Raw genomic sequence first — 57,671 nt, forward strand, 5'->3', positions numbered from 1 at the left:
GACTGGGATGAATTTTTCGCAGCCTCTGTGTATACAGCACGCAAGGAAAATTTATACCAGTAGCGCTATAACATTTTTAAATTGAATCTACTATATTAGGCCACCGTCACTTTTGCATAGGCTTTCTTGCCAGCTTGAATCACAACCGTTTGACCTGAGGTTAAGCTAAAGCCTGCATCGACCACTTCGCCATCGACTTTTACTGCGCCGCGTTTGACCATGTCTTTGGCTGCTGAGTTGTTTTTGGCAAGGGCTGCTTGGTTCAATATCTGCGTGATAAATAACGCATCCGCACCTTCTAGCTCCAACGTCACCTCTGGCAGATCAACTGGCAGCTCGCCATCAGCAAGTACGTTGCCCGCTGACTTGTGCGCATTAGCAGCAGCATCCGCATCATGGAAGCGCTCGATCAGCTCTTCAGCAAGGATACGTTTGATCTCTTGTGGATTGCGACCGTTTTCCATCTCTGTCATCAATGCTTCGACTTCCTCCATCGGCTTAAAGCTTAAAAACTCAAAGTAGCGGCGGATTAAGGTATCTGGCATCGACAGCAGTTTTTGGTACATGGTGCCTGGGGCATCATAGATACCGACATAGTTGCCAAGAGATTTTGACATTTTATTGACGCCGTCTAGCCCTTCTAAAATCGGCACCGTGATACACACTTGCGGCTCTTGACCATAGCGACCTTGCAGGGTGCGACCCATTAGGATATTAAAGGTTTGGTCGGTACCGCCCAGCTCGACGTCGGCTTTGAGCGCGATTGAGTCATAGCCTTGCACCAATGGGTACAAAAACTCATGGATGGCAATCGGCGTTTGCGCCGCGTAGCGTTTGGAAAAATCATCACGCTCTAGCATACGCGAGACTGTCAACTGGCTTGATAGCTGAATCATGTCCCCCGCCGACATGTCGTTAAACCACTCAGAGTTAAAGACAATCTTGGTTTTTTCTTTATCCAAAATCTTAAAGACTTGCTCAGCATAGGTCTGGGCGTTGATTTTGATTTGCTCATCACTGAGCGGCGGACGCGTGGTGTTTTTACCAGAGGGGTCACCAATCTTGGCGGTATAATCCCCGATGAGAAAATAAATCTCATGACCCAAGTCTTGGAAATGCTTGAGTTTATTAATCAATACCGTATGCCCCAAATGCAGGTCAGGCGCGGTAGGATCAAAACCGGCTTTGATACGCAGCGGACGATCCAGTTTTAGCTTGGCAACCAAGTCCTCTTCTGAAAGGATTTCTTGCGTACCGCGCTGAATCAGGGCCAATTGTTCTTCTAGAGTGTGGGTTTGAGTGGTCATGATGCTCTCTTTATTGTCTTTATTAAAAGGGTAACGCGTTTGGGCGAATGCTCCCGAGTGCCAAAATACGATTAGCAGCGTCAAATTCGTTTAGTCTACTAGATATAGCATCTGCTCTATATTAATACCTGCACTTGTTTTTCTTGCTACTCTATTTTTGCAAACGGGATTGGCGTTTCGTAGCCAGTAAAAGATGTTAGAATTTGAGGGATATACTAGCGTTTTTTAAGGTAAATTGCCATGGCCAACCCTGTCCAGACCACGAATGATCCAGAAAGTAATCAGATTTTAGCAGCTGACCCTTTAGCAGCTGACGAAAATGCCCATTATGCATCGCTCACTGATGCGTTAGAGCAAACGGTGTTTGAAAGCTTTGATGACGGTCTATATATCGGCATGATGTCTGGCACCAGCTTGGATGGGATGGACGCGGTGCTTTGTCAGTTTGCCGCCGACATGAGTCATGAAGAGCAGCCGATGCAGCTTTTAGCCACTTATAGCCAAGACTTCCCGCCGCGCCTGCGCGAAGTGCTGCTCGCTCTGTGTCAGCCTAATGGTATTCAAGCATTGACGCCGAGCGCTGGTGAGCCAAACAACCAGCCAAATAGCGAGCTGGACTGGTTTGGCTGGGCAAGCAAAGCCTATGGCGAGTTTGCCAGCGAGGTTGTCAATAATTTATTGCAGCAGTCAAATACCGATAGCGAGTCGGTATTGGCGATTGGCTGTCATGGCCAGACGGTACGCCATCGCCCACAAATGGGTTTTAGCCTGCAATTGGTCGATGCCAATATCATCGCTGAGCGTACGGGCATCAGTGTGATCAGCGACTTTCGTCGCCGTGATATGGCAGTTGGCGGGCAAGGCGCGCCCTTGGTGCCAGCGTTTCATCAGGCATTATTTGCTGATCCTGATAGTACGCGCGTGTTATTAAACTTAGGCGGTATTGCCAATATTACCGTCTTGCCCGCCAGTAATTATACTGACAACGATCATGTGGGCAATGATTATACTGATAGTGATACACCTGATACTCATAGCCATGTCGTTGGCTATGACACTGGCCCTGCCAACTTATTACTTGATGCGTGGACCGCGCTGCATACCGACAATGACTATGACGCAGGCGGCGCTTGGGCTCAGTCTGGCCAAGTAATAGAGCCACTCCTAAATCAGCTGCTAGAGCATCCGTTTTTTGCCAGATCTTATCCTAAGAGCACAGGGCGTGAGGAGTTCAACCTAGAGTGGCTACAAGAGGAGCTACAAAGGTTTGATCAAGCATCGGCGCATATTCGTTACTCGTCCGCTGATGTACAAGCGACCTTAACCGAGCTGACCGCCATTAGCGCCAGCGCGCAGATTCATCTGTTTGTACAGTCTCATAAAAACAGCGCGGTGTATGTCTGCGGCGGCGGCGCGCTAAATGATTACCTGATGACGCGGCTACAAGCACATCTGCCCCATTGTCATGTCACCACGACCGCAAGCTTAGGACTGCATCCAGCTTGGGTCGAAGCCGTTGCCTTTGCCTGGCTGGCGCGGCAAACCTTGATGGGCGAAACCGGCAATCTACCTGCGGTAACAGGCGCCAAAAAGGGCGTGGTATTGGGTCAGGTATGTTTTGCCTAGCCGGTCAAATTTTAGTTTACATACGTACACTTATGTGTTTTATAATGACGGTTAAAATACCTTCTTTTTAGGATCGCACGTACAGGATATATCGCATGAGCCAACATAGCAGTTCACCGAACGCGCAAGCCGCCCCTTCTAATGCTGGCACTACCCAGCAAACACCGCGCCAAAAGCCGCCGCATTACCAGCGCCCAGATGAGATGCGTGTCGTGGTCACGGGTATGGGCGCTATCACGCCACTTGGCCTCGATGTCGATAGCTCATGGACCAAGCTCATCAATGGTGAGAGTGGTATTACCCCTATCAGCCATTTTGATGCCACTGATTACCGTGCGCAAATCGCTGGGGTGATCAAAGACTTCGATGCCAAACAATACATGAACGCCAAAGACGCGCGCCGCTATGATGAGTTTATGCATTATGGTGTGGCGGCCTCAGCCATGGCGTTAAAAGATGCGGGGTTCATCGATGAGGTGAGCGCGGCCGATGCGCCGGTACAAGGCGTCGACGCTGAGCGATTTGGTATCATCTTAGGCTCAGGCATCGGTGGTATTCAGACCATCGAAAACAGCCGCGACACCCTACGCGAAAAAGGCGCTGGGAGAGTATCGCCCTTTATTATTCCAGGCTCGATCGTCAATATGGCCGCAGGATTGGTTGCGATCAAACATACCCTAAAAGGCCCAAACCTCGCCACTTCGACTGCGTGTACCACTGCCACGCATGCGATGGGACTCGCGGCACGCTTGATCGCTTATGGCGATGCAGATGTGATGCTCGCTGGAGGTAGCGAAAAAGGCTCAAGTCCACTTGGCATGGCAGGGTTTGGGGCGATGCATGCGCTCTCTACACGCAATGACGAACCAACCAAAGCCTCACGGCCATTTGATAAAGACCGTGATGGTTTTGTGCTCGGCGATGGCGCAGGGGTGGTGGTACTCGAAAGCCTCGCCCACGCCAAAGCGCGCGGCGCTACGATATTGGCCGAGCTGGTCGGTTTTGGCATGAGCGACGATGCCAGCCATATCACCGCGCCCCCAGAAGACGGTAGCGGTGCCGCTCGCGCAATGAAAAACGCACTCAATGACGCGGGCATCGAGCCTGACGCAGTGGGCTATGTCAATGCTCATGGCACCAGCACCCCCGCCGGCGATGTCGCGGAGTCCATCGCTATCGAAACCGTCTTTGCGCCTGTCAAAGACAGCATCTTGGTCAGCTCAACCAAATCAATGACAGGGCATCTACTGGGCGCAGCTGGAGGTATTGAGGCCATCTTTACCGTTCGCGCGCTGCAGCAACAGCATGTACCGCCCACCATCAACCTAGACAATGTCGAGGACAACTGTAACCTCGATTATGTCGCGCACCAATCCCGAAAAGTGGAAAATTTACAATATGCCGTGTCCAACAGCTTTGGCTTTGGCGGTACCAATGGCTCTTTGATATTTGCCCGCTGGCCTATCACCGCCTAAATACGACCGTCTGATACGGCGCGTTGTAACTTTGGTGTCAGATTTGCTACGTTTGTGCACTTGCAGCCCCTTATCGTACTTGCGTATGATAAGGGGTAATTTTTGTACATTTATGGAAGATACCATGTCAAGCTACTCATTTTCTCATCAGTTTTATCAGCGCTGGACGTGTGCTCCTGAGCCTGTACGCGCCGCCATCACCCAAGAGCTAAAAGACATCATCACCCTGCTACAGACCCAGACGCCGTTTGAAAGCTTTGTATTTAGCACGCCTGATCTAGACACTCATGTCGATGAGCTCTACGACAACCACGATGCCGAGCAGGCCATTGCAAAAGCCATCGCCGATAAGCAAGCGCAAGCGGATGCCAAAGCAAAACAAGAAAAAATAAAAGCAGCAGAGGACGCAAAGCGACAAGAAGAAATAGCCTCAAAAGCACAAGCCGCACAAAAACAACCACCGCATACGCCAGCAGCAACTGATGATAAAGAAAATAGTACCCATCCAGCCGCCCGTCAAGAGCCCCACCAAAGCACCAAATCAGACGCGCCTGACACCGATAGTAAAACTGACACAGCGCAAGCTGGCATAGCAAAAACACAAAGTAATAAAGACGCTACCACCAGCACTCAGCCGCAGACCGTCCGTGCCCCTGAACGCAGCGGTGAGGAAGCGCAAACGGCTGATCAGCAAACCACTCATGATAAAAACCATGATGCCAATGTCAAAGCGGTCAAAGCCATCAAAGATAAGGCCAGTACAGCCATCAAGCTGACACTAAAAGAGGAGCCATCTAGCGCCGCGCATCAAGCGCTCATCCGTGAGCTTGAGATGCAGATCGATGACTATCTCAGTGAACAGATGATGCTGATATCAGAAAACCTCAAATCATGGCTCCATGCTGAGGTGGCACAGCAATTGGGTGAGACAGAGGCTTTAGATCAGCCTGTCGTTAATTCCAAATAGAAAGAGTAAAGTTATGCCAGCATGCTACTGGGTTGGTTTTATAGTAGTTTAAAGATTGGGGATTGGCTATATGCCCAACAAAGACAGCCAAAAACTATAGATATCGTTTGATAATTTCAAAAAATAAGCCCCGTAAACATTTACGGGGCTTATTTATTGGGCGTCTACTAGCGTGTGCTCATTTCAGAAATAAAGACACGCCCTAAGGCTTTCGATTAAATCGATTGAGTACGCTCAGTCAGCCAATCAAGCGCTGCACCAGCAACGCGATCTTTTAGCTCAGCATAAACTTGACGATGGTAGTCGTTTAGCCACTCGATCTCTACTTGATTAAGCAATGATTTATCAAGCAAACGGGTATCAATTGGGCAATAAGTGACGGTTTCGAAGTGTAAAAATTCACCAAATTCACTCTCGGTAGGGTTCGCAACTGGGGTGTTGACCACCAAGTTTTCGATACGAATGCCCCATTTACCTTCGCGGTATAGACCCGGCTCGTTACTGGAGATCATACCTGCTTTCATGGCGCGCTCTTTTGGCGTACTGGCACTATAAGCAATGACTTGCGGGCCTTCATGGACGTTTAGGAAGTAACCGACGCCATGCCCTGTACCATGACCGTAGTCCATCTGTGCTTGCCACAATGGCGCACGGCAGATCGCATCAATGAGTGGTGAGGCGATACCATCAGGGAAGCTTGCACGCGCTAAAGCAATATGGGCTTTGAGTACTGTGGTAAAGTCGCGTTTGTGCTCGCTGCTTACTTTTCCAATACCGACCACACGAGTAATATCGGTGGTGCCGTTTTGGTACTGCGCCCCTGAGTCGATCAGCAACAATCCACCCTCACCCTCAGCGACGTCAAGGTAGCTGAATTTTTCTGGCGTTGCCCGATAATGCGGCAATGCACCGTTTTCATTAAAGCCTGCAATCGTTGGAAAGCTTGGCGATACATAATGTGGCTGCTGACTACGCACCTCAATCAGCATACTATCAACGTCCAGCTCACTTAAACGCTCGCCGTTTGCTAAACGCTGCTCAAACGTGGCAAAAAACTCACACAAGGCCGCACCATCTTGGCGCATGGCTTCACGGACATGCTCGATATCGGCATCGGACTTGACAGATTTGAGTAACGTGCTGGGAGCGATTTGCTCGATAAAGCCCACATCATCCGCCATTTTCGATAGCGTACCCACTGCCACTTTACTTGGATCTAATAACAATAAATCCTCTGGAGTCAGTGCGCTCAAGGCGTCCTGTACTGCGTCATAATCAGCAAGCGTGATACCGCTGTCCTCTAAGGCTTTTGCGATATCGCTGCTGACTTTGCTGTTATCGACAAACAATGTCGCACTGTCTGCACTGATGAGCATATGCGCCAAAAACACGGGATTATAATCGACATCGCTGCCGCGCAGATTGGTCAGCCAAGCGATGTCATCCAAGCTTGAGAGCAGATGATGAGTCGCGCCAGCCTCCTGCATCCCTGAGCGTACCGCAGCAAGCTTGTCGGTCGCAGACTGCGCCACAAACTGTGCATCATGCTGATATAACTTTGCTGATGGCAGCGCTGGACGATCTGCCCATATCTCGGTCAGTACATCACGCTCAGTAATTAAGGTAATATCGTTGGCATCAAACGCATCTAACAGCTTGTCTTGCTCCGCGATAGACAACACATTGCCATCGACCGCCACACTATCGCCTTCTGCTAAATGCGTCGCCAACCAATCGATATGGTTTGGCTGACCTGGTGCCAGTTTTTCTAAGCTGATACCTGTACCCTCCAGCTGGGCGGCGGCGTGTGCCCAATAGCGACTATCGGTCCATAGGCCGGCAAAATCAGCCGTAACAACGAGCGTACCGACTGAACCTGTAAACCCTGACAACCACAAACGCGCCTGCCAATACTCTGGTAGATACTCTGATAAATGCGGATCCGCTGACGGTACGATGATGGCCGTTAGATCTTGGGCGGCCATGCGCTCCCGTAAACTTGCGATACGATCATGAATGTGTTGTTTATTCATTAAAATTTTCCTTATTGGTTTTGAAGACAGTGGGCAAGCGAGGTTGTATTAAAAAAATACGACGACGCGGCGACTATGAGTAGTCGTCTTATTGGCGCGGGTAAATGAGTAAGCGCGCATTGAATCGTATTGAATGATCAATAGCCATTGATGCAAGTACTGACCATGCAGAAGTGATAAATAGCCAGATATTATTAAGATGTTTGGGCAGATAACAAGCTTTCAATGCTGGAATAAAAAAATGCTTGAACAAAAATATGTCATGGCTTGAGCAAGATTGGTCACGGATAAAAACGATAAGACGTGCTACCAACCATGGTAACACGTCTAATCATCAGCCTATTTATTGATGCACAAAATTAGTACTTGGCTATCCTGACCATTTGCTCAAACGCATCCGCTAACTTTTTGGGTGTCGTTTAGCTGACATGATCGGCCTGTTCGCTGTTTTTGAGCATGGTGCTGATGGGCTTGGCCAATAGCAACAAGATAACCGCCGTCACTACCAAAAAGACGGTCATGGTCGTAAATAGCGTTGGCAATCCTTCGATCTTGTCCGCTGAGACATGACCACCGAAAAACGCGGCAACCAAGTTACCCATGGCGACAGAAGCAAAGAACAGCCCCATCATCTGACCTTGCATACCTTTTGGCGCAAGTTTGGTCATCGATGACAATCCTACTGGACTCAGTGCCAGCTCACCAAGCGTCAACAGCAACAAGCTACCGACCAGCCATAAAGGGGATGCTAGGCCAGTCTCATTGGTCAAAATGTTTTTTGAGGCAATAATCATCAAGCCAAAACCTGCCGCAGTAATCAACATACCAAGCGCAAACTTGACCATACTATTTGGCTCGATACCTCTATTACCCAGCTTGACCCAAAGAATACTGACAATAGGAGCGAGTAATAAAATAAACAGCGGGTTTAGCGACTGAAACCAAATACTTGGTATCTCAAACCCTAAGACATTAAGGTCGGTATAGCGATCAGCAAATAAGTTAAATGAGGTCGGCTGCTGCTCAAAGCTTGACCAAAACAGCGTCGAGCCAATAATCAAAATAAAGCAAATCAATAAACGCAGCTTATCGGTTTTATCAAGGCGCGGTGAGACAAACATCACGGCAAAATAGCCAATCACCACGGCAGCGATGATATAGGTCATATACTCTGCGACCATGCTTGCCTCAAACGGCATGATACCAGTGGCGACCAGCACAATCACAGCCACCAATAATGCCACAAATCCTGCGACCCAGCGTCCGACATTATGATAGCGGTCGTTAGAGCGCTCCCACTCAGCACTGATGCCTTTGGCTTTGGCATAATGGGTCAATGTTTTTTGGGCAGAAAAACGATAGATAAGTAGCGAGATGAGCATCCCCAAACCACCGACCCCAAAGCCGACATGCCACATGCCCTTTTCTTTAAATATCCCAACGATCAGCGCGGCCAATAACGCGCCGATATTGATACCCATATAAAACAAGGTAAAACCACTATCACGGCGCACATCACCTTTGGTATACAGCGCCCCGACCATCACCGAGATACAGGTCTTAAATAACCCTGAGCCCAAAACAATACAAATCAAACCGACAAAAAACAGCGTCATACCAAACATCGCCGAAAGCGCGATACATAAGTGACCAAGGGCAATAATGATACTGCCCCACCACAGCGCGCGCTCTTGTCCGAGCCAGTTGTCTGCCAGCCAGCCGCCAGGGACGGCTGCCAAATATAATGAGCCAGCAAAGATACCATAGATAGCAGAAGCGGTGACTTCATCAAACCCAAAACCACCACTGCCTACCGTCGCCACCATAAACAACACCAATAGCGGGCGAATACTATAATAAGAAAACCGCTCCCACATCTCCGTAAAAAATAGCGGACGCAGCGGCTTTGGATGCCCCATAAAACCGTTTTCTAGCGATTCTAATTCAGCGGCACTCACCCCTGAACTTGCTTCTTTGCTCATAAGATTATTCCTTTAAAGACCACTTTAACAATGACCAAACCCCTATTTATTCAGATAAGCGGTCATATAGGAGCAATATTGTTTCACCTGTCTATCGGCAAGTAAAGAATTAATTGGTCAATAATTACACAGTGGCTCACAAAAAAAATCGCCCTCATTAGCTGAGAGCGAGTATTTGTGGCATTGCCAAAAGACAAATATCAGTCACTATGACAAGATAACGACCCTGTCATAATGAGAAAAAAACAGCCCGTATCTCTAGGGCGTGTCCTCAATTCAATCGATAGCCATCTAATTGGGCTAAAAATGGCTAAATCTAGCCAAACGGTGTCAAATAGCTGGCTAATATCTCGATATTATCTGCGCTATCTTCCTTGTTTGACGGCGATTTATTTCATTTTTATCGCCATTTTTAAAATGAGAACACGCCCTAGGCAACAACAGCTTATTGTGCGGCAGTTTCACCCGCTTCCACGTCGCCATCCGCTTGCTCTGCGGTCAAATCAGCATCGGCAACCGCCGCTTGGCTGACCGTACCAGAGGCAGTGGCGGTGCCTGCTTCTGCTGCTACCACGGCACTATCTGCATCCGCTGGCGTCACAGTCGCATCTGCCGCTGGCGTAGGGGCGGCCGCTTCTGCTGTTTCCGCTGGGGCTGCATCGTCCTGAGCCTCTGCACTGGCCGCCGCTACTGGCGCTGCTTCGTCAGCGGCGACTGCAGCTTCGGTCGTCTCAGCAGTGATATGCTCGCCCGCTGGACGCAAAAATCCAGAAATACCGATAAGTAAGACAATACCTAAAAACAAGGCTGTGCCGACTAGAGCATATAACAGCTCTTTTTTTGGGTTGTTATTGACGATACCTTCTGACATATCTTATCCACCTTGCACAAAATATTTGAAATATTGACCCATTATATCGCAATTTATAACGATTTGTTAAAACCCTTAAGTATTTAAAGGATTTATTATGGGCAGTTTTTTTCCATGACTTGAGCGCCTTAGCGTTATTATTTGCTTTAATGGCACATCAACGACGGATCAACAGCAAAACTACTTACCCAAGCGCGCTCTTGTCGTTGCCCGTTTGCCCAGATAACTCAATAACAGCAGCAGCGCCACCACAAACAAGACAGGATAATGACCAACACGCATAAACGGTGTATTGCCTGTCCGCGCTTGTACATCACCGCGCAATACGGTGCGCTCAAACTGCGGGGCGCGCTCAACGATACGGCCTTTGTGATCAATGATGGCGGTGACACCGGTGTTGGTCGCACGCATAAACCAGCGGCCATTTTCGAGCGCGCGCATTTGTACCATCTGTAGATGTTGTAGCGGGCCTGCCGAGGTGCCAAACCACGCATCGTTTGAGATGGTCAATAAAAAGTCTGTACCAATGGCGTTTTTGCGCGTGGTATCAGGATAGGCCACTTCATAGCAGATGGCAGCACCCAAATTGTGCCCACGCACCTGTAGCGGCGACTGCGCCTCACTGCCGCGACTATAGCTCATAATCTCTTGACTACCTGCAAGGTTTGGCAAAATATCGAGCAGCCCTTCAAATGGAATATACTCACCAAATGGCACCAAGCGCTGTTTTTTGTACAGTCCCTCTGCCTCTGCACCCAGCGCAATCACGCTGTTATAAAATGGCGGATACTTATCCTGAGCTTCATCAAATGCCGCTTCATCCTTATAAGGAATACCAGTCACCCACGTGGTATTGGTGGCTTTGGCCATTTTGACCATCTCATTGATAAAGCCGATCGCATCGGTCTGAAACATCGGAATCGACGACTCAGGCCACAAGATAATATCACGCCCCCACTCACTGCGGGTCAACGTGGCATAAATCTTGAGCGTCTCTATTTGATACTCAGTCAGCCATTTTAAATCTTGCGGAATATTACCCTGAATCAATGACACCGACACATCAGGGGTGCCTTTGGGTTTGGTCCACTGCGGGTTTAGTAGCCACAATAGTGTGCTGAGCGCTAGCAGGGCAATCGAAGCCACCATATAGCCTGCGCGGCGACGCAGTAGCTCGACTAAACTGGCTGCCAATAATACCGCCACAAAAGACACTGCAAACACACCTGCCACTGGCGCAAGTGACGATAGCCAATACTGCTCTGTAAAGGCGTAACCGACAAACAACCACGGAAAACCAGTAAATAACCACGTCTTCATCCACTCTTGCAGCACCCAAAGCGCGGCAAAAGACAGGGGCTGCTTGCCGACCATCTTATTAAACACCAGCCCCAAAAAGCCATGGAACAAGCCCATGCCTAGACCCATCAGCGCAATCATAATCAAAGCAAGCCACGCTGGCGTATCGCCGTACACATGAATGGAGGTATAGAGCCAAAATGCCCCCACGCACCACAAGCCTGTACCGTAAGCTTGACCGATCAAAAACGCCCGTTTGCCGCTCATCTGTGGCATCAATAAGGCGTACAATATCGCAGGCGATAGCAGTGCTAGTGGCCAGATGTTATAAGGCGCAAGTGCAAAGATAAACACGGCCCCTGCCAACCACGCAATCAATACTGTCAGTGCCATGGGTAAGCCCTTTGGCTTATCGGCATTGAGACGTTTTTGTAAATCATGAGTAGACAGGCGCATAGCAGTTATCCAGAAACATATTTTTAAAATAGTAAGCATTCACTTAGCAACGCTTAGATAAAAAGATAAAAAAAACCAAGCTTAGACAAAGATCAAGCTCGATAAGCGTTCAGTAAAAACTCAGTAAATAAACCCGCCCATGATACCAGCCTACAGCAATTAATGGGTAAAATTGCGTAGCAAAAGCCCACGGCTAGACACAAAAAAAACACGACCGCAATCGTGTTTTTTTATCTATAGACTGGTATAAAGCGGTCAACGGTGCTGTCAAAAGCCTCCGAGGAGCACGCCTAACTTTATAACCATTTTATTATAAACTGACCCTATACCGGTGGAGCGGCTCATCATCGATCAATGACTGCCAATCAATACCTGCTGATCGGCGTTCATATTGGTCAGCTCTAAACTATGAATAAAACGCCCTTCGACATCGGTAATGGTGATTTTCCAGTCATCTATCATTACGCTCTCGCCTTCTAAGTCGCCCACATAGCCGAGCGCCTGCATGACAAGGCCGCCCATGGTATCGACATCGGTATCATCAAAATGGGTGCCAAGCTCATCATTACAGTCTTCGATGACCGTCGAGGCCTGTACACGCCAAGTATGTGGCTTATCAGGATCAGCGATAATATTATTGATATCACTGTCTTCATCAAAGTCATCATGCTCATCGACGATATCGCCGACGATCTCCTCGAGTAAATCCTCCATGGTGACCACCCCTGCAAAGTTGCCAAACTCATCGACGACGATTGCCATGTGCACTTGGGTGCGCTGCAGTGAGCGCAGCAGCGTGTCAGAGCGCGCCGTTTCGCTGATATATAGCGGCTGCCGCACCAGATCTCTGAGACGCTTGCTGTCGATTTTGTCTTCTTGGTCGCGCACCATGTGCACTAAGATAGGAATCAAGTCTTTGGCAAGCAAGATACCGATGACCGCATCATCGTCTTGGCTATCAAATACTGGGTAACGCGAGTGGGTGGTGTCGAGGATGATATCCATCACCTCAGCCAGACTTGCGCTTTCGTGCAGGCCGATCACTTGCGGGCGTGGCGTCATAATCTCGCGGACTTGAGTGGCAGGCAGATCGAGCACGCCTTCTAACATATCGACAGTATCAGGCTCTAAAAACTGACGAGAGTCCTGTACCAAACGAATCAATTCATCACGGGTTTCGGGGGCGGTCGATAGCCAGCGTTTTAAGCCGCGCATCGACCAACTACTCGGGCTGGGAGTGTCGTCAGACATGATGATGTGGTTTAACCTCTTTAGTTAATAACAATGAGAACAGCAAAAAACCTAGATGGGGATAGAAATAACAAATAAAACAGCCGTTTTATGATTAGGCCATCACAACCACGGCCAAATAATACCTATAAATAGACCAGCCTAAATTAGCTTCACTTTATCGCATGGCTCACCGACATTCAACGATAAATTCACGCAAATTGTATTGTCAGTGTGTTATAAACTTTGCTATGGTCAAAGCCTTTATTTATCAATAATAAACGCCATGTCCTTACGCTCGTTTTTTTCTCGTTTACGCCGATTATGTCCAACTAGCCTGCCGCGCTCTCATGGTACAAGCGGTCACGGCCAAACAATGACGGACGCCACAAACCCTAAAAAAAAGACATGGCGCTACTATCTTGTCCAGCTATTTATCATCACCGCGCTGTTATTATCGGCGCTGTGGTTGCTATTAACGATTTGGTATCAGTTTGGCGTGCGCTCGCTCCTCACTTGGCTTGCGGCCATCGTCATCGTTTGCCTGCTGGCAGCCTTACTACGTAGCCGTTACCAGCACCCATCCAAGCACCATACCATCACAAAAAAACCGGCCAGTGCTTGGCTTATGGGTATGTACGCTGCGACTTGGTGCCTCGGGGTTGGCTGGTTTTTTTCTATCGAAGCCAAGCAGCAGCGCGACTGGATGGCAGAGGTCAGCCAGCAAGTCTCCTATGAGCGAGACGCGAGCAACCCTAATATAATTACCCTCAAAAATGTACGCAATTTTGACTGGCATACCGATACAGACGCCACCAAGCGCTGGGACACCCGCACCATTGATATGTCCAAACTTTCAGGCGTCGATGTCACCAACTCATACTGGATGGGGCCACTGATTGCTCATACCTTGGTCAGCTTTCGCTTTGAGGATGACAGACCGCTTGCCTTCTCATTTGAGATTCGTAAAGAAGCAGGCGAGTCTTTTTCGGCGCTGGCTGGGTTTTTTCGGCGTTATGAGCTTAGCCTCATCGCCGCAGAAGAGCGCGATATCATCTATACGCGCAGCAATGCTCGCGGCGAACAGGTGTATCTGTTTCCTATCAGCCACCTCCAAAAACACGAGGTCAAGTCGTTGTTTGAGTCTTATCTCACTGCCGCCGATGAGCTAAACGCCGAACCCACTTGGTACAATACGTTGATTAGTAACTGTACCAATATTATCTTTTATATGGCTCGTATCGTCAGTGGCGAGCGTTTGCCATGGGATTATCGAATTTGGGTATCGGGGTGGCTGCCAAACTATTTATACGATGTCGGTATGCTCGACGCCAAGCCCAACAGCGGCGCGCAGAATTGGTCGATGGATACTTGGTACGAGCGCACTCATATCAATCCAAAAGTGCGTGGTTTTGATAATTTAGCAGGCAGTAGCGTAGTCAATAGCCGCGAGTTCTCCAAGCAGATTCGTCAGGATATTCCTATCCCGCCATTGGCTGACTCAAAAGCGGCGGCTGAAGCCAAAGCACAATCTGCGGCGCAGGCCACGCCATAAACTCACTACTCGCCATAAACTAACGATAAAAGACTAAATGGGTACCACTAGGGCTGTACCCATGTCACCACCCGCTCTTCCATCTCTTTATCTGTCATACCAACCTCAGAGACACAGCGCCCTGCCACCCCGACATTGGCTGCGCGCATCTGTTGCTCGGTGCGCGCCGCATCGCCAGTCAATAACAAATGCCAACTTGGGAGCTTCTGCCCTTTATACAGGCGTTTATAGGCGCAGTGTGATGGTAGCCACATCATGTTGGGTAGGTTTTCCATCGTGAGCTGAATACAGTCAGGCACATACTCTTGACGCGTGGCATAGTGTTGACAATGACCTGTCGCACAGTCCATCAGCTGACAGGTCACATCGGTATACTCAACCAACGCTTCGGCGTCATCATCATCGATATATTTGATAAGACAGCAGCTACCGCAGCCATCACATAAAGCCTCCCATTCAGGATGCGTCAGCTCTGATAAGGCAAATCGTGACCAAAACTGCGGCCGCAAGGTGGCCGCCAGCTCACCATCATTATCGGCAAACAGGCTTGTATTAGCAGGCACAACTGGCTTTGGCGCTGGTTGCGGCTTCAGTGACTGTTCAGTTTGTGATTGTTGGCTGTCGGCAAGTTGGTTGAGCAAATTGAGTGTCATAAAGGTGCAGTAGCATTTTGATAAAGAGCGTTACAGTATTATAGCTGTTTTTGCGAAGCATGGGCGTTAAGGTACTAAAAGTAAGAAAAACGATTTACTATAAATAAAATTCATAACATAAAAAGGGACAGCACTATGTCAATTAAGACGTTTGAACTTATCAGCACCACCAAAAACGGCGTCGAGCTCATCAGCTATGTGGCGCTACCAGAAGACGCATCGGAAGAAAACCCAGCGGCTGGCATCTTGGTCGCACCAGAATGGTGGGGCGTGGTCGATCATCCAAAATCTGTGGTCGAGCGTCTGGCAAAAGCAGGCTATGCAGCGGTGGCAATGGATGTCTACGGTGAAGGTAAATTGACCAGCGATGCGGCAATGGCAAACATGTGGATGGAGCAAGTACTCGCAGACCAAGACATGCTGATGGATCGCTGCCGCCTTATCCTCAATGATTTTAGCGATCAGTTGGCCGTTGATGGTAGCAACTTAGGCGCGATTGGCTACTGTTTCGGTGGTAAAGTCGTGCTTGATATGGCGCGCGACGGTATGCCACTAAAAGCTGTCGCGACATTCCACGGCAACCCATCAGCAAAACAGCCTGCGGACAAAAACTTTACCGCCAAAGTCTTGGTCGCGCATGGCCGTGATGATTCGATGGTATCGATGGAGGCGATAGAAGGTCTAAAATCTGAGCTGGATGCGGCCGATGTCGACTACACCATCGATGTGTATGACAATGCCAAGCACGGCTTTACCAACCCCCACGCCGATGAGGGCGCAGCCAAAAACGACGTCGACCTCGGCTACAATGAAGCTGCCGCCAAGCAAAGCTGGGATAACATGCTTGAGTTTATGAAAAGTAACTTAGCATAGACGGCTATCATGAGAAGGCCGCTATCATAGGGCTTTTATAAAATCCATATAAACCGAAAAAAAAGAGGCGCTGATTCATAAGCGGCTCTTTTTTTGGTTGAGCAGCTCTAGGTACATGACGCTTCTTGTACTCGGACGCAAATCGCGGCATTATCACCTTATCATCAAGCAAATTGAGTGACGAGGATGCTATATCTGTTAATGAATCCGCTGGGCTGGCTGGCTTTTACCATTTTATTCATCATCGCTTCGGTGCTATATATTAGTATCCATAGCCAAATCCAGCAGTTGCGCCGTGAGATGGCAGCGCTACAAGCTGAGCTCAAACAATATAAAGACAGTATAGACGCTGCATCCAACGCGCACTCTGAGCCATCCTCTCAAGATACAGACTCTCAAGATACAGACTCTCAAGATACAGACTCTCAAGATACAGAGCATCAGCAGACAACATCACAACCGTCCGTGCTTTCTGAGCGAGTAAAGTTGCCAGAGTCAGCAGACTGGCCTTCATCCGAGCTACCTACACCGCCTCTACCTGCAGCCTCATCACTATCGACAAAAAATCGACAGGCCACTGCAACCATAGAGCCTGATGAGCGCTCCTTACCTATCGTCACCTCACTGATTTATTCTGTCAAAAGCTGGTTTTTTGGCGGTAACTTGGTCGTGCGTGTCGGGGTAATCGTCTTACTCATCGGTGTGGTGCTTTTGCTGCGCTTACTGAGCGATTATATCGAGATTCCGATTACCATAAAGCTCATTGGTATTGGCCTGATGGGGTTGGGACTGGCGGCGTTGGGGATACAATTGGCAAAAAACCGCTTTGCTTATGGCATCACTTTACAGGGCGCGGGCTTAGCGATTGCTTATTTGACCGTCTTTTTTGCTTATAGCGTCTATCAGGTGCTCGCAAGCGTGCCAAGCTTTATTGGACTTGGCCTTTTATCAGCTGTCACCATCGGTCTCGCTGTGCGTCAAAACGCCTTGCCGCTGGCCTTATTGGCCCTGTCTGGTGGGTTTTTTGCGCCTATATTGACCGGTGAAGACACCGGCAGTCTGGTCGCCTTATTTAGCTATTATCTGCTGTTAAACGTCACCGTTGCTGTCATTGCTCACTACCGTACTTGGAAAATGCTCAATCTGCTCGGCGTGTTGGTCACCTTTGGACTGGCCTACTATTGGGGCGCGACGAGCAATCTAAGCGCTGTCATTGAGGCGCAGCGCTGGACATTGGTATTGCTGGTGACGCTGCATGTATTGCTATATTTGTTTGTCGTCATCCGCTACGCCCAGCACATCATCGCTTATAACACATTAAATGAAGCAGATATCGCCCAAACGACTGTAGGTAGTATGTACGGTACAAACCCCAGCACAGATGCCAGTACGAACAACAGCACAAACAACAATACAAAAAACAGCGCAAACAATACCTATGTCTTCCCCATTGATACAGGTTTATTGTTTTCCGTACCGATATTGGCCTTTGGTTTATTTGCGGCGTTGTTAGACGCTATTCCTCATGCGCTGACCCTCACCAGTGCTGTTTTAGCGGTGATTTATTTGGGCATTGGCTGGGGGTTTGTACAGCGCAGTCAACGATATGCCTTAATCACTGAAGGCATGCTGGCGTTAGGATTTGGATTTTTGGCGTTGGTGATTCCGCTGGCTCTCGATGCTGAGTGGATTGCCTTTGGCTGGTCGGTTCAAGGGCTGGCGTTGGTATGGTTTGGTCGGCGCTCGCTACGCGCATGGTCGGTGCTATTTGGGCTAGTGTTACAGCTGCTGAGTATCGCGATGCTGATGATAACTGTGGTCTTTACGATCAATGACTATCCAACACTGGCCTTGACGATTTCAGCGCTCAGCTACCTCGCCGCCATGTTTGTCTTACGTGCCAGCAACGCCCCTATGGATGACACAAACAGCCAGCGTCACGCCGATCAGACGCTGGTGAAATACGCTAACACATTGGGCATCGGTGAACTCGCTACCAAGCAGTGGCTGGCTTCAATCAATAGCCAAAGTATGGCGTTTAACCTGATGTGGTGCAGTCCAAGGTTGAGCCGTTTTTTGACGTTCACCGCCGTGGGCTGGCTGCTGTATGTATTGGTCATCGATTTTGATCAATGGCTTGCCAACTGGCACATAGCAACGACAGCGCTGCTAGGATTAGCCGCGTTAACCAGCCTTATCATTTATTATGCCGTCAATCAATATCGTCCTTGGTTGGAGATTCGGCAGTTTTGTCATGGTTTACTGCTGTTATTGTATGCCACGCTACTGTTTCAATTACCGCAAAGATATGTATTTGATTATCAATGGTCGACCTTTCATTGGCCGATATTTATCACGCTACTCATAGGCTGGTTGGTCGTTGGGCAGTTATGGCTAAAGACATGGCATAAAGCAGCTGAGTTAACACGTTTTGATAGCGCAAGCTGGCTTGGAGCGGGCATTATCGTTTTAGCAGAAGCCATGCATTATGGCTTGCCTGATTCAAAAGGTGTCATGACTATTTTAGTTCCGGTTGCCTTTATGCTGGCAGGCTTGTGGTGGACACAGCGTCATGCTATGACTCAATACAATGATAAGCAATCAAAAGCAGCAAATTCAGCGCTTACGCCTTATCGGTTTGATTGGCATCAGTCACTATTAGACAGCGCCAAAGTCTTTGTGCCTATCACCTTAGGCTGGGCAATTTTTACCAATTTTACTTATGATGGGGTGATTTGGGGACTACCCTACTTTCCTTTATTTAATTTATATGATCTGACGTTATGGCTGGTGGTGTTTTATGCCTTGGGCGTTTATTTGCTCCGTCAGCCACGTGGTAGCGGTTCGAGAAATCTATTAAAAGCCATTCCTAAAAAGGATATGCTGTTAATTGTGTTAGCGCTGATTGGCCTTTGGATAGGCTCGAGTATGTTGGTCAGGACGCTGCATGCCTTTATCGGCACGCCATTATGGACTGGCAGTGTATATGGAGTTACTGGCGGCGCGTGGAGCAGCGAGCAAGTACAGACGGGATTGACGATTTTATGGACGCTCATTGCCTTGGTCGCGACCATCAGCGCTAGCCGCTATGGACAGCGCACGCTATGGTTTATGGGCATTGGACTACTGGGCGCGGTGGTGCTAAAACTGGTCTTGGTTGACTTGTCACAGACCGAGGCGATTTGGCGGGTGATTTCGTTCCTTGGTGCAGGCAGCTTGATCTTGGTCATTGGCTATTTAGCGCCGCTACCGCCAGCGCGCAAGGACTTAGTAGACTAGGGCGTACTCTCAACCCAATCAAGGAGCCTATAGATAAGCTAAACATAAAGGTACGCGCAAATCTGCATGACAGCCTGCCTGAAGCCTGACATAAAATTGTAACGTGGCAACATGGCGACTGGATAACATTGGGTGCTGACGCTGGTTGTGTAGTAAACTGAACATCATAAAAAAGTAGACACTGATGGTCTTACTTTTAGCATTTTTTATAAAAGGTTATGAAAGCAGATGGATAAAAGAGTGAATATTCAATGGTTCCCTGGGCACATGAACAAAGCCCGTAACGAAATCAAAGAAATCATGCCGCAGATGGATGTGGTCATCGAGGTGATTGACGCCCGTATTTCTTATAGTAGCGAAAACCCCATGGTCGCAGCACTACGCGGCGAAAAACCCGTCATCAAAATATTAAACAAAGCCGATCTCGCCGACCCTGATCTGACCCAAGCATGGATGGCACACCTTGAGCAGCAAGCGGGTGTCAAAGCCATCGCGTGTGACAATAACAAAGCCGATGACGTCAAGCGCATCATCGCTCTATGCAAAAAAATGGTACCCAATAAAGTTGGCACCGGTCGCCAGATCAAAGCCATGATCATGGGCATTCCAAACGTTGGCAAATCGACTTTGATCAACACCTTAGCAGGGCGCGCAGTAGCAAAAACTGGCGACGAGCCTGCGGTGACCAAGTCGCAGCAGCTGATCAAACTCGATGATGACATCATGCTCTATGACACCCCTGGTATGCTCTGGCCAAAGGTCGAAAACGAAAACTCTGGCTATCGACTAGCAGCGACCGGCGGCATTCGTGATACCGCGTTTGACTTCGCCGATGTCGCCAGCTATACCGCTGAGTATTTGCTGAGCGCTTATCCTGAGCTGCTAAAAACTCGCTATAAAATTGACGAGCTGCCCAAGACTGATTGGGAGTTTTTTGAAATGGCAGGGCGTAACCGAGGATTTATCAAAAAAGGCGGAGTCGTTGATACCTACCGCATGTCTGAGATTTTGATTAATGAGCTGCGTAGTGGCAAGCTTGGGCGTATTACCCTTGAGACTCCAGCGATGATCGAAGCGGAAGAAATCATCGTCGCCGAACAACGTCTGGCGGCAGAAGAAAAAAAGAAAGCCCGCGAAGAAGAAAAGCGCTTGCGCCGATTAAAAACGCGGAAGAATCGTAAATAAACTCACTTATTTATATAGCTCGCAGGGTGCGCCTAGCGCCCCTGTTTTATCGTTACGTTTATCTTTTAGCATATATTATCGTTGACCACCATTGATGTTTAGACAAAAACACTCGAAACAAATCTTATCCAATACTGCTTGCAGCAATCCTCATTACGCCCCATAAACCATCTTAGTTACCCCTACAAAATACCAATTTTGCTTTACAAGGAATACTTTTGCCTACTCATTTTTCTCAGTCAAGCTCATCATTAACCACCTTCGCCCCGCGCCTACTCGATTGGTTTGCCGAAAATGGCCGTCATGACCTGCCTTGGCAACAGCACCAGACCGATACCCCCAATCCTTATGTCGTTTGGCTATCCGAAGTCATGCTCCAGCAGACACAAGTCACCACCGTGTTGCCCTACTTTGCGCGTTTTATGGAGTCGTTTCCGAGTGTGCAGGATTTGGCCGCCGCAGAATGGGACTTGGTCGCCGAGCATTGGGCGGGGCTTGGCTACTATGCACGCGCGCGTAATTTGCATAAAGGCGCAAAGCAACTGGCCGAGATAATTGACGAGACCGGTGACTTTCCGCAGACGCTAGCGGGCTGGGAAGCCATCTCTGGCGTTGGGCCGTCGACCGCTGGGGCGATTATGGCCATGGGCTTGCACAAGTATGGTGTCATCTGTGATGGCAATGTCAAACGCGTCCTTACCCGCTGGGCGGCGATCGATGGCGATATCACCAAGTCTGCCACTACCAAGACGCTATGGGCATTGGCAGAGCGTTTAACACCTGTCGATGACTCAGGACGGTTTGCGCAGGCGATGATGGATATGGGCGCAACGCTATGCACGCGTAGCAAGCCTGCCTGCTTATTGTGTCCACTACAAGAGGATTGTCTTGCCCATGCACAGGGGCGCGAAACCGACTATCCAGTCAAGGCAAAAAAACAGCCCAAGCCCAGTAAGTTTAGCAACGCGCTTATCATCAAAGATACGGACGGCAAAATACTATGGCTACAGCGCCCTGACAATGGTATTTGGGGCGGACTATGGAGCTTGCCTTTACAGTTTGTAGAAAAAATCGCTGGCAAAGCAAGCGGTAAGCCAGCACCGAACAAACCAAACACCAGCGCCGAGAGACTACGCCAAGTGACCAGCAATGAAAAAGTCTTTGATGCAGAATTCACCACCGCTGAGCAGATTATTCATGAGTGGTTAGATAAGCATAATGTGATAGCCGCACCCATTAATCAAACCTTGCTTGATGATGCGCCTATCAAGCACTCATTGACCCACTTTCATTGGTATTTGACGCCGCGATCCGTCACTTTAGACAATAAGCAAACAACCGCATTGAGTACAGCCTTGCAAGCAGCAGAGATTAATATTCATTGGTTGACCGCAGACGATGCGCGGGCAACGCTAGGATTACCGCGGGCGATGGTGAAGATTTTAGAGCGGTAAGTACGTATAGTCGAACCACTATAAATAAACACAGTGCTACTGGGATGAATTTTGCGCAGCATCTGGGTACGCAGCACGCAAGGAAAATTTATACCAGTAGCACGCTGGCATAGTTTGTATTTTTTTATTTAAGATTTGGGCACCCGCAGACGCATCAATCCTTCTTGTTGCACCGTTGCGACGAGCTTACCATCTTGCCAAAACTGACCATGATTTAAGCCTTTAGCATTAGAGGTGGTATCACTCCACATGTCGTATAGTAGCCAATTATTTAGGTCAAAGGTACGGTGGAAGTGCATCGAGTGGTCGATACTGGCCGCTTGTAAGCCACTGGTCATAAAGCTGACCCCATGCGACATCAGCCCTGTGCCGACTAAGTAAAAATCAGACGAAAATGCCAATAGCGCTTGCTGAATCGCCACCGGCTGATTGCCCAGCTCGCGGATACGCAGCCAGTTGGCTTGTTTTGGCTTCATCGGCTCAGGATGGATAGGGTCACGCGGTTTGACAGGCTTAATCTCGACATGACGACGACGCATAAAACGCGCTTTGAGCGCATCTGGCACTTTGCCAACGTACTCTTCTTTTAAATCTTGCTCGGCGAGCAGGTCGTCTGGTGGCGGATAGACGGGCATATCTTCTTGATACTCAAGCCCCTCCTCCATCGGCGAAAACGAGGCAATCATCGAAAAAATCACTTGCTCAATAGGCGCTTTGCCGCGTACTTCTTTGTACTGAATCGCGGTCACTTCTCGCGCAGAGAGGCTACGCCCATCGCGTAGACGGCGTACTCGATAAATCACTGGCTGGTTGATATCACCGCCACGCAAAAAATAGCCGTGCAGTGAATGGCAGGGTTTGTCTTTATCCAGCGTATGGGCAGCTGCCATGATTGCTTGCGCCAAGACTTGCCCACCAAAAATACGACTGCCCACATAGTCATGGCTTTTCCCCTCAAAGACATCAGGGCTCACTTCAATAAGCGATACGGTAGCAAGCAGCTCATCAATCAGTTGCGAATAATCAGACATGACGATAGGTTTCCTTATTTTTATCAAAAACGCGGCGCGCCTGCACCAATCCACCTAAGGATAGCTAGGCGATATAGCGGCAAACCTGCTGCGTTTGAATGTAAAATAATATGAAATCACTTGCTAAAAACACACAAGAGAGATGTTAGAACGAAATTTTAGCGTAAAAATACAGCGATAGCAGCGCCATACACGTATTTATTATCCACTGAAAGGCTAAACATATTACCCAATATCCCGCGCTTTGACCAGTTATGAGTCGCTTACCCGCCAGTCTTGACCGCCTTTTTTATCTTATGACAAAAGTACTCGCTGATGGCTTACGCACGCGCTTGGCTATCACAAGGCCTGAGGCAGAGGTATCTATCGCAGCATCAGTGCATCAGCCTAATAAAAAACGAGATGATCGGCGCATCTCGTTTTCATTGCTATGCTTCGTTTATGGCTTAACCGCTACCAACACGCGGATAGAGTCTGGTACCAGCGATAGGTTGCCTAATGCCTGCTCGCCTTGTGCTTTTAGCTGCTCTAAGCGCTCTACTTCTTCTGGACGTACATTGGGGTTGATGGTTTGTAGATGTTTTAGGCGCTTGATTTCACGCGACCACTGCTGATTGAAACGGGCGCTTGCTTGCTCACCGATTTCTGCCAGCTGCTGGCGGGCTATCTCTTCGGCATTGTAGTAACGCTGCTCGATCACATCACCGCGTACTTTGATGACTTGACGGGCGCGGTTTTTGTCCAGTCGCTCGATGTGCGGCATGATCATATCGCTACTGATGCGCGCTGACAGATCATTGCCTTGCTCACTGATAAATACCCGAATATTTTGCGTGGTAATGGTCGCTGGCAGATTGAGCACTCTTGGCGCGATGGCCTCGACACGGAAGTTTACCTCGAGCAGCACCATACCTTGCGGCACGACCGCGCTTTTTAGCATCGCCACCGTGGTATTACCAAAGGTGCTGGTGCTGGCCAACTCATAAATCGCGCGCATCAGCGGATGCTCATGGGTAATAAAGTCGATATCTTCACGCAGCAATGCCTGCTCGCGATCAAAGGTCAAGGTCATCCCATCTTCATCGCCCAGTGGCAGGCCATCGATGTACTCACTGATCTCAGTGCTATCGATAGGAGCGATGACCCACGAGCCATCACGCTGGATACTATGATCGATATTGGCAGAGGCAAAAAAGCGCTCCATAAAGTGTGGCAGCAGATTGTGCTGATCAAAGTCAATCATGGCATCTTTGATACGCCCAGCGACACGTGGACGGCACGAGTTGTACTCCAGCAGACGGTCACGGCCAGCTTGTAGCTGCGCTTCTAGCCCTAGGCGGGTTTTTTTCGCTTCGGTGATGATGTCTTGTAGCATGGCACGGTTGTCGGGCGTATCAGCACTCTCTAGCACAGGCTTTAGCGTTTGGATGTATTGCTCTTGCACACTTTGGGCAGTCGGTGATATCTGATTAAACATATTGAGCGCTTTGTCATACCAATGATATAAACGCTCCTGCGCGGTGCCCTGCACATAAGGAACATGAAGCATAATCTGCTGCGTCTGACCGATACGGTCTAGGCGGCCTATGCGCTGCTCTAGCGTATCTGGATTGGCAGGTAAGTCCCACAGTATCAGCTGGCTTGCAAACTGGAAGTTACGACCTTCTGAGCCAATCTCTGAGCAGAGCAATATCTGCGCGCCCTCAGAATCAGCAAAAAACGCCGCCGCTTGGTCACGCTCAAGCAGTGTCATCTGCTCGGTAAAGATAGCAGTCTTAATACCTGCATGTAAGCGCAGTACCGCCTCAAGACTCTCAACCGTCGCCCCACTACGAGCGATCAATAGCACTTTTTGATGCTTCAGCTCACCGCGCAAGATATCAATCAACCAAGACACACGTGGGTCGTCTTCTAGCCAGCCACCATCGGGCTGGTTTTCTTCGCCCCACAGCTGCTCACGCAGTTTGCCCGTGGTTTGGTAGCTATCAACCCATGCCTCAGGCAGGGGTAGTGGATATGGCTGACGGCTTCGTCCATAAAACCCTTTGACACTCTCACGAGTATTGCGAAATAAGATACGGCCGGTACCATGACGGTCCAGTAGCTCGTTAAGGGCATAAGTACGCAAGCGCTCATCGTCATTGATTGCGCCCAGCTCATCCATGCTAATGTCTAATAAATGGCTCAAAGCCGCAATTTGCCCATCACTCAGCGGCTTGTCTTCTATCAACACGCCAGCGACGGCGGCGGTTTCGGCAAAGGCTTCTTGCCCATCGATAAACTCATCCAAATCATCAAAGCGATCTGGATCTAGCAGGCGCAAACGCGCAAAATGGCTTTGCGCGCCGAGCTGCTCAGGCGTTGCGGTCAGTAGCATCACCCCAGGCGTCTCTTCAGCAAAGTCAGCAATCAAGTCGTATTTATCATTGCCGCCCTGCTCTTCATCCCAGTGCAAATGGTGCGCTTCGTCGACGACCAATAGATCAAATCCTGCCTCCATCGCCTGATCGTACAAATCAGGATGGTCAAGCAACAAATCCATGCCCGCGATGATACATTGCTCGGTGGCAAAGACGTTTTGTTCAGGATCATGCTCTTTGATCGCGGCAGTACGTACCAAATCAAACAACGCGAAATTTAGGTTAAAGCGGCGACGCAGCTCGATCATCCACTGGTATTGCAGACTGTCTGGTACCAAGATAAGCACGCGCTCAGCCTTTCCTGTGATTAGCTGCTGATGAATAATTAAGCCCGCTTCGATGGTTTTACCCAGTCCCACTTCATCGGCCAAAAGCACACGCGGCGCGATACGCTTGCCGACTTCGTGAGCGATATACAGCTGATGCTCGATAATATCGACACGCGCGCCCATTAGGCCTTTGAGCGGATGACCTGCCAGCGCCGACTGCATGCGCAAGATGTCTTGGCGCAGCTCGTACCAGTCGCCACGCTCGATGCGACCAGCGAGCAGACGCTCAAGCGGCTTGGCAAGCGTGATATTGGCCGCGAGTCGGGTTTCCATGATACCGCGCTCATGCTCATCGACGCTGTACTTGAGTACACCCATCACCTCGTCTACCGCATTGACCGTATAGCCGTTGCCATCTTGGTCATAAATGCTATCGCCCGCCTTAAATACCACGCGCGACAGTGGCGCTGAGTTTTTGGCATAAACACGCGTCTCCTCGCTTTGCGGAAACAAGATGTGCACACAGCGATCATCCACATCGATGACCACACCCAAGCCAAGCTCAGACTCTGTATCAGATAAATAACGTTGGCCAACGGCGAATTCAGTACTGTGCAATGAAGCGATAGAGGTAGTCATAAGGCGATGTCTTTTTTGTACTCAGGTAATAAGAAATAAAATAGATAGCAATGGCCGCTAATGATGGCTGTGCATAGGGTAACACCCATTTAGTCGACAGCTAAGGTAGACCATTATATAACGTTAGCGGCTAGATGAGTGCGTTTAGTTGACTTTTCAAGTAGACAATTGTGACAGCGCTTGGGTTTTTATGGTTTGGTTTTTGACTAAACCCACCGACATGCTACATTAAGCCTCAAACCCACAAAGCCTTAAAATCATAGAAAAAATCAATACAACAATCAATTCATCAGGGAGTCACTATGCGAGCGGTTTTTTTAGACAAGGGTACTTTTTCGGACGGTATCGATTTGCCAGCCCCAGCTGGAATTACAGATTACGTGACTTATCATGACACGCCAAAGGACAACCACGTCATCCTCGAGCGCTGCCGTGACACCGATATCATCATCACCAACAAAGTCCAAATAGACGCCGAGGTGATCGGTCAACTGCCCAACCTCAAGCTGATTCAGCTGACTGCCACAGGGATGAACAACGTCGATCAAGACGCTTGTGACAGACATCATGTCACCCTTTATAACGTCGCAGGTTACGCGGTCAAAAGCGTGCCTGAGCATACTTTTATGCTGATGCTCAATGCCATGCGTGCAGGCATTCATTATCATCAAAAAGTCGCCGATGGTACATGGCGCGACAATGGCAATTTTTGCTTGCTCGACATACCGCTGATCGACTTAGAAGACAAGACGCTCGGCATCATCGGCGTCGGTACTATCGGCAAGCGCGTCACCGAGATTGCACGCGCCTTTGGCATGACGGTGTTATGGGCGGAGCATCAAGGGCGTGCACCGCGCAGTGCAGACTATACCGCCTTTGATGACGTACTGGCGCAGTCAGATGTATTGAGCTTACATTGCCCATTGACCGAACAGACCCAGCATCTTATCAATAAGGACACCTTGGCCAAAATGACCAAGCAGCCCTTATTAGTCAACGTTGCTCGCGGCGGCATCGTCGATAGTCAAGCATTGGCAACTGCCATCCATAACGAGCAAATCATCGGCTACGCCAGCGACGTGTTTGAGCAAGAGCCGATCACGGCAGATGATCCGCTACTCAGCCTCAGCGAGCATCCACGGGTGATATTTAGCCCGCACAATGCTTGGGGCAGCAAAAGCGCGCAACAGACCTTATGGCAGATATTAACTAAGCAGGTGAGCGACTTTATCGAACACTGTCATCAACCCTAAATATAGCTGGCAGGCAAGATACTAGGGCGTGCCTTCATTTTAAAGCAGGTAAAAAACGAGGGCTCGCCCTAACCGCAAAACCGTGGCCAGTCGTCCTTTATGTTGCGATAGTGTTGCGATACTTCAGCATGATGCGATCATTGATATCGTTATTGCTCATGTGGTTAAATCATCATCTGGTTCAGTGGCCAGATTAAAACGGGCACGGACTCTCCCAGTCCATCCACGCACCCAGTGTCGGGTGCTTTAGGCGTAACTGCTGTGCGTGCAAGTTTAGCCGCGGGGCTATCATCAGTGCCGCCCCTTCGGCATAAATCGGATCACCTATCATCACATGACCGGCATGCACCATATGCACACGTAACTGGTGACTACGGCCCGTGACCGGCTTTAGTAGCACGCGCGTGACGGTCTGATCATTGCACATTTCGTGAGCCAAGACCTCATATAAAGTCAGCGCCTGTTTGGGCCAATCGTGATCGACGATATGGCGCGGTTTGGTCGTGGGCTCATAACGTACCGGCACCGATATCTTACCGGTCGCCCCAATACTTTCCCATTGGCCAAAGACGCGCGCTTGGTAGCTTTTTTGTGGCAACCGCTCAATAAACTGCTTACTAATATGGCTTTGGGCAGCGGCATTTTTGGCAAAAATCAGCAGCCCTGAGGTATCCATATCCAAGCGGTGAATGAGTTTGACGGCTGGATTGACGCGCTCAAGCCGCGCAAGCAAGCTGACCTTAAGGGTTCTGCCATCGACGCTGAGGAGGCCCGCCGGCTTATCCACCACCCAAATATCATCATCTTCATAGACCGTAATGTCTTGGGCAAATGCTTTAAAAAACGCCAGCGGATACGCGCGCTCTTGTCGGTTTAAGGCGTTGACTTCTTCTTCAGTAAAAGGCATAAAAATCGGTTACTTATATAAATGAGAGTAAAGATGACATAATAGAGGCAATGACATAGAAAAAAAACCAAAAAGTGACAAGTGACAGCGCACTCACTGGCTGTAGGGTTGTGTTTCGATTTATTGTACCAATCGTAATTGTTAAACAATTTAACCAGCCTGCATCTGTCAAGTAAGAACAAACATGTTAATATGATGGCACATTTTCACCATTTCGAAACGACTCTTTAGCCGCTTATCATTACTTTATACCGCTGGTCTTTAGCTACACAACGCAGCGATAATTTGATAAACGACGATAAAGACAATAAAACAAGAGAGATAACTATGTCAGACCTAATCGTAAATACCACCGATGCAAACTTTGACCAAGACGTGCTGCAATCAGACCTGCCTGTATTGGTAGATTTTTGGGCGACGTGGTGTGGTCCTTGTAAAGCCATCGCGCCTATTTTAGAAGATCTAGCCAGCGAGTACCAAGGCAAAGTAAAAATCGTCAAAGTCGACGTCGACAACAACCCACAAGCCGCCAGCCGCTTTGGTATCCGTAACATCCCAACGCTATTTGTCTTTAAAGACGGCGAAAAAGTTGACTCAGTCATGGGCCTACAGCCAAAAGCAGAGCTAGCCAAAGTTCTTGATAAGCATCTATAAGTACTTCTTCAGTGTGGATACGCTCGTGTCAGTCTATCTGCTGAGAGTGTCTATACGTCATAATAGACGCCAATCAGTAAAAAACCGTTGTCCTACTAAGATAATGGTTTTTTGCTCGTTTTTTATGCAAAAAAACCACTAATACGACTTTTTTGGCAAAATTTATTGACAATGCCATTGTGAAGACCGTATAGTCTGCTGACAAGAGAAAACGAACCGTTTTCCTAAGTGTCTTGTCGCTATTCTCCTCGTGTTTATCAACAAAAACACAATCGTCATTATAAACACCATTACTGAACGAAATGACTAAACACAATTACTGATACTGAGTTTTTGACGCAGACTCTTATGTAGCCTTCTGTATCCTTATTTCTTATTACCTTGCACTCTATTCTTGCAACTTGTATATAAGTCAACACGCAATACCCAAACTACATAACTCTGGCTCTGTGCTCGCGCCCTCTATCGCCATACTATCGTTGTTTTAATCAATGTCGTGACTTGTGCTGCTAATGGCATCTCTCATCTGATCAATTGCTAATGACCTACCTATGAATCTAACTGAACTAAAGAAAAAATCAATCTCTGAGCTATTGGCCATCGCCAAAGAAATGGGTCTTGATAATATGGCGCGTAGCCGTAAACAAGACATTATCTTCGCTATCTTAAAAACCCATGCCCGTAACGGCGAAGCCATCTATGGTGACGGCGTGCTCGAGGTCTTGCCCGATGGCTTTGGCTTTTTGCGCTCATCAGAGGGCTCCTACTTGGCAGGTCCTGACGACATTTATGTCAGCCCCAGCCAAATCCGCCGTTTTAGCCTAAAGACAGGCGACAGTATCGCTGGGACGATTCGACCACCAAAGGATTCTGAGCGTTATTTTGCGCTGCTAAAGGTCGGCGAGATTAACTTTGATACACCCGATCGCTCGCGTCACAAGCTAATTTTTGAAAACCTCACGCCCTTATTCCCCACCGAGCAGTTAAAGCTAGAATTAGGTAACGGTACGACCGAGGATTTGACAGGCCGTATCATCGACCTGATTGCCCCGATTGGTAAAGGCCAGCGCTCTATCATCGTCGCGCCGCCAAAAGCCGGTAAAACCATGCTTTTGCAATCGATTGCCCAGTCTATCACCCGCAACAACCCCGAATGCTACCTTATTGTCTTGCTCATTGATGAGCGTCCAGAAGAGGTGACCGAGATGGAGCGCACCGTGCGCGGTGAAGTCGTTGCCTCAACCTTTGATGAGCCGCCGCAGCGCCATGTGCAAGTTGCCGAAATGGTCATCGAAAAAGCCAAGCGCTTGGTCGAGCATAAGCAAGACGTGGTCATCTTACTTGACTCCATCACCCGCCTCGCTCGTGCGTATAACACCGTCATTCCATCATCTGGTAAAGTGTTGACCGGTGGTCTAGACGCCAATGCCCTTGAGCGTCCTAAGCGCTTTTTTGGCGCGGCGCGTAACGTCGAAGAAGGCGGCAGCTTGACCATCATCGCCAGTGCTTTGATTGACACCGGCAGCAAAATGGACAGCGTGATTTTTGAAGAATTCAAAGGTACCGGTAACCAAGAGATCACCCTTGAGCGTGACTTGGCCGAAAAACGCGTTTTCCCAGCGATCAATATCAAAAAATCTGGTACTCGCCGCGAAGAGCGCCTGCTTGATGAAGATAAGCTACGCAAAGTTTGGATCTTGCGCAAATTGCTACAGCCAATGGATGGTGTTCAAGCCACTGAGTTCTTGCTTGAGCGCCTAAAAGAGGCCAAAACCAATGATGAGTTTTTTGAACAAATGAAGCGTAAATCACAAAACTAATGTGCGATGACAAGCTTTACTCATACCAATAGCACCATGTCGTTTTTGACATGACTTGACTATAGATATTAAAGACAAATACCAAAAACCGCCTTAGGGCGGTTTTTGTGCGTTGGGTCGTGGCAATATAGCCAGACGACAAGCTATAGTAAGTGCTAAATAGAAAATTGCAGCCTCTATAGCGGATCGCCTATATCACACGAAGCAAATATAGCTGCCCTATTTTTAAACATAGATAGCGCTGGCAGTGACAAAAACAGTTAGCGTATTATCAATACAAATACAATGACACTAAGCAAAACCCCTACCAAGGATACAGTGGGGAAACATCTTTTACAGCTTGCTTGCAAAGCTTAGCGCTTTTACTACGCCTAGAGACGAATTGATGGGTTACTATAAGCGTTAGTATAGATATACTCTGCTATCGGGTGCGATAGCAGTACACGTATTGAGATATTGAAAACCCTTAATATAATCTTATGTCTTGCGATAGCAATACAGATTATTCTAAGACAATTGCTGGATTCGCTTGGTATGGTTTATCTATATCAAACACATAGCACTAAAAATCTCGTGTTCTTCTTTTGACCCAACTTGATAATTTGACAGGTGATATTATGAAATTTGCTAAAACTATCGCAATGACTGCCATTACTAGCTCTGCTTTAATCATGGGCGGCTGTGCGACCAATGGATACAACTCTGGCTTGAGCAATACCGCTAAAGGTGCAGCAGCGGGCGCAGCAGCGGGCGCTTTGATCAGAAGTGGCGGCGACAGTAAAGATATCGCTCGCGGTGCACTAGGCGGTGCTGCTGTTGGTGGCGCTGGCGCTTACATCCTAGACCAAACCAGATAATCTGGCTTATAACGGATAGACAGCACTTCTAGACAACACTTCAAGCAGTTTGGTTAGACCAGTCTTTTCAAAGACATATCTCCTGAGTGTTTTAAGCTTAGAGAAGTAAAGACACTTTGAGCTTAAAAGACAATGATACGAACTTTGATGTGAGTTTTCTAATAAGCTGTCTAAATAGTATGTAAAGACAAACAAAAGGTCTGCAATCATTGCAGGCCTTTTGCGATTAGCAGGCATGGTTTTTTATTTTAAACAACGGTCAAATCAGGATACATCAGATATATGGCTAAAAAGTCGCTCAATTGAGTATAGTCAACTCAAAACAAAAGGACGATACTGTTAAGTGCGCGACTCGGATACTGCCTTTAAATGTAGGTTGCACCGCTACTGGCTGCGTAGACAACCCTACACATAAGGAAGGTTTATACCAGTGACGTCATATACTTTTTAGAGTGCGTCAACTCTAACCTATCAGCGTTATAGAGCGCCACTAAAGGTATCACATGCCTGTACATTGCCACTCTGCAGACCGCGGGTAAACCATTGCACACGTTGTTGGCTGGTACCATGCGTAAAATTATCTGGTACAACCGCGCCGCCGCTTGCGCGAGCGAGGCGATCATCACCGATTTGACCTGCAGCATTGATGGCCTCATCGATATCACCTGCTTCTAAGAACTGTACGCGCTCCTGATTGCGCTGCGCCCATACCCCAGCAAAACAGTCCGCTTGTAACTCTTGCATGACCGACAGTTGATTGGCCTGTGCGCGGCTGACTTGACGACCAGCCTCATTCACCTGCTGGGTAATGCCAAGCAACGTCTGCACATGATGGCCCACCTCGTGCGATATCACATAGGCTTGCGCAAAGTCGCCTGCCTTACCTTGGTTATCTTGATCCCCTGAGCCTTGCTGATCGCCTGCGATACCTAGGTTTTGACGCATTTCCACAAAAAACGACGTGTCCAGATAAATGGTTTGGTCCCCCGGACAATAAAATGGCCCTGTTGCAGCGCTGGCACTCCCACAAGCAGAGCTGACTTGACCATTAAACAATATGAGCGACGGCTCTTGATACGTACTGCCCGCTTCATTAAATATCTGATGCCAAACGTCTTCTGTATCGGCCAATACGACTTTGACAAACTGCGTATCGCGGTCGTCACTGGTGGCAGGCTCACTCGCCGTACTGCCGCCACCGCCTGTCACCACTTGCCCTGTCTGTAATGCCGTCATGGGGTTGACCCCAAAAACCAACCACAAAATACCCGCGATAATAATACCGCCGATACCACCCCCTATCATCTTACCGCCGCCGCGACTGCTGCGCACGTTTGAGCTGCCTCGCCTACCTTGCCACTTCATACCTTCTCTCCTTAAATATATGATTTATACCATCATACTATCGACCATTTATACAAGTATTTTTAGGTCTTTATTGTCTGACTCATTGTCGTACCTAGCTTTTACGGTGTCCCCAAGCTTTTGCTTATTATGTTTTATGACTTTTATATGCCTATCAGTAGCCTTTAACAGATACAGCACAAAAACAAAGTCGAAATTGATTACGTTATCGTAAAATTTATTGACTGCAATACGCCAATTACCGAATACCAGCCGTCTTCAATGAAAGCACTACACAACACCAACAGTTAAAGAATATCAAGACAGCAAATATGCTTTTATAATAAGCCGATCTTATTGATTATACGCATATTATTTTGTGTCATTTTCTAAGAGATGATGAGAGGTTTGAGATGTAAGATTACATTTACAATTTTATTGTTACTTAATTGTACAGCCTCTTTCCATTCAGAAAGAAAACATATAGAATGCGTGAAAGCTGAGTAGTTGTAACTAAGATTAGTTGAACTCTGAAAAATATCAGATTTCGACCTTTTTTTTGGCTTTTGTTACTACTACTGCTCATTTCATTTTTTCGGAGAAACAACTATGAACCTTAAATTACTTGCTCTAGCTGGTATCATGACTGCATCTATGGGCCTAACTGCCTGTGACAGCAACACTGAAAACGCTGCTGAAGATTTATCTGACGCACAAGAAGAAGTACAAGACGCTCAAGAAGAGCTAAACGAAGCTGCTGCTGACGGCGAAGCTGTACCTGCTGACGCAGAAGCTGCTGCTGCTGAAGCTGAAGCTGACATCGCTGATGCACAAGCTGCAACTGCAACTGACGAAATGGACGCTGAAGTACCTGTAGACGGTACTACTACTAGCGTTGATGTAGCTAGCGAAACTGACACTGCAGCTGTTGATGCAGCTGACGAAGTGGTTGTTGAAGAAGCTCAGTAATTTTATTGGTCACACAATAAACACTGTAGTAAAAAAGAGAGCCTATGCTCTCTTTTTTTATACCTGCTATTTAAGCAAAATGATAGCAGGATAGCCTGCTAACTAGATGGACACCGATTTTTTGTGCTAAGCTAGTAGATAAGAGATACCCAAAAAAGTCCCTGTTAAACAGCGTTATCTTTGGTTCTTTTTTCTCTGAGCAGGCCTATATGTATAGACAAAGGCTAAGCATCAAACAAACGCTCATCAACCTGCTGGCGAAATTTTTGACCTGTCTTAAAGGTCACCACTCGGCGCGCAGATACGGCAACGGGCTCCCCTGTCTTTGGATTGCGACCAGGGCGGCTATTTTTGTCTTTTAGCTCAAAGTTGCCAAAGCCTGAAAGCTTGACCTCTTTGCCATCAATCAAACTCTCTGACAATTCCTCAAAAAAGCGCTCTACCAAACAGCGGCTATCTTGGCGCGTTAGGTTTAGGTGGCTCATCAAGTGCTCAATCATGTCAGATTTGGTTAAAGTGCTCACAGTACGACTCCTATGCTATGTCGTGATGTCGAATATCATGGTTTAGCGGTATGAGGGGATAGCAGTTATTATAAAGGTTTTTTGTGGTCTTTTTAATATAGACGTTATAAAATCTCTTTTATTAATAACCACTTACCATTTTTTAGACAAAAAACGTCTCGATCATAATTTTTTTGACAAATAAGACACCATAGCCTTTTAATTAAAAAAGGCCATGATGCGATATCAGTTTTCGGGTGTAGAGGTTAGCTGTCACGCAGCTGTACTGAATGCTGCTCAATCAAAGCGTGAACGACTTTATCAGTGGCAGCTTTTACTGCCTCGTCAGATAGGGTTTGTGATACATCTTGCCATATCAGAGCAAATGCAAGCGAGCGCTGACCTGCCGGTACTTTATCACCTTGATAGACATCAAATAACCACATATCACTCAATAAGGCTCCAGCAGCACGGCGCACCGTCGACTCTAGCGTCTGTAGGCTAATCTCGGTATCTACCAAGATGGCGATATCACGGCGCACTTGTGGAAACTTACTTGGCGTGGTGATGTCATGCTGCTCGCGGGCCAAGTTAAGCAGCGGCGCAAGCGATAGCTGGGCAACCCAAGTGGCAGGCAGATCCAGCTGTTTTGCGGTGCTCGGATGCAGCTGACCCAACCAGCCGACATAGATATCATCGATATACAGCTTGGCGCTTTGACCAGGGTGCAAAAACGCTAGCTGACTGCGCTCATAGCGTACGCGCGCACGATCGATTTGGGCTGGAAGTAGCTGCTCGATATCGTGCTTGAGATCATAAAAATCTAAAGCTCGGTTTTGGTAAGCTTGTTCATCCCAAATATCGCCAACTGCGACCAGCGCCATGCTCGGCGTCTGCACCAAGTCACTGACACTCTGACCGACAAAGCTCAGACCTGTTTCAAAAAAACGTACACGCGGCTGCTGACGATTGAGGTTGTATTGTACACAAGGCAACAAGCTTGAAAGCAAAGTACGGCGCATGACCGCCAGATCGCTTGAGATCGGATTGGCCAATGCCAACACTTCACCTAACGCTTCATCATCAAGTAGCGTCTCAAGTTTGGCATCACTAAAGCTAAAACTAATCGCTTCCATATAGCCATTATTGACGAGTGCCAGCTTCATCTCATGCGTCAAATCAGCCGTATCGTCATAATCCATGCTGACTTGCAGATGCGGTAGGACGCTTGGAATATTGTCATAACCGTAGATACGGGCGATCTCTTCGATAAGATCCTCGCGAATGCTCATATCAAAACGATACGACGGCGGCGTACAGACTAGACTCTCTGCTTGCTGCGCGACCTCAAAGCCCAGTTGGGTTAAGATACGCACCATGACCGCAGACTCTATCTCGATACCGACGACCTCACGGACTTTGCTGATTGGCAAGGTAATCGGCGTACGGGCTGGCAAGTGCTCGCTATTTTCTACTTTTACTATTTGCCCAGCTTGCCCGCTTGTGACACTAGTAATCAAATCAACAGCACGCGCCAAAGCAAGCGCTGGCAGCTCAAAGTCGACCCCGCGCTCAAAACGCTGTGAGGCATCGGTATGCAAACCAAAACGACGCGCGCGCGCCGCGATAGCCAACGGATTGAAAAACGCACTTTCTAAAATAATATTGGTGGTGCTATCGGTGACGCTACTGCGCTTACCCCCCATGATTCCCGCTAAGGCAAGCACGCCCTCATCGTCGGCAATCACCAGCTCATCACCAGTTAGGGTAATGGTTTGCTCATTTAGTAGCGTCAATGTCTCTGCAGGCTGCGCCAAACGCACCACGATATCGCCTTGAATGGTATCGGCATCAAACGCATGTAATGGTTGACCAAGCTCCATCAATACATAGTTGGTCACATCCACCAAAAAGTTATGCGAGCGTAGTCCTGACTGCACCAAGGCATCAGCCATCCATTTTGGCGTATCGATACTGCGATCAATACTGCTAATTGATTGTAAGAGATAGCGTGGGCAAGCCTCAATGGCACTAACGGTGACCGCAGGCGTTGCATCATTATCCGTGACCGCTACATCAGTGGCAATCTCCGGCTGCTGCATCGGCAGATCATTGATCACTGATATCTCACGGGCAATACCGCGGACGCTAAAGCAGTCGCCACGGTTTGGCGTGATAGAGATATCGAGTATTTGATTGTCTAAACCTAGATAGTCACGGATATCAGTGCCAATTGGGGCATCTTCAGGTAGCTCAAGTAGGCCATCTATGTCGTCAACCAGATCGATCTCAGAAGCACCGCATAGCATACCGTTTGAGGCCACGCCGCGTAGTTTACTTTTTTTAATCTTAAAGCCTGATTTACCATTACTGACATCATCACTCGGCAGTACCGCCCCAACGGTAGCAACAGGCGCTTTCATACCGACCGTCACATTCGGCGCGCCGCAGACGATTTGTAATGGCTCAGACTCACCAATATTTACCTGCGTGACGCGCAGCTTATCGGCATCAGGATGCGGCTCGACACTGATGACTTCACCGACCACCACACCGCTAAAGGCTCGGGCAACGGCAAAGCGATCATCAATCTCAAGCCCTGCCATGGTCAGCTGTTCGGCCAATTGCTCGCTGGTATTATTGGGGTTCACCCATTGACGTAGCCACTGTTCGCTAATTTTCATAAATATCTCGGATCAGAATTTTGTAATAAAGATGTTGGAGTAAAGCTTGGCACATACACTTGTTATATCAACAAGGCGCGCTTTTTATATAAAAAAAGCACTCTAGCCAAATTGCTTTAAAAAGCGCACGTCATTTTGGAAAAACAAACGCAAGTCATCGATGCCATAATACAACATGGCAAAGCGCTCAATACCCATACCAAAGGCGAAGCCGGTATATTTATCGCTATCGATACCGCAGTTGGTCAGCACCTGCGGATGCACCATACCGCAGCCCATCACTTCTAGCCATTTGCCATTGTCATCGAGGATATCCACTTCAGCAGAAGGCTCAGTAAATGGGAAAAATGACGGACGAAAACGTACAGTCAATTCTTTGGCAAAAAACGCCTCTAAAAACTCACTGATCAAACCCTTTAGCTCAGCAAAGGTGCTCGACTCGGTCACCATCAGCCCTTCTAGCTGGTGAAACATCGGCGAATGCGTTTGGTCTGAGTCGTTACGATAGACGCGGCCTGGGCAAATGATACGAATCGGCGGCTCGTTCTTTTCCATGGTGCGAATCTGTACCGGACTGGTGTGCGTACGCAGCAAGTAGTGCGCATCAAAATAAAACGTATCGTGCATCGCGCGCGCAGGGTGATGGGAGGGAATATTAAGCGCTTCAAAGTTATAGTAGTCGCTCTCAACTTCAGGGCCTGTCGCGACGTTAAAACCTGCCTGCACAAAGTACTGCTGCATACGCTGGGTCACCATCGTCACTGGATGCAAATGGCCTTTTTGACCACCGCGCGCCGGCAAGGTGATATCGATACTCTCGCTTGCAAGCTTGGCATTCAGTGCAGCGACTTCTAGCTGCTGCTGCTGCTCGGTGAGCGCCTGTCCGATACGGCTACGCACACTGTGCAACCAGCCGCCGTAGGTTTTTTTGTCATCGCTACCAAGCTTACCCATCTGTTTTGACCAGCCGGTAAGCGAGCTTTTTTTGCCCGTTAGCTGTACACGCAAGTCTTGTAGGGTACGCGCGTCGTTCACTTGCAAAATTAGCGCTTCAGCAGCACTGGCAAACTCATTGAGCTGTGATTCATTTAGCTCATCAAGCTCTGAGGACAAGGTCGGTAGCGCCGACAAATCGGTGATAGCAGCAGGGGTAGTCATAAGACGCATTATTCCTGATTTAAACGGACTATTAAGTAAGTATGGTGCTTGGTAATTGTAGGGATTTGACCAAATATTGCAAACCATTTGTTCGGTTATCTCACGATGATCATGAGTGATGCTAATGGCTTGAATATGTGAACATATATATCTAGCAAAATAGATATTTAGCAAAAATGCGTGTGTTTGACCGCAATAGTGATGACGCCAAAATAATTTACTATAAAAAAAGCCACCGACCAGCGGTAGCTTTTATTAATATCGTACTATTAATCAATATTAGTCCGATCCATCTAGGTATTTGCTAAAAAAGCAGGCTACCTAACGGAAAGGGTAATATTTAGGCCAATTCCGCTTTTGCTTTTTCGACCAATGCGGTGAAAGTAGCTGCATCATGCATAGCGATGTCAGCTAAGACGCGACGATCGATTGCGATGTTTGCTTTTTTCAAGCCATTGATAAAGCGGCTATAGCTTAAGCCGTTGATGCGAGCACCAGCATTGATACGTGCGATCCAAAGACGACGGAAAGTACGTTTTTTGTTGCGACGGTCACGATAAGCATATTGACCAGCTTTGGTCACTGCCTGTACCGCTACGCGGTAAACACGTGAACGGGCACCGTAGTAGCCTTTAGCACGCTTTAAGATTTTTTTGTGACGGCGATTTGCCTGTACACCACGTTTTACACGGGCCATAAATTACTCCAAGATTTTTTAATCATTATGAAACGAATCACGATGTCATTATATAAGTGAATACCAGACATCGTTATCAGATTGCAAAGTCAAATACCTTTAATACATTAAAGCTAAGTGACCATAGGCTATTAGATGTATGGGCACATACGACGAACTGCTGCTTCGTCAGACTTGTCCACCATCTTTAGACCGCGCAACTGGCGAATACGCTTAGCTGATTTCTTGGTCAAGATATGGCTTTTGAAGGCTTGCTTACGCTTAAAGCCATTCGCTGTTTTTTTGAAGCGTTTAGCGGCACCGCTTCTGGTTTTCATCTTAACTTTCATGATGAGTTGCCTCTTTGTCTTTGATAGAACCTGGTCGTCAAATTGTCAGTCATAAATAGTGGCTTTAAAAACAACCACTAAACTGTTATTTGCCTCGAGGTGGGAGGCGCTATTTTAGCAGATAGCGCTCTGTTTTGCCAAGTGAATTTTCGCCCAAGCGCTCAGCTGTTTATATAGCCAGCGCTTTTAATAAACGCATATCACTATGGCTCCCCTACACTCAGCCAAATAGCCTGCCACAAAGACGGCGATATACTTTATAGGATCGGGTCATAAAGTCAGGTCATAAAATCGGGGATTTTTTTGCAAATAGATTGAATGTGAGACAAAGCTGTGCTTAAGTAGAGGTTTGGCTTGATTGCTTATCGTGCACGAATTGTATGCCAGTAACGATAGCTAGCCATTGACTCGGTATTATGCCCATCCGTTTTATGGTCATAATCCGTCCTGACGCTGTACACCTATAACATGATTGGCAACCCCCATCATTGCCTGCCATTACTCTAGGAGATAACGTGTCAAATCAAGAGTTAGACTTTGATGACGGCCTATTTGTATTTGAGACAGTGATGCGAGTGCGTCATACTGAAATCGATAGGAGTCAGCATATCTCGTTTGAAGCGTTGACCGCTCTGGTTTGTGAGGCGCGGCATCGGTTTTTGCATGCAAAAGGTATACAAGAGATCAATGCGGACCATCGAGGACTGATCATCGATGGCATACAGCTAACCACCAATAGCCGTGTGCGGGCGCGCGAAGAGCTGTTGTTTGAGGTGGGGGTCGAGCCGCTGTATGATAATGGCGGCCATATGATCATCAAAATATCGCGTATGTATGGTGGCGAGGTGGTGGCAAAGGCGCGGATCCATTTTATCAGCTACGATTTTCACCTCAACAAACCCGCCGCCTTGGATAAAGACACAAAAGCGGCGCTATATCCGCATTGATTTAGGCTGTGATGCCCTTGACGCTCTGAGCCCCTACCACTATTAGGCCAAAATGTCACATAGAGGGTCGAGCACAGTCCCACTAACTATCTATTTCCTATTTCTCATCACAAGACAGACATATTATGACTTTACCTGCTTGGCTTGCCGCCATAAAATTTAATGCTGATGGTTTGATTCCCGCTATTGCTCAAGATCATAAATCTGGGCGTATCCTCATGATGGCATGGATGAATAGCGAGGCCCTCCAGCTCACCGCCGAGACAAAGACAGCGGTGTATTTTTCGCGCTCGCGTGGTCAGTTGTGGCACAAAGGAGAATCGTCTGGTCACACCCAGACAGTCCATGATATCCGCTTAGACTGCGATGCAGATGTGATTGTGCTGAGCGTGACACAAGCGGGCGGCATCGCCTGTCATACGGGACGTGAGTCTTGTTTTTATCAGCGTTTAGACTTATCAGGCGCGCAGCCCCAATGGCAAACGGTGGATAAAGTATTAAAAGATCCGGCAGAGATTTATGCGGCTACGTCGGCGACCGAAGCCGTCTCTGACCCCCAACGTCACGATGCCAGTACTAAAGGGACTACTGAGAAAGAGACTACTCAGATCGATACCCACTCGATTTTACAGCAATTAGATCAGGTATTAGCAGAGCGCAAACACGCAGATAGCGACAGCTCTTATGTGGCAAGCTTGTATGCAAAAGGCCTAAACAAGATATTAGAAAAAGTGGGCGAAGAGAGCACCGAGAGCATTATTGCCGCCAAGGACTTGGCTATCTGCGACGTTTCTGGCGACCAAGCACACTATGATGCCGCGCGTTATGAGTTTATTTATGAAGTGGCTGACGTGTGGTTTCATACGTTGGTCGGGCTGGCATGGTTTGATATCGAGTCAGACGCCATCTTAAACGAGCTGGGGCGACGCTTTGGTCTCTCAGGTATCGATGAAAAAGCGTCGAGATAACCTATCATATAGTGAGTTCATTATAAAAACGATACAGTGGGACTGGAATAAGTTTTTCGCAGCCTCTATCTGCGTAGGCACAGCACGCAAGGAAAATTTAGACCAGTTTCACGTTGATATATAATGTCTCTGTTTTATTTAGAATCGACTATATGTCGAAAATAAAAGTGCCACTACCTATTTACTCTGTGTGATTATTGCGACTTTCACTTTTTTGTCATAAGGGCAAGGTATAATAGTATTTTTACGTCAGCGTTATGTCTGTATTTTTGTCAAATAGATCAATATTCTATAAAATAACAGTAGCGCGGTGGCGGCAATACTGATGTCAACAACTAAAGAGCAGCATTCACACTCAGAAATCTCAGATATGAGGTCTCAGACATTAAGGATATCATTATGGGCAGTTTTTCTATTACGCATTGGCTGATATTACTGGTGGTGGTGGTGGTGGTATTTGGCACCTCAAAGCTTAGAAATGCCGGCAAAGACTTGGGCGGCGCGGTCAAAGGCTTTAAAGACGCAGTCAAAGACGAAAATGCTGAGCATGCCAAAAAGCAAGTGGTACTCGATCACGACGACGCAGCTCATCCAGCAGAGCGCCAAGCACCTAATAAAGTCGATGAGCATAGCAGCACGCTCCCTACTGACGATAAGCATCATTGATCATAGCAAATACCATGCTAGGTATAATGCCGCTAGCATCCAGATAGTGACAATCCACCATTATGTTTGATATTGGGTTTTCTGAATTACTGCTCTTTGGCGTGATTGCTTTGATCGTCTTGGGCCCCGAAAAGCTGCCGCAAGCGGCGCGCACGGCTGGGCAGTGGTATGCCAAAATTCGCCGTACTGTCTCCACCCTACAATCGGAAATAGAGGCTGAGCTAGACTTGGCCGAGACTCGGCAACAAATGCAAAAAGAGCTGGCAAAAATCCGTCAGACAGAGGCGGAGATGAGACGTGAAATGGCAGAGATGCGCGGCAGTATGCAAGAGTTTGAGTCGTCACAGAACCGCGCCCTAACAGCCGATCCGCATGCAGAGCATCAGCCTGTGATTAACGATGATACTGCGCGTCACAAGGCTGATACTGCGCGCAATACCGTAAACGAGCAGCCTGAGGCGGCAACGGCATTTGCGCACGCCTATGAGCATAATGAGCCTTCTGACGGCATCGCTCAGCAAACAGCACCGCCCCTCATGACCAAACCTTGGGAAAACATGTGGTTTCGCCTCGGTGATTATGATAAAGCACGCCGCCTACCCGCTGCCCCCTATCTCCCCAATTATCAAGCAGATATCCTATTAAATAGCGCGCCTGCCAATCCTAACGCCTCACAAGCGTCTGCCCAGATGCAGGAGGCCGACTGATGGATTTGTTTAAACGCAAAAAAAGCCGACAAGAAAAAATCGGCGATACAGCGCCAGAAAAAACCCGCTCAGCCGATATGGCCTATGATAACGATGATGGGGATATGTTAAGCTCACTTGGCGATATGCCCATCACTGAGCATCTCATTGATTTACGCCGTCATCTGATCAAAATATGCGTGGCGGTGCTGGTGGTGTTTTTGGCCTTGGTTGGGTTTTCACGCGAGCTTTATAACCTGTTATCGGACCCATTGGTCGCGCAGTTGCCTGCCAACTCGACAATGATTGCCACCGATATCACCTCAAACTTCATGGCGCCGATACGCTTGAGTATCTTTGTCGCCGCCTTTGTGGCCATGCCTTATATCTTGTATCAAATTTGGTCATTTGTCGCCCCAGGTCTGTACAAAAAAGAAAAAAAAGTCGCCATTCCAGTGCTGATGTCTTCTATCGTATTGTTTTATGCTGGGGTGGCGTTTTCTTATTTTATTGTGCTCAAAGGAGTTTTGAAATTCTTTATTACCTTTGCGCCGCAAAACGTCTTACCCATGACAGATATCGACAGCTATTTGAGCTTTGCATTAAAGCTGTTTATGGTATTTGGCTTGACCTTTGAGATACCAGTCGTCACCTTACTGTTGATATTGGCCGGCATCGTCTCCATTGATAGCCTAGAGGATAAACGCCGTTATATCATCGTTGGCTGCTTTGCAATCGCAGCCGTGGTGACACCACCGGATGGGGTGTCGATGTTGATGCTGGCTTTTCCGATGTGGCTGCTGTTTGAGCTGGGGCTGTTTTTGGCGAAGATTTTGATTAAAGAAGAGCGCCGCCCTGCTTTGGCAAATGAGAGTCAACTGGATAAAAAGTAATACCTTAGGCAACAAACAACGCCATTGATGATAAGCTACGCCCCTGACGACTATCGGTATTTGACAAGCGCCATCGACCTCATCGCCAGCCATTGTTTATGCAGTGGCTTTTTTTGCCTTTATGGTTTTTGACCCTATGGCTTTGCTCTTAGAGCTGTTGTCCTGTCTTATTTGTCCGCAGATTTTTCGATCACTTTTTACTCATCCATCGTGTCAGCAGATGCTGACACCGTTAGTATTTTAGGTAGCTTTTATGTCCGCATCTATGCCCGCTTATATGAGCGACCCCACCGATGAGCAGCTAAATGCGCTAAATATGGCGATGGACCACAAGTCGTTTAAAGTGGTGGCGTATGCTGGCGCGGGTAAAACCACAACGCTCAAGCTCATCGGTGAGCGTCTGCGCGGGCGCGGCTTGTATTTGGCCTTCAACAAAGCGATCGCCAATGATGCTCGGCAAAAATTCCCCAGTCACGTGGACTGCCGTACATTTCACTCACTTGCTTATCGCCATGTCGCGCGTGATATCACTGCCAAATTGTCCTTACCACGGTTTTCACCCAAGCGTTTGGGCGATGATTTGGGGCTACAAGCGGTGCAAGTACGTCGGCAAATGGATGGGATAAATAAATACATCACTCTGACCCCAGCTCGCCTTGCGCGGTTTGTCAGCGATGCGGTCAGTCATTTTTGTAGCACCCATGCCAGCTACCCTGCGCCTAGGCATTTATTATTTCCTAGCTGGCTCGATGCGTCAGATAGCGAGCAGCTGCGAGAGATGCTCTACCCTGCCGTCGAGCAGCGCTGGCTACAGTCTATCGATGCCCGCCATCCTGCTGGTATTGGCCATGATATTTATCTCAAATTATGGGCACTCTCCAAGCCCAGTATCCCAGCGGATTTTATCTTGTTTGATGAGGCGCAGGATGCTGATCCGTTGATGATGGGGATTTTGACCCAGCAGCCACGGCAAGTCATCTATGTGGGCGACGCTCATCAGCAGATTTATGAATGGCGCGGCGCGGTGAACGCGATGAAAAAACTACCACTACCGCAAACCCTATTGACACAATCGTTTCGCTTTGGCGAGCCTATCGCTGAGGTGGCCAACACCCTACTCAAAGCCTTACAAGAAGAAGTACCACTAAAGGGCAATCCTGCCAAGCAGTCTTCTACCGATACAGGCATGGTCCATAGTAAAAAAGACGCCATCCTCTGTCGCACCAATGCCGCAGCGATGGCGCAGCTATTGACGGGACTCAAGCTTGGGCACCGCGTGGCTCTGCAAGCCGATACCGATCGTATGCTGAAATTCTGTCAAGCAGCTGAGAACCTAAAAAACGGCAAATCAGCTTATGGCGTACCAGAGCTGGCGTATTTTTATAATTGGGATGATGTGCAAGAGTACTCTGAAACCAATGAAGGCAGCGATCTTAAAACATTGGTCAAGCTGGTCGATGATCACGGTACCAACGTCTTAAGCCAAGCGGTCAATAGTTTGACCAGCATCGATAACGCCGATTATGTCATCTCTACCGCGCACAAAGCCAAAGGGCTTGAATGGGGGCGCGTACAGCTCGATGACGATTTTTATTACGACGTGACTACCAATGCAGTCAAGATCAGTCCAGAGGAGCTGCGCTTGCTCTACGTTGCCTGTACACGCGCGCAGAGCAATCTCGACATTCATCATATCAAAGACCTGATCATCGGATTGCAAACGGGGAAAAAGGTCATCTTTGGCAATACCTAACACCGCCCCGCTCTATTCGATTACGTTATCGCCCTTTATTTAGATACTAAGCCTCAATCATGACTCAACATTCATCCCTCGAAATACGCCAGCGTACCCTGCAGCAACTATTTGCCCATCCTGTGCGCCTACTCGCTCCAATGGAGGGCTTGACCGATCCGTTAATGCGGCAAATCTTAACACAAATTGCCGCCGATTTAGGTCGCCCTTATGATTGGTCAGTCAGTGAGTTTATACGGGTGACTCAAACGCTGCTGCCCGCACATGTGTTTTATAAATATGTACCAGAGCTACATCAAGACACCAAAACGACTGCTGGTACGCCCATACATATCCAGCTACTCGGCAGTGATGCTAGCCTAATGGCAGAAAACGCCGCGTACGCCTGTGAGCTTGGCGCGCCAGCGATTGATATCAATTTTGGCTGCCCTGCTAAGACCGTCAATAGCCACCGCGGCGGCTCGGTACTGCTCGATGAGCCAGAGGTCATGTATGATATTATCAGTGCCGTACGCCGCGCGGTGCCTGCCCATATTGCCGTCTCAGCAAAGATTCGCTTGGGTTACACAGATACCAGCCGTATGGACGATATCCGAGGTGCGATTGGGGCGAGTGGCGCAGACTGGCTGACCATTCATGCCCGCACCAAAACCCAAGGCTACAAGCCGCCCGCTTATTGGGACAAAATCCAAAATTTTAATAAGCTTGATATCCCAGTGATTGCCAATGGCGAGATTTGGAACAGTGAGCAAGCACAGCAATGCATGAGGCAGGCAGGCACGCTGCACCTGATGCTAGGACGCGGCGCTGTGACCCGTCCTGACTTGATTGCCCGTGTCGATAGTAGCCATGATGATGAGAGCGCGGCAGCCAGCGTTAGAGCAGATAGCAAGATCTTGACGTGGCACGCGCTCATACCGCATCAAATTAAGTTTTTGGAAGGGGCAGCAAAAAACGATGTGGTACTGGTGGGCCGCTATAAGCAATGGCTGGGGATGCTGACCAAAGGCTATGATGAGGCGCAGCCGGTGTGGGAGCGCATCAAGCGTGAAAAAGACAAAGCCGTCATCATCGATGCTCTTATCACCAGCGTCTCATCAGCGACGGCATAAACAGCAAAGACAATAACGGCTCGTCTTTTATCATAAAACAGAAGCTCGCCGCGGCGGCTAGTTGTTTATAAGCCCTAGCGCTAGACGCTCACACGTATTGCTAAATAAAACAGCATGAGTGGACACGCCATCGATAACGTCCACAGTATCGAGCGAAACGTCGCTAAATTGCTGATATAAGCGATGCAAAAGCCAATACGAATCAGTACGTACAACCAAGCCAACACGTTGACAATCAGCTGAGGCACAAAAAATAACATCGCCACCAGCACTGCTGCCAAAAATACCGGCAACGTCTCATAGCTGTTTTGCTGAGCGGCATTGGCGCGCGCGGCGGCGCCCGTTGTCTCTTGCAAAAAACGGCGCGGATGGGCGTTGTCAGTCAGCCGAAAGCCGCCAAGGGCTTTTGCACTCAGCGCCATCAACAGTGGCAGTAAACTTGCCACCACCATCGCCCAAATCGCAGATGCGGCGGTATCAGGAATCAATCCAAAAAATACATTCATGCGCGCTCTCGCCCCTACCCTGCAACCACTTCAAAATCATGCGTAACATTGACGCCGCCCTGTACCAGCATACGACTGGCCGAGCAGTATTTTTCTGCTGATAGGTTCACCGCTTTTTCGACCTGCTTATCCTTGATGTCTTGACCGGTCACGATGAAGTGCATATGAATGTCGGTATAGACAGCAGGGACGGTCTCAGCGCGGCTTGCGGTCAGCTCACAACGTACATCCGTGACCTCCTGACGTGATTTTTGTAAGATAGACACCACATCATAGCTGGCACAGCCGCCCAAGCCGAGCAAGATCAGCTCCATCGGGCTTGCGCCATTTTCTTTGTCGGCATCGATTTGCACATTATGCCCTGATGGTGAGACGCCCAAAAAGGCTTTTTTCTCTTGCCACGTGACACTTGCTTTTGATTCTGACATGTTCGTTTTTCCTTATTTTGATTGGCAGATAACCTGATTATTATTTTCAATAATACACACGATAAGGTTAGTGTAGCACAAGCCAAAACCAGATTTTATAAAGACCTTATAAAGCAGCAGCCATCTGTATTTATTTGACGGCAGCTTATCGTCATAACATTGCATACCTTATTAGCAAATAGCCAAAACCAGCAAACAACCAAACCCTAGTTTGGTTATATTTATCAAAATCATCTTAAGAAACTATCTTACAAAAGTTTGTTTATAAGCTATTGATTTTAATAGGTAAAACTCGTGAAACATTTTATAGCAAAATACTGTTACACATTTTGCTTGTTTCTTGGTTTAATAACGGTAATGAATCTTATTTTGGCCAGATATAGGTGACAATCGACTTATAATAATTAAGATTGTCATCATGGTATCGGTTTGAAATAAGCTATTTTTAAACAAATTAAAAGGGTTAGTCATGATAGATGCAGACGGCTTTCGCGCCAATGTCGGCATCATCTTGGCAAATACACAAGGGCAAGTACTGTGGGCAAAACGTATTGGTCACAACGCTTGGCAGTTTCCTCAAGGCGGCATCGACCGCGGGGAGACGCCGATGGATGCGATGTATCGCGAGCTCTGGGAAGAGGTCGGCCTACATCCGCGTCATGTAGACTTATTGGCCGTCACTCAAGACTGGCTGCGCTATCGTCTGCCTAAGCGTTATGTACGCCATGGACAGCACCCTTTGTGTATTGGGCAGAAACAAAAATGGTTTTTGCTGCGCTTAGATGAGCCGAATACTCAACACATTCGCTTCGATGAAGGTAAACCAGAATTTGACCACTGGCAATGGGTCAGTTATTGGTACCCTCTGGGACAAGTGATTCATTTTAAACGTGGGGTATATCGCCGCGCCTTGCAAGAGCTGGTGCGCGAGCTTCCCCTAAAACAAGAGCTGATCCTTCCGGAACAGGACAACCATTTGCTGGCATGACTTTGACATAATTTTGATAGCGTTTTGACATAGTTTTGGTGTGATTTTGGCATCGCTAATTAACTATATATGCTCACCGTGATACCGTTATGGCAGTCACCGTGAGCATTTTTATGCGCCGGTTGCAGCCGCGCTTGCCTCGCGGCTAACGAGCGTGGCGGCGGTTTTACTACTTGCCCCTTTATGCTTGTCTTGGCGCAAGGTTAAGATGCTTTGAGTACGGGTACCATAAGTAGGGAGAGGAGCCTGCCGCTGATCAAATGCCACAGGCTCGATATAGACAGAGGACAGCATCTGCTCAACCTCTCTACTCATGCCGGTATCGGGTAGCTGATCGGCGGGGGCTTGTCGGTTGTCAGATAGCACCGCATAGGCAGCGTCCTGCCAGTAAGCAGGCGAGCTGTCTTCGGCGATAAGTGGCAGCACTTCTTGACGCAGCCTACCACGCAGTTTTTCGGTTTTGAACCAACCGTCGTCTGGCTGACCGTTTGAGACCACATGCAATCCTGCATACAGTGGCGTAGGCGCATGGCCGCGATTATTGACCATCACTGCTTGCAGCGCATCGCCAATGATCAGGTTAAAACCTGCATAGTCTTGCAACTCAATTTGCCGAGCAAAGTCCATCGGGCTTTTATCACTGGTCAAAAAATCTGTAACCAGTGCCCCACGCGAGCGCTCATCTGCTCCTGCCTGCACCCCATCACGAAAGTTTAGCACCGCCGCCCAGCGTCCATTTTGCTCATAAAGACCGTCGCGCATGACTTGGTGAATACCCAGCCAAGTGCCGCCACTTTGGCTATCGCGGCCAGCATAGATTGGCTGATCTGGCCACTGGTGCAACTGCTCGGTAGGACGCGCTAAGAACTCATCACGATTTGATAAAAGCACCAGCGGCACCTCATCAAATAACTGCCAAGCGATGGCGACGATACACATAGTTTTCCTTTTATGGGATTGGTAGTTTATGGGGCTGGTCGTCTTTTTAATAGGTAATCTTTTCAGTACAAAATAATGTCGTTTAAAATGTCCTGCATCTTTCTATAGTCGATTCTGAATAAAACAGATACATTATATGTCAACGTGGAACTGGTATAAATTTTACTTGCGTGCTGTGCCTGCGCCGACAGAGGCTGCGTAAAATTTATCCCAGTCCCACTGTATCGTTTCTATACTGAACTCACTATATTCTTATATCAATTGGTGCGGAGTTTTTTATCAGCAGGATAGCTAATCTGTGTGGTCGATCGAATCACTTTTGATTGTTTACTTGGCAAATCAAACTCCCAAGCGACCATGCCGGTATTGTCATTCCAGTCGCGTTCAGTGACGGGCGGGGTGTGCACTGTGGTTACTTTAATACTGTCATCACGGCTGATAGGCTCACTACCCAGTACCTGCAAGCGTCTGGTGCGGCTATGCTGATTGGTCAATTGATAAGCTTCGGTACTACTTAAGGTTTGCTTACGATTAAACGCGCCCTTATCGCCTTGCTTATCTTCGTCGGTTATTTGTTTGATGAGGATATTTGGATCAACGCCAAAGCCGATACCCTGCTCTTTGAGCGTTTGATACTGATAGCGCGCTTGACCAATATAGTTATCATCACGGTAGAGCTGAAGCGCTCCATCGGCCCATGCAGGTGTCAAAAATGGTGCCGATGCATACCAATAAGCCGTTTGCTCAACACTTGGCGTACTGCGGATCCAAAGCTTGCTACGCCCAGACTGCTCATCGATGATCGTACGCACGTGCCTACCGTCACTTGGTAAGCTCACGCGCTGCGGCAACCGGTACTCAATGATGCCGTTTTTGTTTTGACGACTCACGCTAAAGCTTGGCAGCGGTGCCATCGTCGGTGCCGCTGCTTCCCTGTCAGCGCTACTTCTTTCTGAGACGACGACTGAAGAAGGCTCCATCAGGGATGATGCAAACCTAGCACGTGATGCTGGCTCTTTTTCATATAAAGACAGGCGCGCCACATTTGGCAGCTGGCCTGTGGTGCGTTGATTGGGGTTGACTGAGCTGAGTACGACAGGGACGTTTTGCCAATTCTCTCCGGTCTGCTGGGCGATGATGGCTGATGCGGTAATGCTAAGCTGCTCGGTATTGGTATCCAGACGCGCCTGATAAGTCGGCTGCCAACCTGCGCCGCGCACTTGATAATGGAGCTTTACCGCGGCAGGCTTGCGGCTGGCAGTACGCACACTGACCTGTGTTACGCGATTTTGCGTCGATGTGCTACTGCCCGCCATCGTTTGATTAAGTGCGGCCTTTGCCCGTGCTTGCCGCTGCTTGATATCCCATATGCGTTTATTGATACTTGCCGCTTGTGTTTCTATATCACGGGCGTTATTGGCCACTGTGCCCTCTGTACTGACTTGGCTGACCTTGGTGAGGTTTTGTAGATAGGCTTTTGCTAGATTGGCGGCTTCTAGCTCGGCATTGATTTTAGCAAGTGCGGCTTGTTGCGATTGTACATTGGCATCGCCCTCATACTGACACTGCGCTGCTTGCTCACCGCTTAGCGTCTCGATACTGACTTCACCGAGATTGACGCCTGTGACGGCCTGCACGCTCACGCTGTCTTTGTCGATATAAGGAGACAAGCAAGAAAACACCAGCGTCTGCTCTCCATTACCCTTGACAGGTAGCACGCGGGTGACACTGGCCAAGCCTTGATAAATGGTGACTTGCTCGATACTGCTACTTGCTGCATATGCAGGCGTCAGAGATAGTACCAGCAGACTGGGTAGACTGAGCAAGATCGGGCCTTTTTTTGCCCAACGGTACTCAGTGGTTGCTGCTACTTTTGATACATCAGCTTGCATAATCTATCCTTAAAATACGGTTTATCCATTCATACGGCTTATTAGCACCAGCCTATATCCGCTCATACTTCTGAAAATATTGAGGTATTTATCATTAGCAGCTTTTTTATATCTTAGCGGTTTTCTGTCGTGGTTTCTAGCGGCTGGCAGGCACAAATCACATTTATGCAGTCTCTGTGATGCAATTGTCTAACTGTAATTTGGTATGCCTGCCAAGCTATTTTTGCTATTATGACCCCCATTCTATTATCAATAATTATGATGTCCTTATGATGATTCATCCTCAGTACGATCCCGTAGCGCTGTCCTTGGGCCCTGTAGAAGTACATTGGTATGGCTTGATGTATCTGCTGGCATTTGCCGCCGCGTTTGGTCTGGCATGGTACCGCAGTGGCCAGCGTGAGAGCTGGACCACTGACATGGTGTCAGACCTTATTTTTTATGGCGCGCTCGGTGTCATTTTGGGTGGCCGTATCGGCTATGTGCTGTTTTATCAATTTGGTGAGCTGCTACAAAACCCCGCTTATTTATTTAAGGTGTGGGAAGGCGGTATGTCGTTCCACGGCGGCATGATTGGGGTTTTACTCGGCATGTTGTATTTTGCCCGTAAGTACAAAAAAACGCCTTTTCAAGTGCTGGATTTTATCGTGCCGTGTGTACCGACGGGGTTATTGTTTGGCCGTATCGGCAACTATATCAACGGTGAGCTGTGGGGGCGCGTCTCTGATGGCGGCTATAACTGGCTGACCTACTTCCCGCAGGCTGCGGTTTTTGATATGCAGCAATTGCAAGCCAATCCTCAATTACAGGAGTTGATGATGGAGGTCAACGGCCAGTATTTACTGCCCCGCCACCCATCACAGCTCTATGAGGCCTTTGCTGAAGGCCTGCTACTATTCTTGTTTTTGTGGTGGTACTCTGCCAAGCCGCGTCCACGTATGGCGGCATCGGCGATATTCTTATTAGGTTACGGTATCAGCCGCTTTATCATCGAGTTTTTCCGTCAGCCAGATGCCGACCAAGGCTTTATCTTACTTGGCTGGATGACCAAAGGCCAAATACTGAGCACACCAATGATTATCATCGGCTTTGTGCTGTTGGTTTATGCCTATAAACGCGGCATCTATGACTGGGGTAAGCAAGCGGCCTATTAAGCGCGCTTGCACTATAAATGTCCGAAAAACAGATTAAGACTTATTTAATGACGCGCTTTGATAGCGTAGAAGAGCAATATTATGAGCAGTTACAGTAGTAAAAACGAGCAAGCTTATTTGGACTTGCTGCGTCACGTCATGAGTGAAGGCAGCGAAAAAGGCGATCGTACGGGCACAGGTACGCTAAGCCACTTTGGCGCGCAGATGCGTTTTGACTTATCAGACGGCTTCCCGTTACTGACCACCAAAAAAGTCCACTTTAAATCCATCGTGTATGAGCTATTGTGGTTTTTGAGCGGTAGCACTCATGTCGATTATCTACAAGAGAACGGCGTGCGTATCTGGAACGAATGGGCCACAGCGGAACAGACGGCGCGCTTCAATCGTCCTGCGGGCGATTTAGGGCCAGTATACGGTCACCAATGGCGCAACTACGGCGCGACCACAGACGAGAATGGCCGCTATAACAATGACGGCGTCGATCAAATCGCCCAAGTCGTGGAGCAAATCAAGACCAATCCCAACTCCAGACGCTTGATTGTCTCTGGCTGGAACCCAGGTGAAGCCGAGCAAGTCGCCCTGCCGCCTTGTCATACGCTGTTTCAGTTTTTTGTCGCGGACAACAAACTCTCCTGCCAGCTTTACCAGCGCTCAGCGGATTTATTCCTAGGTGTGCCGTTCAATATCGCCAGCTATGCCCTGCTGACCCACATGATTGCGCAGGTTTGCGGGCTGGGCGTGGGCGAGTTTATCTGGACCGGTGGCGACTGTCATATTTATCAAAACCACCGCGAGCAAGTCGAGCTGCAACTGACGCGTGAGTGTTATGCACTACCGACATTGACACTCAACCCTGATGTCGATGATATTTTTGCATTTAATTTTGAGGATATTAGCGTAAACGGTTATGAATCACATCCCGCTATCAAAGCAAAAGTCGCGGTATAAAGACTGTTTTTTACTTCATATGACTGACGAAAACAATAAGGACATACTATGAGTTATGCCAATACCCAAGTCGCCCAAATCGCTGCTATCAGTAGCAATCGCTGTATCGGCAAGGACAATGAGCTGCCCTGGCATATCTCAGCAGATTTGCAGCATTTCAAACAAATGACCACCAAAGCAACAGGCAGTGCGGTTCAAGGTATCGTCATCATGGGGCGCAAGACCTTTGAGTCGATGGGCAGCAAACCGTTGCCAAAACGTGTCAGCTTTATTATCAGCAGTCAAATGGACTATGCCGAAAAGAGCGGCCTAGTAGGCAAAGATAATGCGTATGTGGTGCATAATTTGGATGATGCTTTAACGCAAGCTGCCAGTCTCGCCCATGGTGCTCACTTAGATACGATTTGGGTCATCGGCGGCGAGCGGGTATTTCGTGATGCCTTTATGTACACCGATCGTATTGAGCTGACACACGTCGATACCGAGATCCCTGACGGCGAGGCGTTTTACCCTGAATTGCCGAGCGACTTTGCAGTCGCAGAAGCGTCTGAGTCGATGCATGATGAAAAAAGCGGATTGGATTTTAAGTTCGTGACTTATAGAAAAGAAGCCACTGAGTAATAGAAGCTATTTTACGAAAAATATTAAAAAATTGGGGCTGCCTTAGAATCATTTAAGGCAGCCCCGTTTTTTATTGCCATAAGTCCGAATTTAGTAAATATCAATCGGCCTACTCATGCAATACCTTATAAATGGTCTTGGCCAATACAGGCCCAATCCCCTGTACACCCGACAGCTCTTGCTGTGAAGCCCCTAGCAGTTGCTGCATCCCGCCAAAGTGGTTGAGCAAGTCGCGGCGGCGCTTTTCCCCCAGACCCGGTATCACCTCCAGCACCGACGACGAACGGCGCTTATCGCGCTTCTTACGGTGCGCTGTGATGGCAAAACGATGGGCCTCATCGCGAATATGCATCAATAAATGCAGCGCCTTGCTGTCCATGGGCAGATCCAGCGGCTCATGATCGATAAAATGTAATACTTCTAAACCCGCCTTGCGCCCTTCTCCTTTTGCCACACTCACAAGCAGCGTGTCATTTAAGATACCCAGCTCGGTCAGCACTTCTTTGGCGATATTAAGCTGACCTTTCCCGCCATCAATCAGCAACAGATCAGGCAGTGGCTGTTTTTTATAGCGCCGCGTCAGCACTTGCTGCATCGCCGCATAATCGTCACCGCCTTGGATATCATGAATCGCATACTGACGGTAATCGCGACGCCGCGAGCCACCTTGATCGAATACCACACAGCTACCGATGGTCGCCTCGCCCATGGTGTGCGAGATATCAAAGCATTCGATACGATCTATGGCGCGATCAGTGACATCAGCCAGTACGTTCTTTAGCGCACCAAAGCGCGCATGCAGCTCTAGATAGTCGCCCAGTTTGGTTTTTAGTGCATTATTGGTATTCAGCTTTGCCAAGTCCAGCCACTCTGAGCGGTGCTCGCGCACATTGGTTTTGATAACGACTTTGCTCTCAAAGTGGGTGGCCAATGCTTCGCTGACTGCTTGTTGGTCAGGCAGCGCATGACTGAGAATAATCTCACTTGGCAAGTCGTCGGTCACCTGAAAATAAAATGAGGTAATAAATGCCGACAAATTATCCGCGAGTGACTCACTACTATCGACATCAGGGAAGTAGTTTTTGCCACCGAGTACGCGGCCGCCGCGCACCGTCAGCACATTGACACAGGTCATGCCAGCTTGGCTAGCAATGGCAATCACATCGGCCTCGCCTTGCACCGTATAGACGGCCTGCCGCGCTTGTACTTCGCGCAGCATAGACAGCTGATCCCGATAAAAGACTGCTTTTTCAAAATTCAACGATTCAGCAGCACTTTCCATTTTTTCGATTAGCGCACTGTGAATATCACTTGAGTCGCCTTTGAGAAAACGAATGGTGTTATTCACGTCTTCTGCATACTCTTCTGGCGACACCAACCCCACGCAGGGCGCACGGCAACGCTTGATTTGATACTCAAGGCACGGACGCTTACGCTGCTTAAAAAACGTATTGGTACACTGGCGCATCTGAAACATCTTTTGCATGAGCACCAAGGTTTCTTTGGCCGCATGAGCAGAAGGAAAAGGCCCAAAAAACCGACCTTTTTGGTGATTGCCTTTGCCGCGGCCATAAGCCAATCTTGGATAAGGCTTATCCGCTGAGATAAACACATACAGATAAGATTTATCATCACGCAGTAGGACGTTATAAGGGGGACGATATTCTTTAATCAGGTTTTGCTCAAGCAGCAATGCCTCGGTCTCACTACGGGTAATGATGGTCTCGATATCGTGAATCCGTGCCACCAGTGCTCGCGTTTTTGGATGGTCAATGGTCTTAGCGAAGTAGCTATTGACGCGACTTTTTAACGATTTTGCCTTGCCCACATATAAAATATCGCCGTTTTTTCCCAGCATTTTATAGACCCCTGGCAAGTTTGGCAGGCGCTGGATTAGATGTTTGAGGCGGGCTTTTTTATCATCGACAGGACTCGACTCTGAGACATTAACCATAAAATTTATTGCTCTTAAGACACTGATATACAGCTATTTATGGGGCGGTAGCCTGCATTTTACAATGCTATCGTTTACTACGGGTTTATGCACAAAAAAACCAGCACAAGGCTGGCTTTTCTTTTTTATGGTAGGCAAAATTTCTAATGACGGAAGTTCGGTAATAGTGCAGGAATGCCCGGCAACATCCCAACCACCGCCATGACACCAGTCAATATCACAAAGGTAATGACAGGTATAATCCAGCGGCTCATCTTTGATAGGCTCGCACTACGCTCTTTTGAGCCAATCAAACCTAGGTTATCAAGCACCAAGGTAATCGACCAGCCAAAGGCTGGGTTGACCAATGCCGAGGCAAAGACCACAATCGCAGCAGACTGCGTGGTTTTACCTTCGCGCGTCATCTCCATCCCCGCTTCAAGCAGTGGAATAAAAACCCCGACGATCAGTGCCACACACATCACCGGCTCCCAGATCGCCAAATCCATCGGATAGCCCCAGATACCAGCGATCAAACAAAACAGCCCTGTGAGTACCGCACCCGCTGGAATCGGACGCTTGGCGATCGCCGCTGGTACGATATACGTACCCCATGATGACGCAAAGTTTGCCCCGCCAAGGACAGAGCCTGCGACCTGACGAATAGAAGCACTGGTCATCGTGTCATCGATATCCATCAGCACGCGCTCGGTACGCTTTGGGTAGCTGATCTTCTGAAAGACTTGATGACCCAAAAAATCCGGCGACCACATAGCGACGGCCAATACCGCAAACGGCAATACCACCACAAAGCTTTCAATCGTCGGCAGACCCAGCATCCAGCCCGTGTCCTCCCCCCACCAGTACATCGGGTTCATATTTGGCAGGCCAGGCGCTGTCTCAAAAGCAAAGGGCGCGCCCATGGCAAAGGCCACACCGCCACCGAGCAAGCAGCTTAATGGTACAGCCAGCCAGCGCTTTTGGAAGTTTTCTAATACCGCGTACAGGATGATGGTCAGTAAAATCACCACAAAGGCGATATGCGCCATGCCGATACCTTCGGCCCATGCAAATAGATTTTTGACCTGCGAGAGGGTGCCAATAAAACCCAAATAAAGCAGCAGACCACCACACACACCTTTACTGGTCAAGTTTGCCAGCAGACTGCCTCCTTTACTAATGGCTAGTAATAGACCAAAAGCACCGATTAGCAAGCCAAAGGCCATTGGGTGACCACCAGCGGCAACGACGATAGGAATCAGTGGGATCAGCGGCCCGTGCGTACCAGCAAGGTTGGCCGTCGGTAGCAAAAACCCTGAGAATAAAATCACAAAGAAAGCGACAATTAACAACTCATAGCGCACGTTTTCTAGGACAAAGGCATCACTTAGCCCAAGCGGCCCTGCAAACGTAGCGGCAATAGCGCCTACCATCACGACCTTACCAATCGTTGCGGCC

General features: G+C 48.4%; 46 protein-coding genes (1 of these 46 running past the window's edge). 24 read left to right on the forward strand and 22 right to left on the reverse strand.

Annotated features, from left to right (window positions below; all coding sequences use genetic code 11):
- Positions 1-95 precede the first annotated feature (95 nt).
- Entirely contained in the window at positions 96-1,307 is a 1,212-nt protein-coding gene (gene tyrS, locus J3491_RS05635; protein ID WP_207969465.1) for a tyrosine--tRNA ligase, read from the reverse strand.
- Positions 1,308-1,547: 240 nt separating this feature from the next.
- On the opposite strand from tyrS, the gene J3491_RS05640 reads away from it, so the two are divergent.
- The 3 genes from J3491_RS05640 to J3491_RS05650 all read left to right on the forward strand — a co-directional run bounded on the left by J3491_RS05640 (position 1,548) and on the right by J3491_RS05650 (position 5,375).
- Positions 1,548-2,933: an anhydro-N-acetylmuramic acid kinase gene (locus J3491_RS05640; protein WP_207969466.1), complete on the forward strand. Its 1,386-nt coding sequence runs from the start codon at positions 1,548-1,550 to the stop codon at positions 2,931-2,933.
- A 203-nt stretch (positions 2,934-3,136) separates the two neighbouring features.
- Positions 3,137-4,408 (forward strand): beta-ketoacyl-ACP synthase II, encoded by a 1,272-nt coding sequence (gene fabF, locus J3491_RS05645; RefSeq protein WP_207969519.1) that lies wholly within the window; start codon positions 3,137-3,139, stop codon positions 4,406-4,408.
- 124 nt (positions 4,409-4,532) lie between these two features.
- Positions 4,533-5,375, forward strand: a complete 843-nt coding sequence (locus J3491_RS05650; protein ID WP_243456162.1) for a hypothetical protein — start codon at positions 4,533-4,535, stop codon at positions 5,373-5,375.
- A 215-nt stretch (positions 5,376-5,590) separates the two neighbouring features.
- Here J3491_RS05650 and J3491_RS05655 read toward each other — a convergent pair whose 3' ends face one another.
- The 5 genes from J3491_RS05655 to J3491_RS05675 form a co-directional block, all read right to left on the reverse strand.
- On the reverse strand, positions 5,591-7,408 hold the full coding sequence (locus J3491_RS05655) for an aminopeptidase P family protein (RefSeq protein WP_207969468.1): 1,818 nt from the start codon (positions 7,406-7,408) through the stop codon (positions 5,591-5,593).
- Between the two features lie 419 nt (positions 7,409-7,827).
- Positions 7,828-9,390 (reverse strand): peptide MFS transporter, encoded by a 1,563-nt coding sequence (locus J3491_RS05660; protein ID WP_075101958.1) that lies wholly within the window; start codon positions 9,388-9,390, stop codon positions 7,828-7,830.
- Between the two features lie 445 nt (positions 9,391-9,835).
- Positions 9,836-10,261: a hypothetical protein gene (locus J3491_RS05665; RefSeq protein ID WP_207969469.1), complete on the reverse strand. Its 426-nt coding sequence runs from the start codon at positions 10,259-10,261 to the stop codon at positions 9,836-9,838.
- Between the two features lie 180 nt (positions 10,262-10,441).
- The gene (lnt, locus tag J3491_RS05670) at positions 10,442-12,016 is read right to left on the reverse strand and encodes an apolipoprotein N-acyltransferase (protein WP_207969470.1); all 1,575 of its coding nucleotides are present in this window, start codon (positions 12,014-12,016) and stop codon (positions 10,442-10,444) included.
- Positions 12,017-12,367: 351 nt separating this feature from the next.
- Positions 12,368-13,267, reverse strand: coding sequence for an HlyC/CorC family transporter (locus J3491_RS05675; protein WP_075101955.1), 900 nt, complete (start codon positions 13,265-13,267; stop codon positions 12,368-12,370).
- A gap of 355 nt (positions 13,268-13,622) precedes the next feature.
- Here J3491_RS05675 and J3491_RS05680 point away from each other — a divergent pair, with 355 nt between their 5' ends.
- Positions 13,623-14,801 (forward strand): Lnb N-terminal periplasmic domain-containing protein, encoded by a 1,179-nt coding sequence (locus J3491_RS05680; RefSeq protein ID WP_243456164.1) that lies wholly within the window; start codon positions 13,623-13,625, stop codon positions 14,799-14,801.
- Positions 14,802-14,848: 47 nt separating this feature from the next.
- Here the strand turns inward: J3491_RS05680 and J3491_RS05685 are convergent, their stop codons facing one another.
- Positions 14,849-15,322, reverse strand: coding sequence for a YcgN family cysteine cluster protein (locus tag J3491_RS05685; RefSeq protein ID WP_243456170.1), 474 nt, complete (start codon positions 15,320-15,322; stop codon positions 14,849-14,851).
- 267 nt (positions 15,323-15,589) lie between these two features.
- Here J3491_RS05685 and J3491_RS05690 point away from each other — a divergent pair, with 267 nt between their 5' ends.
- From J3491_RS05690 to mutY, 4 genes are all read left to right on the forward strand, one after another.
- Positions 15,590-16,327: a dienelactone hydrolase family protein gene (locus J3491_RS05690; protein WP_207969473.1), complete on the forward strand. Its 738-nt coding sequence runs from the start codon at positions 15,590-15,592 to the stop codon at positions 16,325-16,327.
- A gap of 186 nt (positions 16,328-16,513) precedes the next feature.
- Positions 16,514-19,606, forward strand: a complete 3,093-nt coding sequence (locus J3491_RS05695; protein ID WP_207969474.1) for a DUF2339 domain-containing protein — start codon at positions 16,514-16,516, stop codon at positions 19,604-19,606.
- Between the two features lie 228 nt (positions 19,607-19,834).
- The gene (gene ylqF, locus J3491_RS05700; RefSeq protein ID WP_207969475.1) at positions 19,835-20,791 is read left to right on the forward strand and encodes a ribosome biogenesis GTPase YlqF; all 957 of its coding nucleotides are present in this window, start codon (positions 19,835-19,837) and stop codon (positions 20,789-20,791) included.
- Between the two features lie 218 nt (positions 20,792-21,009).
- On the forward strand, positions 21,010-22,245 hold the full coding sequence (gene mutY, locus J3491_RS05705; protein ID WP_207969476.1) for an A/G-specific adenine glycosylase: 1,236 nt from the start codon (positions 21,010-21,012) through the stop codon (positions 22,243-22,245).
- A gap of 128 nt (positions 22,246-22,373) precedes the next feature.
- Here the strand turns inward: mutY and J3491_RS05710 are convergent, their stop codons facing one another.
- Together J3491_RS05710 and rapA are read right to left on the reverse strand one after the other, a co-directional pair.
- Positions 22,374-23,276 (reverse strand): acyl-CoA thioesterase, encoded by a 903-nt coding sequence (locus J3491_RS05710; RefSeq protein WP_075101950.1) that lies wholly within the window; start codon positions 23,274-23,276, stop codon positions 22,374-22,376.
- Positions 23,277-23,715: 439 nt separating this feature from the next.
- On the reverse strand, positions 23,716-26,604 hold the full coding sequence (rapA, locus tag J3491_RS05715) for an RNA polymerase-associated protein RapA (protein WP_207969477.1): 2,889 nt from the start codon (positions 26,602-26,604) through the stop codon (positions 23,716-23,718).
- Between the two features lie 302 nt (positions 26,605-26,906).
- Here rapA and J3491_RS05720 point away from each other — a divergent pair, with 302 nt between their 5' ends.
- Entirely contained in the window at positions 26,907-27,857 is a 951-nt protein-coding gene (locus tag J3491_RS05720; protein WP_207969478.1) for a D-2-hydroxyacid dehydrogenase, read from the forward strand.
- 193 nt (positions 27,858-28,050) lie between these two features.
- Here J3491_RS05720 and J3491_RS05725 read toward each other — a convergent pair whose 3' ends face one another.
- Positions 28,051-28,764, reverse strand: a complete 714-nt coding sequence (locus J3491_RS05725; RefSeq protein ID WP_207969479.1) for an RluA family pseudouridine synthase — start codon at positions 28,762-28,764, stop codon at positions 28,051-28,053.
- Positions 28,765-29,091: 327 nt separating this feature from the next.
- Between J3491_RS05725 and trxA the strand changes: the two genes are divergently transcribed.
- The 3 genes from trxA (at position 29,092) to J3491_RS05740 (ending at position 32,095) form a co-directional block, all read left to right on the forward strand.
- Positions 29,092-29,418 carry a thioredoxin gene (gene trxA, locus J3491_RS05730; RefSeq protein WP_075101946.1) on the forward strand — a complete coding sequence of 109 codons (327 nt, stop codon included), beginning with the start codon at positions 29,092-29,094 and terminating at the stop codon, positions 29,416-29,418.
- Positions 29,419-29,969: 551 nt separating this feature from the next.
- Positions 29,970-31,238: a transcription termination factor Rho gene (rho, locus tag J3491_RS05735; RefSeq protein ID WP_093071228.1), complete on the forward strand. Its 1,269-nt coding sequence runs from the start codon at positions 29,970-29,972 to the stop codon at positions 31,236-31,238.
- 617 nt (positions 31,239-31,855) lie between these two features.
- Positions 31,856-32,095, forward strand: a complete 240-nt coding sequence (locus tag J3491_RS05740; protein ID WP_075101944.1) for a hypothetical protein — start codon at positions 31,856-31,858, stop codon at positions 32,093-32,095.
- Between the two features lie 477 nt (positions 32,096-32,572).
- On the opposite strand, the gene ypfJ is transcribed toward J3491_RS05740, so the two are convergent.
- Positions 32,573-33,460: a KPN_02809 family neutral zinc metallopeptidase gene (gene ypfJ / locus J3491_RS05745; protein ID WP_207969480.1), complete on the reverse strand. Its 888-nt coding sequence runs from the start codon at positions 33,458-33,460 to the stop codon at positions 32,573-32,575.
- Positions 33,461-34,048: 588 nt separating this feature from the next.
- Here ypfJ and J3491_RS05750 point away from each other — a divergent pair.
- Positions 34,049-34,408 carry a hypothetical protein gene (locus J3491_RS05750; RefSeq protein ID WP_075101942.1) on the forward strand — a complete coding sequence of 120 codons (360 nt, stop codon included), beginning with the start codon at positions 34,049-34,051 and terminating at the stop codon, positions 34,406-34,408.
- A 224-nt stretch (positions 34,409-34,632) separates the two neighbouring features.
- Here the strand turns inward: J3491_RS05750 and J3491_RS05755 are convergent, their stop codons facing one another.
- The 5 genes from J3491_RS05755 to rpmI form a co-directional block, all read right to left on the reverse strand.
- Positions 34,633-34,932, reverse strand: coding sequence for an integration host factor subunit alpha (locus tag J3491_RS05755; RefSeq protein WP_075101941.1), 300 nt, complete (start codon positions 34,930-34,932; stop codon positions 34,633-34,635).
- A gap of 245 nt (positions 34,933-35,177) precedes the next feature.
- Positions 35,178-37,595, reverse strand: a complete 2,418-nt coding sequence (gene pheT, locus J3491_RS05760; RefSeq protein WP_207969481.1) for a phenylalanine--tRNA ligase subunit beta — start codon at positions 37,593-37,595, stop codon at positions 35,178-35,180.
- A gap of 102 nt (positions 37,596-37,697) precedes the next feature.
- Entirely contained in the window at positions 37,698-38,753 is a 1,056-nt protein-coding gene (gene pheS, locus J3491_RS05765; protein WP_075101939.1) for a phenylalanine--tRNA ligase subunit alpha, read from the reverse strand.
- A 340-nt stretch (positions 38,754-39,093) separates the two neighbouring features.
- The gene (gene rplT / locus J3491_RS05770) at positions 39,094-39,450 is read right to left on the reverse strand and encodes a 50S ribosomal protein L20 (RefSeq protein ID WP_075101938.1); all 357 of its coding nucleotides are present in this window, start codon (positions 39,448-39,450) and stop codon (positions 39,094-39,096) included.
- Between the two features lie 131 nt (positions 39,451-39,581).
- Entirely contained in the window at positions 39,582-39,779 is a 198-nt protein-coding gene (gene rpmI / locus J3491_RS05775) for a 50S ribosomal protein L35 (RefSeq protein WP_011281253.1), read from the reverse strand.
- A gap of 515 nt (positions 39,780-40,294) precedes the next feature.
- On the opposite strand from rpmI, the gene J3491_RS05780 reads away from it, so the two are divergent.
- The 7 genes from J3491_RS05780 to J3491_RS05810 all read left to right on the forward strand — a co-directional run bounded on the left by J3491_RS05780 (position 40,295) and on the right by J3491_RS05810 (position 46,804).
- A complete protein-coding gene (locus J3491_RS05780) occupies positions 40,295-40,726 on the forward strand; it encodes a thioesterase family protein (protein ID WP_207969482.1) in 432 nt (143 codons plus the stop codon).
- A 125-nt stretch (positions 40,727-40,851) separates the two neighbouring features.
- Entirely contained in the window at positions 40,852-41,694 is an 843-nt protein-coding gene (hisIE, locus tag J3491_RS05785; RefSeq protein WP_207969483.1) for a bifunctional phosphoribosyl-AMP cyclohydrolase/phosphoribosyl-ATP diphosphatase HisIE, read from the forward strand.
- 399 nt (positions 41,695-42,093) lie between these two features.
- Positions 42,094-42,360, forward strand: coding sequence for a Sec-independent protein translocase subunit TatA (gene tatA / locus J3491_RS05790; RefSeq protein ID WP_207969484.1), 267 nt, complete (start codon positions 42,094-42,096; stop codon positions 42,358-42,360).
- 62 nt (positions 42,361-42,422) lie between these two features.
- The gene (gene tatB, locus J3491_RS05795; protein ID WP_207969485.1) at positions 42,423-43,067 is read left to right on the forward strand and encodes a Sec-independent protein translocase protein TatB; all 645 of its coding nucleotides are present in this window, start codon (positions 42,423-42,425) and stop codon (positions 43,065-43,067) included.
- Positions 43,067-43,939 carry a twin-arginine translocase subunit TatC gene (tatC, locus tag J3491_RS05800; RefSeq protein ID WP_207969486.1) on the forward strand — a complete coding sequence of 291 codons (873 nt, stop codon included), beginning with the start codon at positions 43,067-43,069 and terminating at the stop codon, positions 43,937-43,939. Before tatB ends, tatC begins: the two co-directional genes overlap by 1 nt.
- Positions 43,940-44,192: 253 nt before the next feature.
- Positions 44,193-45,692 carry a UvrD-helicase domain-containing protein gene (locus tag J3491_RS05805; protein ID WP_207969487.1) on the forward strand — a complete coding sequence of 500 codons (1,500 nt, stop codon included), beginning with the start codon at positions 44,193-44,195 and terminating at the stop codon, positions 45,690-45,692.
- 59 nt (positions 45,693-45,751) lie between these two features.
- On the forward strand, positions 45,752-46,804 hold the full coding sequence (locus J3491_RS05810; RefSeq protein WP_207969488.1) for a tRNA dihydrouridine synthase: 1,053 nt from the start codon (positions 45,752-45,754) through the stop codon (positions 46,802-46,804).
- An 80-nt stretch (positions 46,805-46,884) separates the two neighbouring features.
- Here J3491_RS05810 and J3491_RS05815 read toward each other — a convergent pair whose 3' ends face one another.
- Both J3491_RS05815 and J3491_RS05820 read right to left on the reverse strand, forming a co-directional pair.
- Positions 46,885-47,310 carry an MAPEG family protein gene (locus tag J3491_RS05815; RefSeq protein ID WP_207969489.1) on the reverse strand — a complete coding sequence of 142 codons (426 nt, stop codon included), beginning with the start codon at positions 47,308-47,310 and terminating at the stop codon, positions 46,885-46,887.
- Positions 47,311-47,324: 14 nt separating this feature from the next.
- Entirely contained in the window at positions 47,325-47,738 is a 414-nt protein-coding gene (locus J3491_RS05820) for an OsmC family protein (RefSeq protein WP_207969490.1), read from the reverse strand.
- 469 nt (positions 47,739-48,207) lie between these two features.
- Between J3491_RS05820 and J3491_RS05825 the strand changes: the two genes are divergently transcribed.
- Positions 48,208-48,726, forward strand: coding sequence for an RNA pyrophosphohydrolase (locus J3491_RS05825; protein WP_075101928.1), 519 nt, complete (start codon positions 48,208-48,210; stop codon positions 48,724-48,726).
- 111 nt (positions 48,727-48,837) lie between these two features.
- Here J3491_RS05825 and J3491_RS05830 read toward each other — a convergent pair whose 3' ends face one another.
- Entirely contained in the window at positions 48,838-49,665 is an 828-nt protein-coding gene (locus J3491_RS05830) for an NRDE family protein (RefSeq protein ID WP_207969491.1), read from the reverse strand.
- Between the two features lie 257 nt (positions 49,666-49,922).
- Positions 49,923-51,557 carry a DUF4139 domain-containing protein gene (locus tag J3491_RS05835; protein ID WP_207969492.1) on the reverse strand — a complete coding sequence of 545 codons (1,635 nt, stop codon included), beginning with the start codon at positions 51,555-51,557 and terminating at the stop codon, positions 49,923-49,925.
- 269 nt (positions 51,558-51,826) lie between these two features.
- Between J3491_RS05835 and lgt the strand changes: the two genes are divergently transcribed.
- The 3 genes from lgt (at position 51,827) to J3491_RS05850 (ending at position 54,280) form a co-directional block, all read left to right on the forward strand.
- Positions 51,827-52,711: a prolipoprotein diacylglyceryl transferase gene (gene lgt / locus J3491_RS05840; protein ID WP_207969493.1), complete on the forward strand. Its 885-nt coding sequence runs from the start codon at positions 51,827-51,829 to the stop codon at positions 52,709-52,711.
- 81 nt (positions 52,712-52,792) lie between these two features.
- Complete coding sequence (locus J3491_RS05845) at positions 52,793-53,659, forward strand: thymidylate synthase (RefSeq protein WP_207969494.1); 867 nt, start codon at positions 52,793-52,795, stop codon at positions 53,657-53,659.
- 48 nt (positions 53,660-53,707) lie between these two features.
- On the forward strand, positions 53,708-54,280 hold the full coding sequence (locus tag J3491_RS05850; protein ID WP_207969495.1) for a dihydrofolate reductase: 573 nt from the start codon (positions 53,708-53,710) through the stop codon (positions 54,278-54,280).
- A gap of 109 nt (positions 54,281-54,389) precedes the next feature.
- Here the strand turns inward: J3491_RS05850 and uvrC are convergent, their stop codons facing one another.
- Together uvrC and J3491_RS05860 are read right to left on the reverse strand one after the other, a co-directional pair.
- A complete protein-coding gene (gene uvrC, locus J3491_RS05855) occupies positions 54,390-56,234 on the reverse strand; it encodes an excinuclease ABC subunit UvrC (RefSeq protein WP_207969496.1) in 1,845 nt (614 codons plus the stop codon).
- A 143-nt stretch (positions 56,235-56,377) separates the two neighbouring features.
- Positions 56,378-57,671 carry the 3' portion of a DUF3360 family protein gene (locus J3491_RS05860; RefSeq protein ID WP_207969497.1) on the reverse strand. The gene runs 233 nt beyond the window's last position, so the window shows 1,294 of its 1,527 coding nt (coding positions 234-1,527); the start codon falls outside the window, past its right edge; it ends in the stop codon at positions 56,378-56,380.

This window comes from Psychrobacter halodurans, from assembly GCF_017498075.1.
In the GTDB taxonomy this organism is placed as follows: domain Bacteria; phylum Pseudomonadota; class Gammaproteobacteria; order Pseudomonadales; family Moraxellaceae; genus Psychrobacter; species Psychrobacter celer.

Bases quoted from the DNA above. Each gene is read 5' to 3' on its own strand.
- tyrS (WP_207969465.1), bottom strand. From the start codon at position 1,307: ATGACCACTCAAACCCACACTCTAGAAGAACAATTGGCCCTGATTCAG.
- J3491_RS05640 (WP_207969466.1), top strand. From the start codon at position 1,548: ATGGCCAACCCTGTCCAGACCACGAATGATCCAGAAAGTAATCAGATT.
- fabF (WP_207969519.1), top strand. From the start codon at position 3,137: ATGCGTGTCGTGGTCACGGGTATGGGCGCTATCACGCCACTTGGCCTC.
- J3491_RS05650 (WP_243456162.1), top strand. From the start codon at position 4,533: ATGTCAAGCTACTCATTTTCTCATCAGTTTTATCAGCGCTGGACGTGT.
- J3491_RS05655 (WP_207969468.1), bottom strand. From the start codon at position 7,408: ATGAATAAACAACACATTCATGATCGTATCGCAAGTTTACGGGAGCGC.
- J3491_RS05660 (WP_075101958.1), bottom strand. From the start codon at position 9,390: ATGAGCAAAGAAGCAAGTTCAGGGGTGAGTGCCGCTGAATTAGAATCG.
- J3491_RS05665 (WP_207969469.1), bottom strand. From the start codon at position 10,261: ATGTCAGAAGGTATCGTCAATAACAACCCAAAAAAAGAGCTGTTATAT.
- lnt (WP_207969470.1), bottom strand. From the start codon at position 12,016: ATGCGCCTGTCTACTCATGATTTACAAAAACGTCTCAATGCCGATAAG.
- J3491_RS05675 (WP_075101955.1), bottom strand. From the start codon at position 13,267: ATGTCTGACGACACTCCCAGCCCGAGTAGTTGGTCGATGCGCGGCTTA.
- J3491_RS05680 (WP_243456164.1), top strand. From the start codon at position 13,623: ATGACGGACGCCACAAACCCTAAAAAAAAGACATGGCGCTACTATCTT.
- J3491_RS05690 (WP_207969473.1), top strand. From the start codon at position 15,590: ATGTCAATTAAGACGTTTGAACTTATCAGCACCACCAAAAACGGCGTC.
- J3491_RS05695 (WP_207969474.1), top strand. From the start codon at position 16,514: ATGCTATATCTGTTAATGAATCCGCTGGGCTGGCTGGCTTTTACCATT.
- ylqF (WP_207969475.1), top strand. From the start codon at position 19,835: ATGGATAAAAGAGTGAATATTCAATGGTTCCCTGGGCACATGAACAAA.
- J3491_RS05710 (WP_075101950.1), bottom strand. From the start codon at position 23,276: ATGTCTGATTATTCGCAACTGATTGATGAGCTGCTTGCTACCGTATCG.
- rapA (WP_207969477.1), bottom strand. From the start codon at position 26,604: ATGACTACCTCTATCGCTTCATTGCACAGTACTGAATTCGCCGTTGGC.
- J3491_RS05720 (WP_207969478.1), top strand. From the start codon at position 26,907: ATGCGAGCGGTTTTTTTAGACAAGGGTACTTTTTCGGACGGTATCGAT.
- J3491_RS05725 (WP_207969479.1), bottom strand. From the start codon at position 28,764: ATGCCTTTTACTGAAGAAGAAGTCAACGCCTTAAACCGACAAGAGCGC.
- trxA (WP_075101946.1), top strand. From the start codon at position 29,092: ATGTCAGACCTAATCGTAAATACCACCGATGCAAACTTTGACCAAGAC.
- rho (WP_093071228.1), top strand. From the start codon at position 29,970: ATGAATCTAACTGAACTAAAGAAAAAATCAATCTCTGAGCTATTGGCC.
- J3491_RS05740 (WP_075101944.1), top strand. From the start codon at position 31,856: ATGAAATTTGCTAAAACTATCGCAATGACTGCCATTACTAGCTCTGCT.
- ypfJ (WP_207969480.1), bottom strand. From the start codon at position 33,460: ATGAAGTGGCAAGGTAGGCGAGGCAGCTCAAACGTGCGCAGCAGTCGC.
- J3491_RS05750 (WP_075101942.1), top strand. From the start codon at position 34,049: ATGAACCTTAAATTACTTGCTCTAGCTGGTATCATGACTGCATCTATG.
- pheT (WP_207969481.1), bottom strand. From the start codon at position 37,595: ATGAAAATTAGCGAACAGTGGCTACGTCAATGGGTGAACCCCAATAAT.
- pheS (WP_075101939.1), bottom strand. From the start codon at position 38,753: ATGACTACCCCTGCTGCTATCACCGATTTGTCGGCGCTACCGACCTTG.
- rplT (WP_075101938.1), bottom strand. From the start codon at position 39,450: ATGGCCCGTGTAAAACGTGGTGTACAGGCAAATCGCCGTCACAAAAAA.
- rpmI (WP_011281253.1), bottom strand. From the start codon at position 39,779: ATGAAAGTTAAGATGAAAACCAGAAGCGGTGCCGCTAAACGCTTCAAA.
- hisIE (WP_207969483.1), top strand. From the start codon at position 40,852: ATGACTTTACCTGCTTGGCTTGCCGCCATAAAATTTAATGCTGATGGT.
- tatA (WP_207969484.1), top strand. From the start codon at position 42,094: ATGGGCAGTTTTTCTATTACGCATTGGCTGATATTACTGGTGGTGGTG.
- tatB (WP_207969485.1), top strand. From the start codon at position 42,423: ATGTTTGATATTGGGTTTTCTGAATTACTGCTCTTTGGCGTGATTGCT.
- tatC (WP_207969486.1), top strand. From the start codon at position 43,067: ATGGATTTGTTTAAACGCAAAAAAAGCCGACAAGAAAAAATCGGCGAT.
- J3491_RS05805 (WP_207969487.1), top strand. From the start codon at position 44,193: ATGTCCGCATCTATGCCCGCTTATATGAGCGACCCCACCGATGAGCAG.
- J3491_RS05810 (WP_207969488.1), top strand. From the start codon at position 45,752: ATGACTCAACATTCATCCCTCGAAATACGCCAGCGTACCCTGCAGCAA.
- J3491_RS05815 (WP_207969489.1), bottom strand. From the start codon at position 47,310: ATGAATGTATTTTTTGGATTGATTCCTGATACCGCCGCATCTGCGATT.
- J3491_RS05820 (WP_207969490.1), bottom strand. From the start codon at position 47,738: ATGTCAGAATCAAAAGCAAGTGTCACGTGGCAAGAGAAAAAAGCCTTT.
- J3491_RS05825 (WP_075101928.1), top strand. From the start codon at position 48,208: ATGATAGATGCAGACGGCTTTCGCGCCAATGTCGGCATCATCTTGGCA.
- J3491_RS05830 (WP_207969491.1), bottom strand. From the start codon at position 49,665: ATGTGTATCGTCGCCATCGCTTGGCAGTTATTTGATGAGGTGCCGCTG.
- J3491_RS05835 (WP_207969492.1), bottom strand. From the start codon at position 51,557: ATGCAAGCTGATGTATCAAAAGTAGCAGCAACCACTGAGTACCGTTGG.
- lgt (WP_207969493.1), top strand. From the start codon at position 51,827: ATGATGATTCATCCTCAGTACGATCCCGTAGCGCTGTCCTTGGGCCCT.
- J3491_RS05845 (WP_207969494.1), top strand. From the start codon at position 52,793: ATGAGCAGTTACAGTAGTAAAAACGAGCAAGCTTATTTGGACTTGCTG.
- J3491_RS05850 (WP_207969495.1), top strand. From the start codon at position 53,708: ATGAGTTATGCCAATACCCAAGTCGCCCAAATCGCTGCTATCAGTAGC.
- uvrC (WP_207969496.1), bottom strand. From the start codon at position 56,234: ATGGTTAATGTCTCAGAGTCGAGTCCTGTCGATGATAAAAAAGCCCGC.